Origin of the sequence: Microcoleus pseudofavosus SVA1_A4, from assembly GCF_036700565.1 — a bacterium.
GTDB lineage: Bacteria > Cyanobacteriota > Cyanobacteriia > Cyanobacteriales > Microcoleaceae > Microcoleus.
In genome coordinates this window covers 1-53,185 of record NZ_JAUBPE010000054.1, presented here as the reverse complement: position 1 = coordinate 53,185, position 53,185 = coordinate 1, and the positions used below count along the sequence as shown (strand labels likewise).

The 53,185-nt window shown below is 43.5% G+C and carries 64 protein-coding genes and 2 pseudogenes; 12 read left to right on the top strand and 54 right to left on the bottom strand.

What is annotated here, in order from left to right; all coding sequences use genetic code 11:
- Positions 1–21: 21 nt before the first annotated feature.
- The 13 genes from QUA02_RS21750 to QUA02_RS21690 form a co-directional block, all read right to left on the bottom strand.
- Positions 22–807, bottom strand: a complete 786-nt coding sequence (locus tag QUA02_RS21750) for a hypothetical protein (RefSeq protein ID WP_333030560.1) — start codon at positions 805–807, stop codon at positions 22–24.
- 229 nt (positions 808–1,036) lie between these two features.
- Entirely contained in the window at positions 1,037–1,549 is a 513-nt protein-coding gene (locus QUA02_RS21745; protein ID WP_333030557.1) for a hypothetical protein, read from the bottom strand.
- Positions 1,550–1,574: 25 nt separating this feature from the next.
- Positions 1,575–2,069: an HD domain-containing protein gene (locus QUA02_RS21740; protein ID WP_333030555.1), complete on the bottom strand. Its 495-nt coding sequence runs from the start codon at positions 2,067–2,069 to the stop codon at positions 1,575–1,577.
- A gap of 39 nt (positions 2,070–2,108) precedes the next feature.
- Positions 2,109–2,483: a hypothetical protein gene (locus QUA02_RS21735; RefSeq protein WP_333030553.1), complete on the bottom strand. Its 375-nt coding sequence runs from the start codon at positions 2,481–2,483 to the stop codon at positions 2,109–2,111.
- A 116-nt stretch (positions 2,484–2,599) separates the two neighbouring features.
- The gene (locus tag QUA02_RS21730; protein ID WP_333030551.1) at positions 2,600–3,118 is read right to left on the bottom strand and encodes a hypothetical protein; all 519 of its coding nucleotides are present in this window, start codon (positions 3,116–3,118) and stop codon (positions 2,600–2,602) included.
- Positions 3,115–3,321 (bottom strand): hypothetical protein, encoded by a 207-nt coding sequence (locus QUA02_RS21725; protein ID WP_333030548.1) that lies wholly within the window; start codon positions 3,319–3,321, stop codon positions 3,115–3,117. The genes QUA02_RS21730 and QUA02_RS21725 overlap by 4 nt, the downstream gene beginning before the upstream one ends.
- A 13-nt stretch (positions 3,322–3,334) precedes the next feature.
- Entirely contained in the window at positions 3,335–3,721 is a 387-nt protein-coding gene (locus tag QUA02_RS21720) for a hypothetical protein (RefSeq protein WP_333030545.1), read from the bottom strand.
- Positions 3,722–3,756: 35 nt separating this feature from the next.
- A complete protein-coding gene (locus QUA02_RS21715) occupies positions 3,757–4,095 on the bottom strand; it encodes a hypothetical protein (RefSeq protein WP_333030543.1) in 339 nt (112 codons plus the stop codon).
- Positions 4,096–4,177: 82 nt separating this feature from the next.
- A complete protein-coding gene (locus QUA02_RS21710; RefSeq protein ID WP_333030542.1) occupies positions 4,178–4,477 on the bottom strand; it encodes a hypothetical protein in 300 nt (99 codons plus the stop codon).
- 10 nt (positions 4,478–4,487) lie between these two features.
- Positions 4,488–4,937: a hypothetical protein gene (locus tag QUA02_RS21705; protein WP_333030540.1), complete on the bottom strand. Its 450-nt coding sequence runs from the start codon at positions 4,935–4,937 to the stop codon at positions 4,488–4,490.
- Positions 4,938–4,939: 2 nt separating this feature from the next.
- On the bottom strand, positions 4,940–5,170 hold the full coding sequence (locus QUA02_RS21700) for a hypothetical protein (protein ID WP_333030539.1): 231 nt from the start codon (positions 5,168–5,170) through the stop codon (positions 4,940–4,942).
- Between the two features lie 61 nt (positions 5,171–5,231).
- Positions 5,232–5,528 (bottom strand): hypothetical protein, encoded by a 297-nt coding sequence (locus tag QUA02_RS21695; RefSeq protein ID WP_333030537.1) that lies wholly within the window; start codon positions 5,526–5,528, stop codon positions 5,232–5,234.
- 76 nt (positions 5,529–5,604) lie between these two features.
- Positions 5,605–5,886 (bottom strand): hypothetical protein, encoded by a 282-nt coding sequence (locus QUA02_RS21690; RefSeq protein ID WP_333030534.1) that lies wholly within the window; start codon positions 5,884–5,886, stop codon positions 5,605–5,607.
- A gap of 121 nt (positions 5,887–6,007) precedes the next feature.
- Between QUA02_RS21690 and QUA02_RS21685 the strand changes: the two genes are divergently transcribed.
- The 4 genes from QUA02_RS21685 to QUA02_RS21670 all read left to right on the top strand — a co-directional run bounded on the left by QUA02_RS21685 (position 6,008) and on the right by QUA02_RS21670 (position 8,271).
- The gene (locus QUA02_RS21685) at positions 6,008–7,048 is read left to right on the top strand and encodes an HNH endonuclease family protein (RefSeq protein ID WP_333030532.1); all 1,041 of its coding nucleotides are present in this window, start codon (positions 6,008–6,010) and stop codon (positions 7,046–7,048) included.
- Positions 7,049–7,063: 15 nt separating this feature from the next.
- Complete coding sequence (locus QUA02_RS21680; protein WP_333030531.1) at positions 7,064–7,261, top strand: hypothetical protein; 198 nt, start codon at positions 7,064–7,066, stop codon at positions 7,259–7,261.
- A gap of 130 nt (positions 7,262–7,391) precedes the next feature.
- On the top strand, positions 7,392–7,838 hold the full coding sequence (locus QUA02_RS21675; protein ID WP_333030530.1) for a DUF5049 domain-containing protein: 447 nt from the start codon (positions 7,392–7,394) through the stop codon (positions 7,836–7,838).
- 55 nt (positions 7,839–7,893) lie between these two features.
- Positions 7,894–8,271: an HNH endonuclease gene (locus tag QUA02_RS21670; protein WP_333030528.1), complete on the top strand. Its 378-nt coding sequence runs from the start codon at positions 7,894–7,896 to the stop codon at positions 8,269–8,271.
- Here the strand turns inward: QUA02_RS21670 and QUA02_RS21665 are convergent.
- From QUA02_RS21665 to QUA02_RS21650, 4 genes are all read right to left on the bottom strand, one after another.
- Positions 8,207–11,116, bottom strand: a complete 2,910-nt coding sequence (locus QUA02_RS21665) for a DEAD/DEAH box helicase (RefSeq protein ID WP_333030527.1) — start codon at positions 11,114–11,116, stop codon at positions 8,207–8,209. The two genes, QUA02_RS21670 and QUA02_RS21665, sit on opposite strands and share 65 nt — an antisense overlap.
- 79 nt (positions 11,117–11,195) lie before the next feature.
- A complete protein-coding gene (locus QUA02_RS21660) occupies positions 11,196–12,071 on the bottom strand; it encodes a 3'-5' exonuclease (protein ID WP_333030526.1) in 876 nt (291 codons plus the stop codon).
- 297 nt (positions 12,072–12,368) lie between these two features.
- A complete protein-coding gene (locus QUA02_RS21655) occupies positions 12,369–12,554 on the bottom strand; it encodes a hypothetical protein (protein WP_333030524.1) in 186 nt (61 codons plus the stop codon).
- Positions 12,551–13,138, bottom strand: coding sequence for a hypothetical protein (locus QUA02_RS21650; RefSeq protein WP_333030523.1), 588 nt, complete (start codon positions 13,136–13,138; stop codon positions 12,551–12,553). Before QUA02_RS21650 ends, QUA02_RS21655 begins: the two co-directional genes overlap by 4 nt.
- Before the next feature lie 784 nt (positions 13,139–13,922).
- Between QUA02_RS21650 and QUA02_RS21645 the strand changes: the two genes are divergently transcribed.
- Both QUA02_RS21645 and QUA02_RS21640 read left to right on the top strand, forming a co-directional pair.
- Complete coding sequence (locus QUA02_RS21645) at positions 13,923–14,165, top strand: hypothetical protein (protein WP_333030522.1); 243 nt, start codon at positions 13,923–13,925, stop codon at positions 14,163–14,165.
- A gap of 3 nt (positions 14,166–14,168) precedes the next feature.
- Positions 14,169–14,690, top strand: a complete 522-nt coding sequence (locus QUA02_RS21640) for a hypothetical protein (protein ID WP_333030520.1) — start codon at positions 14,169–14,171, stop codon at positions 14,688–14,690.
- Positions 14,691–14,910: 220 nt separating this feature from the next.
- Here the strand turns inward: QUA02_RS21640 and QUA02_RS21635 are convergent, their stop codons facing one another.
- The 11 genes from QUA02_RS21635 to QUA02_RS21585 all read right to left on the bottom strand — a co-directional run bounded on the left by QUA02_RS21635 (position 14,911) and on the right by QUA02_RS21585 (position 18,876).
- Positions 14,911–15,141 (bottom strand): HNH endonuclease, encoded by a 231-nt coding sequence (locus QUA02_RS21635; RefSeq protein ID WP_333030517.1) that lies wholly within the window; start codon positions 15,139–15,141, stop codon positions 14,911–14,913.
- 326 nt (positions 15,142–15,467) lie between these two features.
- Entirely contained in the window at positions 15,468–15,785 is a 318-nt protein-coding gene (locus QUA02_RS21630) for a hypothetical protein (protein WP_333030516.1), read from the bottom strand.
- On the bottom strand, positions 15,785–16,153 hold the full coding sequence (locus QUA02_RS21625; protein WP_333030513.1) for a DUF7694 domain-containing protein: 369 nt from the start codon (positions 16,151–16,153) through the stop codon (positions 15,785–15,787). Before QUA02_RS21625 ends, QUA02_RS21630 begins: the two co-directional genes overlap by 1 nt.
- A gap of 43 nt (positions 16,154–16,196) precedes the next feature.
- Positions 16,197–16,430 carry a hypothetical protein gene (locus QUA02_RS21620; RefSeq protein ID WP_333030511.1) on the bottom strand — a complete coding sequence of 78 codons (234 nt, stop codon included), beginning with the start codon at positions 16,428–16,430 and terminating at the stop codon, positions 16,197–16,199.
- An 83-nt stretch (positions 16,431–16,513) separates the two neighbouring features.
- Positions 16,514–16,753, bottom strand: coding sequence for a hypothetical protein (locus QUA02_RS21615; RefSeq protein WP_333030509.1), 240 nt, complete (start codon positions 16,751–16,753; stop codon positions 16,514–16,516).
- Between the two features lie 4 nt (positions 16,754–16,757).
- Positions 16,758–17,000, bottom strand: a complete 243-nt coding sequence (locus QUA02_RS21610; RefSeq protein WP_333030507.1) for a hypothetical protein — start codon at positions 16,998–17,000, stop codon at positions 16,758–16,760.
- A 32-nt stretch (positions 17,001–17,032) separates the two neighbouring features.
- On the bottom strand, positions 17,033–17,422 hold the full coding sequence (locus QUA02_RS21605; RefSeq protein ID WP_333030505.1) for a hypothetical protein: 390 nt from the start codon (positions 17,420–17,422) through the stop codon (positions 17,033–17,035).
- A 14-nt stretch (positions 17,423–17,436) separates the two neighbouring features.
- On the bottom strand, positions 17,437–17,661 hold the full coding sequence (locus QUA02_RS21600) for a hypothetical protein (protein ID WP_333030503.1): 225 nt from the start codon (positions 17,659–17,661) through the stop codon (positions 17,437–17,439).
- Positions 17,662–17,961: 300 nt separating this feature from the next.
- On the bottom strand, positions 17,962–18,195 hold the full coding sequence (locus tag QUA02_RS21595) for an HNH endonuclease (RefSeq protein WP_333030501.1): 234 nt from the start codon (positions 18,193–18,195) through the stop codon (positions 17,962–17,964).
- Positions 18,185–18,517, bottom strand: a complete 333-nt coding sequence (locus QUA02_RS21590; protein WP_333030499.1) for a helix-turn-helix domain-containing protein — start codon at positions 18,515–18,517, stop codon at positions 18,185–18,187. The genes QUA02_RS21595 and QUA02_RS21590 overlap by 11 nt, the downstream gene beginning before the upstream one ends.
- A 35-nt stretch (positions 18,518–18,552) precedes the next feature.
- Positions 18,553–18,876, bottom strand: a complete 324-nt coding sequence (locus QUA02_RS21585; RefSeq protein ID WP_333030497.1) for a hypothetical protein — start codon at positions 18,874–18,876, stop codon at positions 18,553–18,555.
- Between the two features lie 198 nt (positions 18,877–19,074).
- Between QUA02_RS21585 and QUA02_RS21580 the strand changes: the two genes are divergently transcribed.
- The gene (locus QUA02_RS21580; RefSeq protein ID WP_333030495.1) at positions 19,075–19,812 is read left to right on the top strand and encodes a hypothetical protein; all 738 of its coding nucleotides are present in this window, start codon (positions 19,075–19,077) and stop codon (positions 19,810–19,812) included.
- A gap of 189 nt (positions 19,813–20,001) precedes the next feature.
- Here QUA02_RS21580 and QUA02_RS21575 read toward each other — a convergent pair whose 3' ends face one another.
- Positions 20,002–20,727, bottom strand: coding sequence for a leucine-rich repeat domain-containing protein (locus QUA02_RS21575; RefSeq protein WP_333030493.1), 726 nt, complete (start codon positions 20,725–20,727; stop codon positions 20,002–20,004).
- 540 nt (positions 20,728–21,267) lie between these two features.
- Positions 21,268–21,993, bottom strand: coding sequence for a hypothetical protein (locus tag QUA02_RS21570; RefSeq protein WP_333030492.1), 726 nt, complete (start codon positions 21,991–21,993; stop codon positions 21,268–21,270).
- A gap of 528 nt (positions 21,994–22,521) precedes the next feature.
- Between QUA02_RS21570 and QUA02_RS21565 the strand changes: the two genes are divergently transcribed.
- Positions 22,522–22,662, top strand: a complete 141-nt coding sequence (locus QUA02_RS21565; RefSeq protein ID WP_333030491.1) for a hypothetical protein — start codon at positions 22,522–22,524, stop codon at positions 22,660–22,662.
- On the top strand, positions 22,659–23,120 hold the full coding sequence (locus QUA02_RS21560) for a hypothetical protein (protein ID WP_333030490.1): 462 nt from the start codon (positions 22,659–22,661) through the stop codon (positions 23,118–23,120). Before QUA02_RS21565 ends, QUA02_RS21560 begins: the two co-directional genes overlap by 4 nt.
- Before the next feature lie 531 nt (positions 23,121–23,651).
- Here the strand turns inward: QUA02_RS21560 and QUA02_RS21555 are convergent.
- From QUA02_RS21555 to QUA02_RS21450, 23 genes and pseudogenes are all read right to left on the bottom strand, one after another.
- Entirely contained in the window at positions 23,652–24,134 is a 483-nt protein-coding gene (locus QUA02_RS21555) for a DUF1822 family protein (protein WP_333030489.1), read from the bottom strand.
- Between the two features lie 37 nt (positions 24,135–24,171).
- Positions 24,172–24,921 carry a hypothetical protein gene (locus QUA02_RS21550; protein WP_333030487.1) on the bottom strand — a complete coding sequence of 250 codons (750 nt, stop codon included), beginning with the start codon at positions 24,919–24,921 and terminating at the stop codon, positions 24,172–24,174.
- A gap of 23 nt (positions 24,922–24,944) precedes the next feature.
- Entirely contained in the window at positions 24,945–25,679 is a 735-nt protein-coding gene (locus QUA02_RS21545; RefSeq protein WP_333030486.1) for a hypothetical protein, read from the bottom strand.
- A gap of 127 nt (positions 25,680–25,806) precedes the next feature.
- Positions 25,807–26,493, bottom strand: a complete 687-nt coding sequence (locus QUA02_RS21540; RefSeq protein WP_333030483.1) for a hypothetical protein — start codon at positions 26,491–26,493, stop codon at positions 25,807–25,809.
- 13 nt (positions 26,494–26,506) lie between these two features.
- Entirely contained in the window at positions 26,507–26,857 is a 351-nt protein-coding gene (locus QUA02_RS21535; RefSeq protein ID WP_333030480.1) for a hypothetical protein, read from the bottom strand.
- A gap of 46 nt (positions 26,858–26,903) precedes the next feature.
- Positions 26,904–27,284 (bottom strand): hypothetical protein, encoded by a 381-nt coding sequence (locus tag QUA02_RS21530; RefSeq protein WP_333030478.1) that lies wholly within the window; start codon positions 27,282–27,284, stop codon positions 26,904–26,906.
- A gap of 301 nt (positions 27,285–27,585) precedes the next feature.
- Positions 27,586–28,260: an MT-A70 family methyltransferase gene (locus QUA02_RS21525; RefSeq protein ID WP_333030476.1), complete on the bottom strand. Its 675-nt coding sequence runs from the start codon at positions 28,258–28,260 to the stop codon at positions 27,586–27,588.
- 254 nt (positions 28,261–28,514) lie between these two features.
- The gene (locus QUA02_RS21520) at positions 28,515–31,427 is read right to left on the bottom strand and encodes a PAS domain-containing hybrid sensor histidine kinase/response regulator (RefSeq protein WP_333030472.1); all 2,913 of its coding nucleotides are present in this window, start codon (positions 31,425–31,427) and stop codon (positions 28,515–28,517) included.
- 98 nt (positions 31,428–31,525) lie between these two features.
- Positions 31,526–34,318, bottom strand: coding sequence for a hybrid sensor histidine kinase/response regulator (locus QUA02_RS21515; RefSeq protein WP_333030471.1), 2,793 nt, complete (start codon positions 34,316–34,318; stop codon positions 31,526–31,528).
- 108 nt (positions 34,319–34,426) lie between these two features.
- A complete protein-coding gene (locus QUA02_RS21510; protein ID WP_333030469.1) occupies positions 34,427–35,734 on the bottom strand; it encodes a hybrid sensor histidine kinase/response regulator in 1,308 nt (435 codons plus the stop codon).
- 86 nt (positions 35,735–35,820) lie between these two features.
- The gene (locus QUA02_RS21505) at positions 35,821–37,701 is read right to left on the bottom strand and encodes a two-component system response regulator (RefSeq protein ID WP_333030466.1); all 1,881 of its coding nucleotides are present in this window, start codon (positions 37,699–37,701) and stop codon (positions 35,821–35,823) included.
- Positions 37,698–40,448, bottom strand: a complete 2,751-nt coding sequence (locus tag QUA02_RS21500; protein ID WP_333030464.1) for a hybrid sensor histidine kinase/response regulator — start codon at positions 40,446–40,448, stop codon at positions 37,698–37,700. Before QUA02_RS21500 ends, QUA02_RS21505 begins: the two co-directional genes overlap by 4 nt.
- Positions 40,449–41,113: 665 nt before the next feature.
- Positions 41,114–41,428, bottom strand: coding sequence for a hypothetical protein (locus QUA02_RS21495; protein ID WP_333030461.1), 315 nt, complete (start codon positions 41,426–41,428; stop codon positions 41,114–41,116).
- Between the two features lie 86 nt (positions 41,429–41,514).
- Positions 41,515–41,928 carry a DUF6876 family protein gene (locus tag QUA02_RS21490; RefSeq protein ID WP_333030458.1) on the bottom strand — a complete coding sequence of 138 codons (414 nt, stop codon included), beginning with the start codon at positions 41,926–41,928 and terminating at the stop codon, positions 41,515–41,517.
- A 58-nt stretch (positions 41,929–41,986) separates the two neighbouring features.
- Positions 41,987–42,292: a hypothetical protein gene (locus tag QUA02_RS21485; RefSeq protein ID WP_333030456.1), complete on the bottom strand. Its 306-nt coding sequence runs from the start codon at positions 42,290–42,292 to the stop codon at positions 41,987–41,989.
- Between the two features lie 94 nt (positions 42,293–42,386).
- On the bottom strand, positions 42,387–42,764 hold the full coding sequence (locus QUA02_RS21480) for a hypothetical protein (protein ID WP_333030454.1): 378 nt from the start codon (positions 42,762–42,764) through the stop codon (positions 42,387–42,389).
- 84 nt (positions 42,765–42,848) lie between these two features.
- Positions 42,849–42,911 (bottom strand): annotated as a pseudogene (locus QUA02_RS33690) (hypothetical protein); the annotation flags it as partial.
- Positions 42,887–43,348 (bottom strand): hypothetical protein, encoded by a 462-nt coding sequence (locus tag QUA02_RS21475; protein ID WP_333030451.1) that lies wholly within the window; start codon positions 43,346–43,348, stop codon positions 42,887–42,889. The gene QUA02_RS21475 and the pseudogene QUA02_RS33690, both read right to left, overlap by 25 nt.
- Positions 43,349–43,646: 298 nt before the next feature.
- A pseudogene (locus QUA02_RS21470) lies at positions 43,647–43,835 on the bottom strand (AAA family ATPase); the annotation flags it as partial.
- A 75-nt stretch (positions 43,836–43,910) separates the two neighbouring features.
- Positions 43,911–44,438: an HNH endonuclease gene (locus tag QUA02_RS21465; RefSeq protein WP_333030449.1), complete on the bottom strand. Its 528-nt coding sequence runs from the start codon at positions 44,436–44,438 to the stop codon at positions 43,911–43,913.
- A 494-nt stretch (positions 44,439–44,932) separates the two neighbouring features.
- On the bottom strand, positions 44,933–45,937 hold the full coding sequence (locus QUA02_RS21460; RefSeq protein ID WP_333030447.1) for a Ycf46 family AAA ATPase: 1,005 nt from the start codon (positions 45,935–45,937) through the stop codon (positions 44,933–44,935).
- A 276-nt stretch (positions 45,938–46,213) separates the two neighbouring features.
- Positions 46,214–47,509, bottom strand: coding sequence for a hypothetical protein (locus tag QUA02_RS21455; RefSeq protein ID WP_333030445.1), 1,296 nt, complete (start codon positions 47,507–47,509; stop codon positions 46,214–46,216).
- Between the two features lie 188 nt (positions 47,510–47,697).
- Positions 47,698–47,943, bottom strand: a complete 246-nt coding sequence (locus tag QUA02_RS21450) for a helix-turn-helix domain-containing protein (RefSeq protein ID WP_333030444.1) — start codon at positions 47,941–47,943, stop codon at positions 47,698–47,700.
- Between the two features lie 268 nt (positions 47,944–48,211).
- On the opposite strand from QUA02_RS21450, the gene QUA02_RS21445 reads away from it, so the two are divergent.
- Genes QUA02_RS21445 through QUA02_RS21435 form a run of 3 tightly spaced genes read left to right on the top strand, consistent with a single transcriptional unit; the run spans position 48,212 to position 52,072 of the window.
- Positions 48,212–48,460, top strand: a complete 249-nt coding sequence (locus QUA02_RS21445; RefSeq protein WP_333030443.1) for a hypothetical protein — start codon at positions 48,212–48,214, stop codon at positions 48,458–48,460.
- Between the two features lie 22 nt (positions 48,461–48,482).
- The gene (locus QUA02_RS21440) at positions 48,483–51,902 is read left to right on the top strand and encodes a virulence-associated E family protein (RefSeq protein WP_333030441.1); all 3,420 of its coding nucleotides are present in this window, start codon (positions 48,483–48,485) and stop codon (positions 51,900–51,902) included.
- Entirely contained in the window at positions 51,899–52,072 is a 174-nt protein-coding gene (locus tag QUA02_RS21435; protein ID WP_333030440.1) for an NblA/ycf18 family protein, read from the top strand. The genes QUA02_RS21440 and QUA02_RS21435 overlap by 4 nt, the downstream gene beginning before the upstream one ends.
- Before the next feature lie 201 nt (positions 52,073–52,273).
- On the opposite strand, the gene QUA02_RS21430 is transcribed toward QUA02_RS21435, so the two are convergent.
- Positions 52,274–53,185, bottom strand: a 912-nt coding sequence (locus QUA02_RS21430; protein WP_333030439.1) for a site-specific integrase, incomplete at its 5' end; no start/stop codon positions are given.

The window sequence follows — 53,185 nt, the reverse complement described above, 5'->3', positions numbered from 1 at the left end:
AATGCTAAAACTTCGTTGTGCTTACCTCAACGACCTCTTGGCTATTTGAGGCTTTTGCAAAACCGGGATGCTCCCGCGCGAGGTTCCTACTTTGATAAGCCTTCGATACTTCGCTACTTGCTTGTTGTAAAACTGGTTCGCACTTTTCAAGGGCTTACCATTAACAGCAATTGGTTGAATTCGAGGGTCGTTAAAGACGATGGTTGCCAAGTTGTCCAAGCCAATATCAATTGCTGCGGCGAGTGAGGGATTTAAGCTACAGAAGAATTGACTGTTATCTGGTTCTTCATAAACCACCTCGACCGCAAAGCATCCAGTTTTCGGCACAATCCTGACTTCACACAAATCCTCGAACTTCAATCCTGGTTTTACAGGAATTTGCATCGGGGACATAGAAGGTACAATTTTACCTTTATTGAATTCTCGTTTACCAAGGGCTTGATTGTTGAATTTAACCAAATTTCTGCCTTCTATATAGCCAGGGATTTTCGGTTTGCCAGTAAACTTTGAAGCATCGTTGCGGTAGGTTTCTAATGCTTTGAAGTAATTTGTCCAAGTATCAGCGCATTGCTGCAAGACTAATTGTGCTACCTTGGCGGGCATCGCCTTGTAATTTACATATTTCTGGAACAGTTTATCCAATTTGGATTGGGACAAGTATCCATGACCGTAAAAGTATGATTGTCGCTGCGTATACTGCACCATATTGAATAAACTGCGCGAAGTATCTGTTATTTTATCGCAGTAATCAAACCATTCGTGTCCTTTCTTAATTAGATGCTTTTCAACTCGTTTCGTCTTCCTCACCCCCAAGTAAATTATTGAATTATTTTGTCTGCTTGCCGATTCCAAGATGTTAAGCGTAATCTATTAGCTTCATCCAGTAATTGTAGTCTACTTATGGCTATCAATGGCTACAAGCTTAAAGAATTTTAACAATACACCAAACGCTCAAGATTTTCAACGAATTGTAGAATTTCTGTGGGAATCAAGAGAATCTGAAGCATGATTGAGAATCAACAATACCCAGTTCAATTCACCGCAGCAAGTTAGCAAAAGCATCGACCGGCAATCCCTCTTTGAGCAGCGAGAATTTCTCGATGTAATTGCCGTCAAAAATGCTCAGGTTATCAATGCGAGTGCGCGCCGCTACAACGGATTGCACCCACGCTGTAGCAAGCGGAACTCCAAAATAACACCCCGGAGAATCCCAAGTCGGGTCGATTGCGTATCCATCGGGTGCGAGCAACCAAGCATGGCTAATTGGAAATCCAACATCAGCATGAAGGGCGTATCCTTCGGCGTAGGTGAGGCTGTTATCCGCAAATGCTAGCTGCTGGCAGTTCCAATAACCAAACTTCGGTACGCCAGCTTCAACGGTTGGAGGCAACGGTTTCGGTTCCATCGGGAAGCCGCAGCGCAGCACCAATTCTTCGTACCTTTGGTACATCCAGTTAGCTCTTTTCTGCGGTGTTTCGACAGCAGCAACTACGTTTTCTAAATATTCCTTTATCTGCTGTGCTGAGATAGTTTGAGTTCGAGTATTCACCGTTGAAATTCCTGTTATGTTGGGTTTATTTGTTCGAGTTTTCCAATCGATTCCACATCGCCATTAGCTCGAAATCCTGGGGATTGTACAGGAGTTGTTTGAATAGCGCGAACTCTTTGACGTACATCTTGTAGAGTTTGGGATTGCTTTGGAAGCTGGCTTCGGTGTTGGCTATCCTGTCGGCAAGTTTTACCGCTAAAGCTTTTTTGTCGGACTGGATTTTTAAGGCAGTTTTGCGAAAGCGATCGGCTCGGTTTATCCCCGGTTCGCTGGTCACAGCCCACACAATATCGGCTGTTTCTTTCCCGAATTCGGACACCAGCATTTCATAAGTTGTTGGCGTATCTTCCAAGGTGTCGTGGAGCCATCCTGCTGCAGCAATCGCTTCGTCGCCTGCACAACCGAATTGGGCCAGCACTTGGGATACTCGATCCAAATGGTACGAGTAGGGATGCTCGCCGTATTTTTGAGTGCCGTGTTGGACAATTGCAAATTCCTTGGCTTTATCTGCGAGATTCATTGAATCCACCCCCTTCAACCATCTTTTCTACTGCACCTGCTACTGTTTAACTAAACGCTTAGTTTTCTTCCTTTCTTTTAACCGCCAATCTTTGTTTAAGTAACCCAATTCGCGGCGTTGCATTCTATCTAAAACTTCATCTTCCCAATTAGGAAAATATTGTTGTAGGACTTCGAGGTGCTCAATCTCCTGTTTGGTCAGCCACCACTGCCTACCGGCGAATCTGATAGGAGAGGTGAGCTGCTTGCTTACCTCAAGGTACTGCTGCAATTCAGCAATCTCATTCTCATCCAACCCATAGGCTTCTGCTTCATTCTGCCACTCCGTCCAACTCATGTGCGTGTGAGAAGGAAAACTGGATAAAAAATCTTGAGTTAGCTCGTCTAAACCGTTTTGATTGATGTAATCGATCATTTCTCAATCTCCTTTAATCGCAAAACAATAAACAAAGTTGTACATCATCGTAACAATCCTTAACTAAAATAAGCGGACTTAGAGTTTGAGTTAATGAGCAACGGTCATCAACTAATCTAAATCTTAGCAACAGCCTCAGCCGGGAATCCTTGTTTGAAAATAGAAAAATCTTCGAGGTAATTCCCCTGCAAAATGCTCAATTCGTCGGGGCATCCCTGCTGCTTTCGAGAATGCCAAATTGATTTTACCCACGATGTCGAGAACGCAATTCCCAAATAACAGCAGCCGGGAGTTTCCCAAGTCGGGTCGATGGCGCATCCATTGGCATCGAGCAGCCAAGCGTGTTGCAGCGGGATAGACACGCCGGCAGCCATTGCATAACCCTCAACGTAAGTGAGGCTGCGGTTTTTTAGGACTAATTGCTGGCAGTTGGCGTAACAAAGTCTCGGTTGACCTTGTTTGATGTTTTTGGGCAGCGGTTTGGGTTCCATGACAGTTCCGCAATCCAAGACCAATTCCTCAAAACCCCGGTACTTCCAATCCGTTCTGGCCGGTACTTTTTTCATCACGGCAGCTAAATCGTGCAAGTATTCTTTGAATTGCTCTATATCGGTAGTTTCAGTTGGATTGTTCATCGCTTTGTTGGTTCTGTTACTTCGTTTGACATCGCCACCAACAATTGATATTTACCAATCAAGTTATTGATTTTGGACGCATCTACATTCGTATGCGAACCTATTGCCTTGCCTTCTTTGACCCGGCGCGCAATTATCTGCAACGATTCCTCTAATTGTTCGATTTCTGACAGCAATGTTGTCTTAATTGTTTCAATGTCCACAATCTCCTCCAGATTATTGTTCCAACTTCATCAACTTTCCCAACTTGCGGTTGAGCAATTCTGCATCGCTTTCACCCTCGCACCGCTCCTTCTCCAACCATTCCAAAATCTCGGGTTTTGGACGGAACGAAAAGACCGGGCGCTTGATGTCGTACCGGGCTTTTGCTTCTTTGATGACGCTTGGATTGTTAGCGTGGTATTGCTGCTGCGCTGAGATTTCCACAACTTCGATCTCTGTCCACCGGGCTTGGATTTTTTCACCCTGCCGCCCTACCAAAACATGAGATTCGAGATACTTTTTAGCGCCCCGTTCTGTTTTCCAAGTTTTCGCTCCTTCCAAATAAGCCGAATCTATGGCGTTGTATTCGGGATTTCCCTGCGTTTCGGTGGCATAGCGCACTCGAGTATCCTTTTTGAACCTGATGGCGTACAAGCTCAAATTGTGACCTCCTGCAACCGCTGCTGCTGGTAGCGTTCCCACGCCCGCACCGCCAATTCTTCAAAATGAGTGTCGGGATATTCGGATGATAAAGCCTCGGAACTGTGGTTCCGATAAGCCTCTTCTGCTGCTTTTTCTACTCGGGTGCGAGCTATCAAAAACAGCGCTTGATGTTCTGGCGAACCTATTTCCGCTTCTGCGATTACTATGTAACTGTTGGGATATTGAGCAACGGCTTTGTCAGCACCCCTGCGCGTTTTCCAGCGTTTAGCACTCGACAAAGTATGGGCGTAATAAAACTGGTCTGGTTGTCTGATGGATTGAGCTACAAACATAATCTGTGTTGTTCTATACTATGTGGCAATCAAGCTTTAGATACGGCATATTTAAAGCTCGATAGTGTTGCAATTTAACCGACTAGCGGAGTCGATAATCGGTTTCTAGGTACTGGACGAGCGACCTCCACTTTTGCTTGCACAAAAGCGTAAATTCAGCACGTTTAAGCTCTGGGATTCGGTAGCCTGCCACGGCCGCCCATCCCGCACAATTATCAAGCTCGCGACCTCCTCTATCTCGAAAAACTTTGTACAATTCTTGCATGGCTAGGCTGGCCGCAAGGTCTAACTCACCGTCCGCGGCAAGAGGAAGACTGCTGTATTCCTCGCTAGTGATGACACTTGATTCTACTTCTATCCCTAAATAATTGACTTTTTTCATTTTTAACCTCCTACTTTTCTACAGCTTGACAGCCTAACTCAACCCGAATCACCTCAAAAAAGGCATCGACCAATCTTTTATACGAGGACGAGCCGCTTTTTGCAGAAGAATAAATAGGAAAAAGATTTTCTTCATTCAGTTGGTGCATCATTTTGCCGATCGACTCTTGACTGTAAGCTCTGGGGTAAACTACAAAGCCACCGCCTGATTCATCCCACAAACATTTCACTTTGGTAAAGCTCAGCACGTCCTGAAGATCGGCGACTCTTGCAGCCGGGCCCGACCAAAAGAAGCGACCGCCGTAATGGCTGACTGGGATTTGGGCTGCTGCCATATCCAAGCAAAATTGGCGGTGTTCCGGTTCCGAGTATCTGTTAGCTATTCCCATAACTGCACTTCCTTGCCGGGGCCCTGGACTGTTACCACCGAGTACGGCATCGTATTGATTGGGTTGATTCATGTTTAGCATTCCTCCTGATTTAGTACCTGCGGCATTTCATACCTGGCATTAACTTTTAAATCTCCGAATTCAATTCCTTGTTCTTCGAGATAATTGTCTGTTTCACCCAAGCAGGCTGCCGCCATCTTTAAATAAATTTTCATTCTGGGATTGCTGCCGTGAATATCTTCAATTTCCCATCCTTCCGTTTGAGCTAGTACAAGCGCGAGTCTTTCGACTAATTCGTGATACATGATGCTAGGCTCCGGGTAATTGGTTTAGGTGATGAATAGATTGCCGTTGCACGAAGGTGGATTAATGAATATCCTGAAGATACTTTTCGTTCAATTGTTGCAGCAACTTGGGAGCCCTCCAAGATGCAAGATTGATGAGGGCTTCTAAGCGCTCGTGCCAATACTTGCGGAGGGCATCAATTTCGGAATTGGCTAAGTTTTGGTGTTGTTCGGTTAAGTCTGTCGCGCCCCATTCAATCGCTTGCTTGGCTTTTTGGAGCTGGGCTATACAAAGCGCGTACTCCGATTCGATGCCAGCCTCGAATTCTGCAACAAGGACTTGCTGCTGTTGGGTCATGTAATCTTTGCCTTTGAGCATACTCCCCTTTTTGTAAAACCTAATATCTTGCTGCCGATCAAACTGTCGGTTAACGCTTCGACGAACTTTTTAACTGTCATCTTTTCCCCTTGTCGAACATCGCTCGGTCTGCCGCCACACCGTCGATGACCAAACTCTCAAATGCAGCTTCTATCCAGATAGTCGCTCCCGAACACCGCGCTTTGCTCGCATCCTGAACCAACACGCAGCCGCCGGTGAATTCTACCCGCTTGGCATACACCGACCCCAAGTAAGTATTGATGCTGATAGCCCGCTCGTCTACCAAGGTTCCCCTCAGCTTGCTAGCTTTTTTGTTGGCACCGACGATGTGCCTGTTGACGTAAATCTGTGCTTTCATTAATCTTGTATCCGATTTGCTTTGGGTGCTGGGCGATCGCTCTTGACTTTGACCGGACTCGGGCGACCGCCTTGTTATAACCTGCTAGCTAGTTTAGTTCGTAAACGAACTACTGTCAACAGTGCCTGTACAAGATTTTTTGGGAGATGCACCCTCGCTGGATGAGTATTGGCGCGGTATCATATTGTTCGGTGCAAACGCTGCTTCCTATAAGTTCGCGCTCGCCCAATCGCTGTTGGAGCTAGCACCGGGGGGCAAAACCCTAATTGCGTTGGATGAGTTGGCAGAGCCGTATGCGCGGCATACTCTGGAACACCTGCGCCTGTGTGACAGCCAATCTGTGCAAACTAAAGTTCCCTATCCTTTTCTGGAAGCTTGCCGCCAATACAACCGAGAGGAGATTAGTTACGACCAGTTGATTGGAATTACGGCGAAAGAAGGGCTAAAGGTGGTGCTCGATAAGTTCCACAACCTCAACTCATCCGCTATTCCTACACGTTTTTTCACGAACGAGCGCTTGGGTTCTAGGGCAAAAGCGATCGCCCTGACCGATGAGTTGTTTCGGCTCTTAGAAAGCAATCAAGCCCAGAACTTACCGGCTGAGATTGAGTCGAGGTGGCGCTTAGTCGAAACGGCGTGGGAACTCGGCATTTCCCGCAACCTGATTGCTGTGGGCTACGATGCCGAGGAAAGTTTGCTATTTACTCAAAGCAACCGCCGCACCAACATCACTTCGTGCCGCAGCGCTCTCAACGGCTACCAAAAGGGCAAGTGTTTCTATTGTTTCGGGGAGATTTCGATTGTTAGCGGAGCGGGAGATTTGACGGATGTGGATCACTTTTTCCCCTACGCAATCAGAAACGAGATTGCTCAATCCGTTGACGGCGTGTGGAATTTGGTGCTAGCTTGCGTTACCTGCAATCGAGGTAGCGGCGGTAAGTTCCACCGACTGCCGCACCAGCGGTTTCTAGAGAGGTTGCACAAGCGCAACGAGTTTTTTATCGACAGCCACCATCCTTTAGGAGAAACCATAAAGCTGCAAACAGGCAAGTCTAAACCTCACCGGCGTTCTTGTTTGACAGGCAACTACAATACAGCAAAAACTGGTAGACTTATTAATAGTATCTGGCAACCAGTATTTGAGTATTCACCTGCTTTTTAATTGTTCGTTAAACTTATGGCTAATAATTTTCAGCGAATCAAGCTTTACTTCAACGCAGAGAAGATTTGTTTGGGCGGCGTAGATGACGACTGGTGGCTCAAAGATTTTGACGGGGATTATTGGGGTTCGGATTACTTTTGGCTGCCAATTGGCTACAACCCGATTGGAAAACACGGAGACGAACTTTTACAGTTTCTCAAACCTCGCGCTTAGCCAATCAGATGAAAGAATACCGGTGCACCCGCAACGCGCCCTGCACCCCTGCGACAGTTGCTACTTAGTTTTAAAGTTACTCAAGCCGATCGACTAAAAATTCTCCTAGTTCACCACACACAAATTATCTATGAACGCTCAAAGTCACCCCATATTAAAATCGCATCCCATCCCCGGCGACGGCTCTCAAGCCCCCGGTTACATTACTCTCAGAGAATGGCGCAAGGATGAGGAGTGGGTAACTCATTTTTACAACTGTCAAGACGGCGGCTTTTATTTCGGCCGCTACTTCACGAACTTAGCTGAAGCTGAGGCTAACTTCGAGCTGCGGGTAAAAGAATATCTCGGTTTGGGGAAGCTGCCCGGTTCGCTAGAGTCAGAGGAACCGATCCAAATACCGGAACGCATCCTGGAAGGGATTGATGCAGTTCGAGAAGCACAGACGACTAATATGTTCCATGCCAACACGGTTCGACTCCAAGCCGTAGCTTTGGGCTATCTAGAAACGGCCCAATGGATTGAAGCCAACTTGGAAACTTATTGCAGCGGAGTTTTTCGAGGATTCGCAGCTCTCTAAATGGGACCCGGCCGGTAACAGGAAAAGCGATCGCGCCAATGGTGAGGAATAAACTATGGCAAAACCCAAGAGGTATCCCGACAATTGGCAAGAGATTGCGCTATCAATCAAGGAAAACGCGGGATGGCGCTGCGCTAAGTGCCATCAACAATGCCTCCGACCCGGCAAACAAAGCGGCTTAACTAAATCCGAACGGTGTGCTTTGACTTTGACGGTGCACCACCGCAATCGGATACCGGAGGACAACCGCCCAGAGAACTTAATCGCTCTGTGTACCGCGTGTCACCTGTCGTACCACAACCGCGGTCAGTCTAACGTATCGCCGGGGCAATTGTCGCTGTTCCCCGAGGATGCGATCGATTGGGATATCATGAATTTTTACCAGGAATCGGCACCGGACAATTTATCGGCTGTGAAATTGAAGAATTTGTAGCTATTGCTTCAAGCAGAAACAAACCGACTTTCTTGTGCAGCCCCTGGTTTTGTTGGGGACAGCCAATCTGAATCAAGCATTTAGGGCAACCGTCAGAACACTCGCAATTTAAGGCTAGAGACATTGCTTTAGCAGCGAATAACGGTAACTGCTTCCCGATTTCTTCAGATGCTCCATTTCCCCCATCTGTGGTATCAAAAAAATAGGCGACGATACCCGAATCATCTTGCTCTACTGTACAGTTCACATCGTGAGTAGAGGAAAGCACGACTAGGGGAACAGCTAGTTGAATTTGATGAGCCATACTGTGCAGAGCAACTGCAACTGCATTGCCTTCAAACAAACCCTTTAACTCTTGAGGAATATCATCTCCATATTGGGTTCTTGCACTAGCTTTGTGGCGGTTAACTTCACCTGTAATTGCTCCAATTAGAGCCGGATTTACTTCGACTTTAACGACAGGAGCTTCATATTGTATTTGATAGGGCGGATTGAATGAGACTAATTTTATAAGTTTATTTATTTCGATCGATTTCAAAGTCCGACCGCAAGACGTACATATTTTACCTTCAAGGGGCTGTTGGTGACAGCGGCATTTGACATTAGTGCAAGTTTGTCGATATTCTCTTTTACAAAGCTTATAGCCCGTTACTTCTGATGTAATCTTCCCCCATCCCAAAGTTAATCTCAGCCTTGCTTCGGATAAGCTGGTAGGAATAATGCGGGGCTCTTCTAGGTTTTCTAAAAGTTCGATTTGCAAACCTAAATCAGGTTCGGTAAATAAGCTGGGATCTTCTTCAAAGGGCTGGAGTATTGCTTTTTTTTGGTCGATATCTAGGCTTTGACACCGATAAGTAACTAAACGGTTGCTTTCGTCAAAAGCTGTATAAATTGCGCCGGGAAAGACTTCTCGATAGGCAATGTCACGCGACATTTTTTCAAAGGATTCTGCCGTATTCTCGTCAATTAATTCAATAGCATCTATAGCGTTGCCTCTAATATTGACTCCTAGATGAGGTTCTCCTCGCCCTCGAAGGAGCGTACCATTGCGAGAGAGGGAGAGTCTTTTTTGCTTCAGCAGTGCCTCAGCAACGGCACCTCCTACAGCATCAAATCGACTTTCAACCTCAACAGCAGGCAAACCGCTTTCGACGCAGCAACATTCCAGGTGTTTGCTCACAATGGTGGGATAATTGGGATTGAATGCGGCGCTTTCTACTTCTCCTGAGAGCAATTGTTCGGGATGCTTACCGTAATAGTAGTCTAAGGAACTTTGGGCAACTGGCAAGAAAATTACCAATCCCGGACTGATTCTTCCAGCACGTCCTAGCCGTTGACGAAAGGACATAATAGAACCGGGATATCCCTTCACCAAACAGCAATCTAATTCTGGTAAATCCAAACCCGCTTCTAGTGCTGATGTGGAAATAATTACTTTAAGTTGTCCCCTTTGCAGTTGGTTGATGATATCTCGGCGACGATCGCTTTTTAAAGAACTGTGGAAAGCAGCCACTTTTGGTGCTAAATAACTATTTCCCTGTCGCGTACTTTCTTTTTGAATTAAATCTACAAGTTTTTTAACGGCTCCCCTACTATTGCAAAACACAATTCCGCTTAAGCCTTGTTGTAGCCAAGATAACACAATCTTACAAGCATCGGAATTTGGTGTGTCACTGGGAGCCAAACACAGAACAGTTTTTCCAGCACTGCCCGCTCCGCTGCCTTCAATTAAATGCAATTGGTCGGGTTGAGACATTCTACCGCTAAATCTCATTGCCATGTCTCGGGGGTTTCCAATCGTGGCAGAAGAACAAATAAATTGGAGTTGGCTGCTGTTGCCTCCCACGCTATCAACCGCCCGACGCAAACGGCGCATTAGGTTAGCAAAATGAGCTCCAAACGCGCCTGTATAGGAATGGCTTTCATCAATAACTACCCACCGCAACCGCCGCAGAAATTTCCGCCAGGGTTCCCATTGTGAGACGCGCGGAATCTTGGATAAGTGATAGTGCAGCAAGTCGGGACTGACCGCTAAAATATTGGGGGGAAAAGGCACAAAGAGTTCCAAACGTTCGGTGTAGGGGGTATCTCCAGTCATTTGCCCCACTTTTACCCGCTGTTCTTGAGGAAATGTTTCGACAATACGTTGGAGTTTGCGAAACTGATCGAAAGCTAGAGCTTTCAGCGGAAAGATATAGAGCGCGGAAGTTTGAGGGCGGTTCAAACAATCTTCTAGAATGGGGAGGTTGTAGCACAGGCTTTTTCCCGATGCTGTAGGAGTCACAATACTCAAATCGCAGCCCTTCCGCAAGCAATCTAAGGCTTCAATTTGATGCGAATACAGTTCCTTAATTCCCAATCCCCGAAGAGCATTTTGTAAGGGGGAGGGTAAGTCTTTGGGAATGGCATCCAACGAACCAGATGCGGGAGGGGTAATGCGAACAGCGCTAAGATGTGAAGCTAACTCAAGCGCGATCGCTCTAAATTTGGGTTGAGGAATAGCGGCAATTTCTGCTGCACTTACTTGAGAAAAGCTAGCAGACTGTATTTTACCTGCACCATTTTCTTCAGATTCGGATAAGGATTCAGGTGTTTTAGATGCGTCTCCAGGGGCGATTTCACTTTTTTCAACAGCTTGCTGCCAATTTTTGTATAGAACGGGAACCGAGTATCCGGGAAACTTCACTATAAGTGTGTTACCCATCCAAGACATAACCTCGCCTTGGCCGTACTTGGGAGAAAAGAGCTGCTGCCCAGGGTCTAGCCACTCAGGATGCTTTCGTTCGCTGTTGGGAGTCACAGCGCGGATAAGAGCAGCATAGTCAGTGGGCTCGGGGTTTGTCATGGTTTTGGGGATAACTCCAATTGCTTCATCATAAGCTTCTTCTTCCAGATTGTTAGCATTCTCTCAATTTAACGGGGCATCATTGACTTTGGGATTTACGCTTACTCTCAGGAATCGGCACGGGGCAATTGATATGATCCGAATCCGCTGCCATTTTCTTAAAACAATCTAGCGCTGCCAAACAATCTTCCAACGCTCGGTGATCTCCACCGGGTAGAGGAAAATACTTATAATCTTCGTAATAGTAGCTCCAATCTCCGCCCCATTGCGCCGCCCATTCCATCAAACAGTCAGAGCGCTTGGATAATTGCAGTACGGGTAGATTGTGAAGCCTGCAACAATAAGCCAATATTTTGATATCGAAACTAGCATTGTAAATAATCACCCGCTTATTTTTCAAAGTTTCCGCAATGCGGGGGTAAATCTCTGGAAAACTTGGCGCATTCGCTACCATTTCATCTGTTATCCCGTGAATCTCTGTTACTTCTGCGGGGATGGGGATTGAGGGTTTGATGAGGGTATCGAGCAAGGTTTCTTCAGTGCGATCGATAATTGCTATCTCTACAATTTCAGCATCGTATAACCCCGTTGTCTCAGTATCCAGAATCACCCAATCGTTGTGGCTTAATTGTTCTCTTGCCCAAAGAACAGCACTCACCCTATCTTTTTCTATGAAACCTACTTCTCGATACCACTCTTGATAATCCCGCTTGATTTTAGCTTTGAGGCGGTTGGCTGCAAGGGTTTCCAATTGTTTTGGAGACGGCTTTATTTTAGGACGACAGCATTCAGGATTGTGGATATCGTAGAGAAACACGTCGTATTTTCGGGTTTCGATAACGCCTGAAGGTTTCAGAGGCGATAGTCCTAATTCACCCAGTTGCTTTTTAGTTTTCAGGTGCGGTGGCGGTTCGTTGGATTCACCCCACCAACTATATTTTGTTAGTTCCACCATTGCAGTTTCCCCATCTCTGCCATTTTATTATCACATCATTGAGGAAAATGAAAGCAACTGCGAATACCGTATTTGTTGGTAATTGAGCGTTTGATTTTTACCTCTGCTGGCGAAGTAATTTCGATGGTTCCATTGGCTGCACCGACTGTTAAAAACCGCTACGTCTACAGGCTTTTTAGGTGTTGGCATTTTCTGGCATTTGATTGGCTACTTGTTAGCTACATCACCCGAAACTCTGATTCTTTCGTTAGCTGTTTTCGGAGTCGCCCGAAGTAGCTAACGAAGAATCAAAAAAAATTATTTCCTTTCCGGCGTGCTAAATGATTTGGCATCCCAGATACCCCAGACTTCCCGTGCAGAAGCTACGGCTCCTTGGAGCGCTTCTGCCGGCGTGCGCCCGAAAACTACAATCTGGCGGGGTGGATTGTACTTGCGGGTGACGGTAACGCTCCACTTGAATTGATGGCTTCTGAGTGATTTCACCGATCGTCCCTCCCGTCGCCTGGAGATGGTGCAGCTTCCGATGAAGCCAACAGGGAACCGGATAGTAAGCGAATTAGGCGCAGGGCTTCGGGTTCGGAAAGCCAAACATCCAAGTGTGCCAAGGAATCTTCAAACAAATCCGATAGTTCGCATTGAGAGAGCGCTTGGAGCACCGTCGATGAATAGTGTTGGGCGTAAGTTATCGCTTCAATCAGGGCAAGCTTTTGGATGCGGTTGCAAGCGGTCAGCAGCGATTGCCAACAAGTGTGGAGTTGGCGGCGGGAGAATTGGTCGATTACTGCTTCTACTAGGGCGATCGCTTCCAATTCACTGGGCAGGAAGTCGAAATCTCGCGGCCACTTATCGCCGAAGCATTCGACAGTACCGCACTCTTTAATGGAGCGGGCGAGCGTGTCCCTTTGGCGCAGCGAATAAACGGTCGCTTCCATCAAAACCCAGAGTTCTGGTTCTGCCATCGCGTCCGCGGATGCCAACAGCGAAGGATACAAAGAAGCGCTCGTCACCCCTGGCGTTGCAGCAGCAGCGGACACCTCAACCGTTAGCGGTATCGGTATTTGTGTCATGATTGAAAAACCTCATTAATGTGAGTGCCACACCCCGCCCCATTCGATTTCCAGTCAGAGGGGGCGGGGTTTGGTTTTGGGTTTTTGACGCTAACAAAGCTTAGTGAAGCAACCACATCGGAAGTACAGATAACTGTTTTATGCTTCTGCTTGGTTTGCAGTCGTTCGTGGGTGTATGATAACTCATATGGGATGTTTAATGCAAACATCCCGTATGCACTTATTGACCCATTAAGCAAAAAACGAGCTTTAACGGGTAGTCTGGGATATATAAAGTAATTGCATTAAATATCCCAGTGACCGAACGAAAAACTACAGAACCAGTACCCACCTTGAAAGTCACATTTCCTTCAAGAACGCTTCGAGAGCGGTTCAAGGCTATTTGTGCGTTGAACGGAAAAAACATGAATGAAGTGCTTATCGATTTGGTCAAACAGTACATAGAACAGAATCAGCGGAACGATCGCCCTGAAACTGAAAGCGACACAAGCGGCTGAGCCTGTTTGTCTAAAAGTTCAGAAGCTCGACAGGAGTGTAAGTTATACGTCTCGAATTCCTGAGCGGTCGCAAACACTCACAATCTCGTCGAAAGTACACTCCGACAATCGGTTTGGGTGCGACCCTCAAAAGATTCCGATACGCCAAAAGCTTTATAAAACTAAGGTTTTAGGCATGAGCACAGCAGTGTGCGGGGTTTCAAACTTTTGAGTTTACAGGCGCTCAAACGCTTACTAGGAGAAGCTGGAGGCGTTTCAAAATACATCCATTTAAAGGAGTGACCGCAATGATTGGATGGCCATTTAGCAAAAGTGAGGAGGACGATTCGGATGAGGAAAACAGACATTCGGCGTCATCTGAAGAAGATTGCAAGGAGATGGAAAAGAAGTATGGGTGGGAACTCAAAAGAGTCGAACAAAACGAGGACGATTCAGACCTATCGGTCGATTGCGTCTTCAAAGGCAAACAGACGAGTTTTTGGGATATGTGGGGCGACCATCAAGATAATAGGGATGAGGGCAAGGTATAAACAATGACATTACTTGAACAAATAACACCAACTGAAGACATCGAACTCTACGACCCGTTGGCAAGCAAGTCTACGCTGAGCCTCTATCTAGTCAAAGAGCAAGAAAAATGGGTGCCGATCGAGAGCAAAGAACTTGTGATTGGCAAGCAATTAACTCGACTTTTGCAGCTTTCCCACGATTCGCGTCCTCTACTCAAGCGTCAGGTCAAACTTGGCGAACGGCTCACCTACCACGTAAAAAAAGAGGGCAGCCCTTGGAAAGCTTACCTTGTGGTTCCCTCGGACTGGGTAGTGGTCAAGGTGTTTCGATATGAAGCCGACCTATCAGAAATTGAGGGGGAACTGCCGGAGTTTCGGGATGTACAGATTGCTTACTGCGAGCGCCAGCCTTTGATGCCAGAGGAAGCTGAAGCAATGACTTATGAGATTGTTAGCCAGGTTTCTGTGGATTCATGCGGTGGCGATAAGGAAGCTTATCAGAAATTCCTTGCCAGCAAGCAATCTAAGCCATACGTTCGAGTTTAAAATTGGAGGATCTATCCAGTCAGGGAATTACAGAGGCTCTTGGCAACAACCGAAGAGCCTCGTAGCCCAAGACCAGACCAAAAGAACAATTCCGCAACCCTCTTTCCGACAAAACTGGGACTGCCAACATTTTCGTATTCATGCGTTTTTTCCTCTTTTTCGGATAGCCAGGTTCCGGCAGACCCACGCATCCGTACTGTCAGAGATGCGTGGACTTTCCTCAGAACCACAAATCGCCTTGCCTAACCAGTCTGGAGGCTTCCATTTTCTGATGCAGTGACCGGATGTGATATTGCCGATGCACTGAAGCACTCGAACAAATCACCAAGTTTTCTGGTGAGTTATTAGATTTATCTTCATCTAAATGGTGGACAATTTCACCGGGTCTGAGCTTGCGGCCGATCGATTGTTCGGCAACAATTCTGTGCAAGTAAACAACTTTGTAACTCATGAGTATTCTAGGTAAATTGGGAAAATGGCTTGAGATGTGTCCAAAGGTTGCAGTGGCGTTGAATCATAAATTTCTTGAAACCAGGCTGAATCAGATTCAAAAATTGTTGCCAGAGCTGGGATTAACACTTGCCAATATTCATACGGAATATCAGCACAATCATTTTATATTCGGCTGAATTCACAGAAAGTTACATTTCTTCTAATGCGAGCGAGCAATCTACGAGCCAGTTCTATTTGACTCAGAGATTGATACAATCGGGCATTTTTGATTAATCTGTCCAAGATGATTTTCCAGTTCATAAAGCTTGAATTGATTGCTAAAATTTAGTCCTGGGTCGTTGACGTTGCTGACTCCTTATTATTTAAGGCCCCGTTTACTGCTTCGTTGAAAGCTTCATCAGTCGGCTCATCTAACATTCCTATTGCACACAACCATTTCAGTTGTATATTCCTACCACCGCGACAGATTTTCGTGTTATTCATGCTATGACAAATGTGTTGTCCATTGCCCATCAAGTTGTCGTAGTATACTGCCAATTCTGATGGAGATAGAGGTAATGGTTTTTCACCACTAAACGGACAAGTTTTACATGGTTGTTGGCGAACCGGGTAGGTTCTCATGTCAGTTGGATCGCGTTTCATTAAATTGTTCCTAGTTTACGAAAATCAGGGATGGGTCGTTGGTCGAGGCATTGGTAAAGATGCAGGCAGAACTCATGAACATTTACCCATTCCGATCGAGGAGGCAGAATCTGAAGTGCCAAAGCGTCTGCACCCAAAAAAATCTCCTTGACTTTGACCAAATCTATCCAGGTCGGAACTGATTTTTTCCGAGACAGTGAGAGATGAACCCACCAATTCCCGTCTTTTTCGATCGAACAAGAAATTATTACAATCAAACCGTCGCGACTTCTATAAGCTCCGCCATCATCACCAATTGCTTGAACTGACCAATTACATGGCAATTCTTCAGCAGTGGGAGGATTCCATTCAACAGTGTTAGATTTCATGAGACTGCCGGGAGCGACCCGGCAACAGCTCTAGTTTATGGTTCTAAGTATCAAATTGATAACGAGGCAGATTGTTTTCCATATCATGTTCAGCTTCTTCGATCGCATCATGAAGTTCACTGAGTATCTGAATAGCATCCATCAAACCTAATTTATTTGCTGTAGCAAACTTTTCACTGCAAGCGATTGCATGATACTCAGGCTGATTTAGCAAAAGACGCAGTGTTTCTTCTGACCCCAAGATAATTAGTTGGATTTGTTCGACTGACATTGCCATGATTCTTACTCCTTAACTGATTAAAGTCATTCACTCAAAACCCTTCGGCTACGCTCAGGGCAACGCCTCAAAGCGAAGCATTATTAGCTGAAAAGAGTTTTCAAGTAATAATTTTCATCAATTTTGTTCTCACAGACAACCATTGACTTAGCTGCTTGTTCGGCTAGTGATCGATTCCAGCCTTTGAACTCCGATTTAGCGACTAATTCAAGTTCTGGCATAACGATCGCTTCTAAATGAAATACATTTTCTGGTGAATCGTCGTAGTAGCATGAGCTTTCTATCGTAAATTTCCAATTTGACCAGTAAAATGTAGTTTTCATTGCTTTAATCGCGGTACAATTCAACTTCAACAATGGAGATATTCTGATTTGCATAATGAAGTTTCTCCTCAGTTAAGCGTAATTCAGCATCCGATCGAGTATCGAAGAATTCGGCTGCTTCAAACTCTTCAGACCATTTTCCTTTCATTCCGAGTAACCAGTAAACGCAGCCATATTCAGTAGCATCGCCAACCCAATAACTCGCCTTAAGAATCGCAAACTTGATTTCAGAATTAGGCTTAGACATAATTTAAGACCGGGAGCGACCCGGCAATCACGCTATTCACTACACAGTTGATAGGCAAATATCAAGCACAGGATGAAATTGCTTTCCAATCCGTAGCCTTCCCAACGACTATTTCTTACTCCAACAATGTGACGACATCGCTTAAGCCAATCAACACCGCCTCGTTTGGTAATTTCTTCAAACAGTCGCGGATGTTGCTGTAATTTGCACACAATGATTTCCGTCATAATCTCGATCGATTCCTGCATATCAGGGCTTTTGTACTCTTGATAGGCAGATTCAGCATCACGGAAATTCACGCCTCTGAATGTTACAGGGTAATGATTTTTGATTTTGTTCTTTCGGAAAGCTAACTCTGTGGGATTGGTCAAGGCTGCACCAATCCCAATATCAGAGCCAGACCAAATATTAATGCCTTCCATCTTATCAGCTCCAATTAAATAGACTGAGCGATTTTATAGGCTTGTTGATAGAGTGGATCATTACTCTTTGGTTCCTCACCTTCTTTTTGATCGCTGACGGCTAAAACTACCTTGATTTTCTGAGTTTCAATCTCTGAAGGTAGTTCGTTATGGTGATAGTAATAGTTGGCAGAAGTCTGGAAAAAGTTAGGGAGGTCGGCTTCATATTTCAGAAACCGAACCAATTCTTTTAAGTTCATAGCATTGAGAAAAGCAACACCACCTTAAAGCGAAGCATTACTGTGATTTTTTACGATTGCCTTCAAATTCTTCGATTTGAATGCCGATCGGATAGGACTCTTCATCGTATTCACGCCCGATATGGGTCAACTTCGGTTTGTCCAGTTTCACTCCCTTGAACACCAGTAAACAAAGGACTGGTCAAAGCTGTTACGAGGGTCAAAGCTGTTGTGACGGTCAGAACGATGTGTTGTCTTTTTATGGAAATACCCAAAATGGTTTACTGGAACTGGAATAACTTATTTGAGCAAGCTGTTGATTTAAAGCCACAAATCGCCTACTTCAATCAGAGGAAGCTCGGCTTCAAGTTTCTGTCTCAGAGAACGGACATGATAGCGTCTGTGAACAGAAGCGCTGGAACAAACTACCAGATTTTCTGGCGAGTTGTTAGATTTGTCCTCGTCCAGGTGATGAACAACTTCGCCGGGTCTGAGCTTGCGATCGAGAGTTTGTTCTGCCACCATCCGATGCAGATACACTGTTTTATAGGTCATAGGTTTTGCGATTGAAGTAAATGGGAAATACTGCTACGGCGTTTTCTAAGTCCAGAGGCTCAACTTCGGTTTGTTGACGGATTGCTTCAAGCCAAACAACATCAAGAGCAAATATTGCAGCAATCCTGAGTATCAGCCAGTCATACTCAGGCGATCGCACATCAACTCGGTTGTTTTCGATTTTTGCCAGCAGGCAGCGGTCGATCGTCTGAAAACTGTCTGACGGCACAATCAGCAATTTACACAAATCTTGCTGGCTAAATCCATGTTCTTGCCGAGCATTTTTGACTGTTTTGCCCAGAGTTATTTTGCATTCGTACATGGTAAGAATTCTGGGAGCGACCCAGATATGCGCTCTTAAAATGTTATATAACCAAATTGTTGATTTGCTAGCTGGACAATCTTCTGAATTAGTTCATCTCTTTTTGCCTCAAATTCTGCATGAGGCAGTTTGATATACCGATAAACTGTTGAGTTTGACCATCGGCTTTCAGAGTCATATCCTTCATCGCCACTAATCACTACAATTTCAATTGACGTAGTTTTTGGCCATCTGGTAATTTGGAGATGATACTCGCTCCAATCATCATAGCTATTAAGCTGACGACTTTCTTTTGTGTATTTTATTAGTTTGCCATCTTTGCTTTCCCAAGTACCATGTTTTATCTCGAACTCTGCCATTATTTAATCCTCTATCTCAAACCCTCACAAGCGAAGCATTAGAAACATTGCGAGAAACATTACTAAAAACATTGGCAAAAACATTACTGGAAACATTACTAAAAACATAGTAAAAAAGGCTTTAAACAACTAAAATAATTGCTCACTAAACAAAGAAAACGTTAAACTGGAAAAGATTCATTATTGAGTAGAGAGAGTATGGGCGAAGCTAAACGTAGAAGAGAGGCGGGATTAGGATTCGAGCCCAATCAAAAGCTAATAACTGGTTGCTACATAGCTCCCGCAATGATAAGCGATCGACACACAGTTTACTTAGGAATCAGAAGAAAAAATCCAGAATTAGTAAGCAGCAAACCGTTGTCTGTTCGTACAAATATAACAGATGCTTGGAAAGTTCTGACAGGCTGTAAAGAAATCTTGAAAGATTGCTCTTTTTCTATGAACCAATCAGATGAAGAAGTTTTTAAGTTATTCAAGGAAATGCTTCTGTCTACTTATGGAAACCAGAGTAAGGAAGGCGATCGATATCAAGTATCTGGCAACATAGATGCTTTCAATTCCTGGATGAACGAAGGCAACTACCGAGACAAAAATAATCCACCGCCGGGGGTGAAAATTACCCATTTAACATCGGTGGTCAGGAAACGTTACAGAGTTTTCACCAGCCCGATAAGAGAAGAATCACCCAAATTCTATGGAAATCCCGAAGATAACTCGGTATTTCATGTAGGTGAAAGTTTTGACCGCCCCATTGCCGGAACCAAAAATGAACTGTTTATCTGGCAAACTTATGTAATTGCAGGATTCTTCGCTGATTACCTGAATCTTCATGATAAAGATTCCCTGAGCGCTGAGGAAGCCCAGAGGCTAACTCACGAAGTACAAGATTTCATGAATCAGGAGCGATCGCCAGGAGTTACCATAGGACGTTCTTGAAACTACCTTCATCAGTTGCGGGGTTTTTCTGTATCCGTTAACAAAGTGCCGATACGCTACGCCCCGTAAGCTACGGGCAACTTAACGAGAGCCAAAATTAGTCTTGTTGATACAGTGTCTCAAAAAGTTGCCTAAACTCTGTCAGACACCCGTCAGGCTTTCGACAGTAGAACGGCCGGCCCGGTATCTCTACGATGGCAGGAATAAATTGATAGGCGGGGGTACTTGATAAGCGCGGTGGCTGTAAATGCCGTCTTTGTAGCCGTTAATTTGCAACTTCAGAAGTTGTCCGATTGATGTTGGAAAACGACTACTAATCGGATTAATATTGACGTTAATAATCGGATTACTACTGATGTTAAGCCATGCCAGTTTCAAGTTAGACAATTGACGGAGCTGATTTTCGGGGATAAGGGTGAGCTGATTATTACTGAGGTCAAGCCCTATCAGATTGGAGAGTTGCCCGATCGCTTGTGAAATGGAGGTAATCTGATTGTAACTGAGCCAAAGCTCTCTGAGACTGGAGAGTTGCCAGATCGCTTCTGGGATAGAGGTAATCTGATTATTATTGAGGTTAAGCCATTCCAGGTTAGACATCAGCCCGAAACTCTCTGGGATGGAAATGATCTGGTTGTTACTTAGGTCAAGCCATTCTAAGTTGGACATCAACTCGAAACCCTCTGGGATGGAGGTAATCTGGTTATTACTTAGGTCAAGCCATTCTAGGTTGGACATCAACCCGAAAGCCTTTGGCATGGACGTAATCTGGTTCTTGCTGAGGTTAAGCCGTGTTAGATGAGTACACTTGGCAATCTCTGCTGGCAATTTTTCCAGCTCTAGTCCCGACAAATCCAGCTTTATCAATTTTTGCTCGACGACCCGCTCAATTCGCCGCACTGCTTCATCTCTGGTCATGTCCCTGTCTCTGAGTAGTATTCATTTATTGTGACAACGATTTAGTCGTTGGAAAATATAGTTTTCCTCACCTAGCCGTACCACTTCTAAACTCTAGGTCACGATATGTGACTATCCTAATAAAGCCGTCGCGCTTTAAAAATCAGGGTCAGAAAATGCCTCTACCCTCTTTACCGTCGTCTTTATCGTCGCCTTTGTCGTCATTTTTATCGTTGTCTTTGTCGTCATCTTTATCATCCAAAGTGCCGTCCGAATTTATTGGAATTGGGGGCGGAAGTGATACGGGTACGACCAAGCAGCTATGACAAGTTAAGAATATGATCGTGAATGCTGTTATTTTGATAAGAGTAAACAGGTTGAGGTATGTGGCCATGTTTTGAGGAACGATAGGGGTATTAATATTTTCTCAGAACCCTAGACTATCCTAATCGAGTTGCAACGGTTACAAACCTTAAGCTGGGAAATGTGCCGCTGACTGTCGCTCCGCTACCAGTCTCGTTTGTTTACTTCCCTGCTCTTAACTTGCGGATAAACTAACGCTCATTTTCTTGAATAACGCCTCGCTATCCTGTCAGGAGTTGGCATAACTTCCGGTGTTGCGTCGCTCTGCTCGTCTGTAGTGTTCATAACTTCCGGTGTTGCGTCGCTCTGCTCGTCTGTAGTGTTCATAACTTCCGGTGTTGCCTCGCTCTGCTCGTCTGTGGTGTTCATAACTTCCGGTGTTGCCTCGCTCTGCTCGTCTGTGGTGTTCAGAATTTCGACATTAATTGTAGGCTCATGGTCAGATTCTACTAGAGGCTCTAGCGCTGTGGGTGCAGTTGATCTCCGCGCAAGGGGTTCAGTTAGCGCAGAGACTGGTTCAAGAATGTTGAGTACGTCTGTTTCAGGTGGGGTATCAATCGTAGGCTCAACCTCTTGCTCTATAGAGACTTCTGGCTCTGTATGTGTGGCTGGTTCGGGTGTGGCTGCTTCGGGTGTGGCTGCTTCAATGGGTGCGGTCGGCTCAAAAATGTTAATTGCTTGTGAAGTGAAGTTGAGTTCGATTGCTGCTTTGAAGATTGCGATTTGGGTTGGATCAACATTATTGAGCATCGCAAGCGCCGTCTCCATTTGTTCCAGCACCGATTCGCAAGCTTGCTCAACCAAGAGTAAATGCTGATGGTAGTCTTGAAGCTTGCTGAGTTTGGTTTCGAGTGCGGCGATTTGAGCTTGAGTTTCGGAGATATTGGCATTGACTTGAGCGAATTTGGTGGCTAAGAATTTCATTGGTTTTGCGTCCTATTTATATGTTTAGTGAAGACTTCTTCCGCAGTATTTGAGTCAAAGTGTCAATGCTGAAACCGTTAAGTTTTGTATCCCAGCTCTAGCATATCTTTGAATTTCATATTAAAATTTAACTATAATACTAATACGCCAATGCCTAAATCGATTGTCACGTAATACTTTGAATTTAATCATGACACCCAATAACAAGCGTATGCCCATTTGGGGGGAGCCAGAGAAGTCTCTCTTAGAAATGATACTAGCCCACGAACTGAAAAAAGGATGGAAGCTGACAGATCAATACTTTGCCCCCATCAATATTTCGCACAAGGGGTGACAATGCTTGAATTTGAATCATTCTCGCTCTCCCCTGAAAAGCCTGAAGATTACTAAGAAGAAAGTGAGTTCAAGAAACATTTTGACTGCAAAATAATATTCACATCGTATTTTTGTATCGCCAACAAATAACTTAATCCAGAAAAAAACTCTTTTTGAAGGAGGGCATAATTGTTTTTCCCCGCCTATCTTAACTTGTCACAAATCAACCGTTTATGGAAATGGTTGGCTCAAACCCTTGACAACCGTTTATGGAAATGGTTGGCTCAAACCCTTGACAACCGTTTATGGAAATGGTTGGATAGAGATATCAACCATTTATGGAAATGGCAATGACTAACAAGGCACGGAATAGATCGGGCAAATTTGCTCCCAAATCTGAAACACCTCGGAAAGTCCGATCTGTCAATCTTACAGATGAAACATGGAATAGTTTGGCTGCTGTAGCTGAAAAAACGGGAAAAAGTCGAAATGATTTTTTAGAATCGCTGCTACAAGGTAATAACCCATTTATAGAAACGGTACTAATTCCAAATCAGCCGCTTATGGAATTGGTATTATTGGAGACAGAAACTGACGGTGGGAATATAACGCAACCACTAAATAGCGACGTTTTTCCGCTTATAGAAACGGCTGAACTTAAATTGGAAGGACTTAAGCAAGAATTGGCAGCCGCTAGGACTGATTACATTAAACTCTTAGAAAGTAGTCTCCACATCACCAGTAAACTCCGACAAGAAGTGGAAGAGTTGCAACTAGAGCTTGAAACGCAGACAAAAAACTGTGCTGAATAGGAGGAAGAGTTGAAGGATAAGGAGTTAGTCTGTGGTCAACTCCAGTCACAACTTGCAACCGGGCACGCGGGTCGGGAGGAAATCGAGACTCACTTGTCTCCTCTACATCAAAATTCTGTTCCGGCCACTGCACTTTCTACGAACCTAACCCCTGACGCGCCAACCATTCTCCGCAAGCTCCGAGCCAAGCGCAAAAAGTCCAAGGTGGATTTAGCGGATATTGAAGCGATTTTGGAACTACTCGAAAGCTGAGATGACAAAACTTTACCAGCTCCCCTTGAGAAGATGGCTGCAATACTGCGCTCGTAAGTTTAAGGAAGATTGATGCGCGAGTGCTAAGCACTTGCCATGCTCAACAAGTCACGGCTTCCCCAAACCTTTAGCTTACAACGTTTTGAACCTAACAATTAGGCCAGATTTTACCGATCGATACTTCCTCAAGTTGGCTTTTCATCTCATTTCAGAGTGCTGTCTGAGGAGAAAGTTGCAGGAAAGCAGCCAGCATTTAACTACTTTCCCATTTGCAAAAAATTACACAGTTCCTAATTCAATGCGTTCCAAATAGTCCGATAAGTTATCAAATGGCTGAAGGTCGGCAACGGAAATTTCTACAGTATCACCGTGGATGTTGGCAGCCGGGAGAAAGCCCAAAAGTTTGACTTTATCCAATGGGTCAGGTAATTGGACAAAGATATAGGCAATGCGATCGTCTTGGACTTGGACAGAAATAGCGCTTTCTTCTTCACAAATTCGACAGCATTGAATCTTTCCGATTCCGGGCAACATCAAGTCAGCAAGGTCCAAAACTGCTTCAATTGCCAGAGTCCAGTCATCATGCTTATCTAGAATGGTTTCAAATTCCATCCATCCTAAAAAATGATTCACTGCCCACACTGTCATTGTATTGTAGAAAAGTTTTAGACCATTTTCTAGGTTCGCTTGTTCTGAGGCATAAGCTAAAGCTAAGTTGTAGACTTTGGCATCGATCGGAAATTCCATCAAATTATCTTTCATTTGTGTGATTGAGAAATCACACTCTCAAAGCGAAGCATTATTCAATCACTAAATCTTCAAAGGACGATTTGATTAGTTTTGATAAATCCTGTTCAAACCAAGGGAGCAAACTGTGATAAATGCCTTGGCTCAACAATCTTGATTCAATATTATCAGGAAACTTATTTCTAGGTACTTCCTTCTGATAAGCTACGCAAATATCATAATACGTTTGGCAGTAATAAACAAAGTTCAAGATTGTTTCTCTTCTTAGCTTTTCGGCTGATAGAATTTGTACTAAGTAGTTCATTGTATCACTCAAGGTTTTTCTGTTGCCTTTAGCCCATTCCCAATCTTGAACTTGAGAAAACCTAATATAGCTATAGCCTCCGCCGAAATACCATTTCCTTTTGCCATACAATGTGTTTATGTAAGCAAGAAGTTTTTGACAACCCAATCGCAAAGTATCTATTTTGCTGTCAGGGTATAACTGTCCACGTCCAATAAGATACCATCCTAAATCATCAGTCACTAAAGTATCGTTTAACATTGAAGCAACGCAGGTTTTTCCAGCCCTTTTTACTGCTGGGTCGATCGATTTATCTCTCAAGAACTGCACCATCAAATCAAAACCAAGCTCACCATATTTACAGGCTTCACACAAACCACCAATTTGGGATAATCGGTGATTTGATGCTAAACGGCTCCTGACACCGAATAGACCTCCGAGCACGGCAGCGCCTTCGGGAGCCAAGACTTTATTGCCGAGTACCGCATCATACTCTCTAGGACTTTGTTGTTCTAACATTATTTTTACCTGAATTCTGAGCATTAATCTGACGCAATCAATTTTTCTAAACTTTCTTCAAACCAAGGAAGCAAACTATGATAAATGCTTTGTCGAGTCAATCTGGATTTAATCTTTTTGACGAATTTGGCTCCATACATTTCCTTCTGATAAGCCAAGCAAATATCGTAATAACTTTGAGAGTAGTAAACAAATTGCAAGATTCGTACTCTTCTTAGCTTTTCGGCTGTGAGTATCTGAACCAAGTAATCGATCGAATCATTTAATGTTTTTCTGTTACCTTTAGCCCATTCCCGATCGTGAACCTGAGAAAAGGTAATATAACTGTACCCTCCAGAAAGATACCATTTTGTATTCGGATAGACAGTATATATGTAAGCAAGAAGTTTCTCGAAAGCTAAATGCAAAGTATCTGTTTTAGTTGGAAAATCTAAGTTTCCATGTGAAACCAAATACCAACCTAAGTAATCGGTTGTTACAGTATTATTTAACATTTTCGCAACTGTATCTTTTCCAGCGCTCTTTACTGTTGAATCGATCGAATTCCAGTTATCTCTCAAAAATTGAACTATTAAATCAAAACCAAGCTCACCATATTTACAAGCTTCAGACATGGCACCAATTTGGGATAAAAGATGACTTGATGCTAAACGGCTCCTGACACCGAATAAACCTCCGAGCACCGCAGCGCCTTCGGGAACTAAGACTTGACTGCCGAGTACCGCGTCATATTCTGTGGGGTATGTGGCATCTACCATTGCTATTACCTGATTAAATGTGATGTGGGGCGCAACTCCCACGTAAATGCGCTAAAATTGATGCTAGTGACTATGGATGCGCTACCCTTCGACTCCGCTCAGTGCAAGGCGCCCGCAAGCTACGATACTAAGCGTCATAGTTTGTAAGAAGTTGAGGAATTATGGATTTAACTTGGGTGGCACTTATCAAGAAAAACTTTTCATTCGCGTCAATCCCAAGAATCACAAGTAAACCTCGCAATTCTTGTCCGTTTTTAGTGACAAAGTTTACTTCACCCTCGGCACCAGCGTTACTTAAAATCACCAAACTATTGTCAAGGAACTGATGTCTTGTAATTACTAAGAAGGCTTTCTCTTTCACTTCTATGTTTAAACCCAGAAGTCCTTGAATATTAGGTAAAAGTTGGTTTTTGGAGAATCGAATGTCTAAACCTTGTTCTGAAACTAAAATGTAATAGAGCATAGGTGTGTCGATCGTATATTTTACTCTGGGTCTACCGTTGATGGTTTCCGTCGGGACTGACTTGATTTCAATTCCACCATTCTGCAAAGCCAAAATGATTTGATTAACGTATTCTCCTGACAAATCTCCCAATTGAGTTCCTATGTCTTCTGGGTAAAGTGGCTCTGAAGTTTTAAGCAGATTGTAGACACTTCGAGCAGTGTACAAACCTGACCACGGTAATTCGTCTCCTCCAGCAATTACCCTGGCATATTGAATTATTCTTTGGTAAAGATTCTTATCCATTTTTTTTGTGTTATTCCTTTGATAGGTGCTAATAAAGTTGCCATCATGCCCCAGAATGAGGGGCATGATTTTGTTATAGCTAACGTAAATTTGCTTGATACAGTTTGGTTTCTCGTTTCACAAGCTCTACCTGCTGCTGAGTCAACAGACAGAAATCTTCAATTTGTGGATCGATCGCCACAACGAGAACTTGTCCCTGAAGGATGACGCGCTTTGGAGTAAGCATAGTTGGCTGATGAGCCTTCCGCAAGAAGTCATCGTCAACCAAGACAGCGAGTGAGGGGTCAGAATAACAGCCATAGACCGCCTCAAAGAACGCTTCTTCCCCTGGAATTCCTACAAGCTTTTGAATTTCGGGGATTTGTGGCAGTTCGGTTGCTGCTACTTCTTCAATTCCTGTTGAGTTAATTAAAACGTAAAATCGTGTCATGCTGGCTCCAGTTAACGGTGGCAATTACAGAAAACCAATCAATATCTCACAGCGAAGCACTAAAATCGTGTTCTGGCTTGGGTGGTTTTTGGTGCAATCTGAGTTCTTTTTTCACCATTTTTACTTGTTCAAGATTTAGCAAGCACAAATCTAAGAGTGAGTTGTTAGTTCCAAGAATAACTACCTGACCAAAAATCACGTCTCCCTTTTTAGTTACACAAGTCGGTTTCAGCGCTTTCGGTTCCACGTCATCATCACAAATTATGACAATCTTGGGGTCAGAGAAGTTAGAAGAATCTAGCACTTCAAAAGTGGCTGGCTCTCCTTCGATGCCAACCAAATCTTGAATTTCTTCTGGTGTCAACATTTCGGGAGTGGTGTAGACATCTATCTCTTGTTCGTTCGTAACCAAAATGTAGTAAGGCATGAGAGAAAACTGGGAGCGACCCAGTTATTACGCTACTAGAAAACTGAACCATATTCGATCGCAATACAGAGTTCTCTAGCTGATTCGAGATATTTAGGCGCTACATAAACCCTGAAAGCGCCATCTCAATCCACATAGAACTCTATTTGGTGCGGAATATGAGCTGTTTTGAGTGCGGTTTAGATCGTCTCATGCTGATGGACATAGAAGTCACTGAGGGTGACAAATCCATCAGCATTTTTATCGGGCAAGTTATCAGGTTCCATAGGTTTTGTAATTTGGTAATTATGAAATCGGCACTTCACAGCGAAGCATCAACGGGTTCAGCTTCAGCCCCCCAGCAATCCCAGTTGGGGCGAGGTGTACGGGAAAAGAGTTCAATTCTGGAAGGTTTATCGAGTTTGCCCAATTCCTCACAATTCTCTAGTTTTTCTGCCAGTTGATTTGCGATCGTCCAAAACTCTTCCGGCTTCTGAGAATGCTTACCTCTCCGCGCTCGAATGATGTTGGGGATGTTGGTCAGACCGTGGGTACTGAAACTCCCTGGTTCTCCTTTGGTAGCTACCAGGAAGTGTTCAGTGCAGTTACGCCCGTAGTGACCCATTCCGATGTGGGGTCTGCCATCCTTGGTGACTTTCTCCCAGGTGAAAGTCGATCGATGAGTAAATCCCCAGCGATCGAGACACCGGAACCCTAACGCTTGATGGTTGTTTGTTACCCACAGCAGCAGATAAGAGTCATCGCTGGCGATCGCACTAATCGGCATATTGAGAATTTCGTCATCGGTCATCGCCGGGTAAGGACAGCGCCCCCGGTGACTAGCATCAGTTTCCCTAAGTGTGAACTGCCACGGAGCATCTATTACGATAAGCCGATATTCCTTCAACGGTATTGGGGGCAGATTTGGAACTAGATTGAGGGCGATTGATAGTTTTAGTTGTCCTACCGCATCATTAGCTTTGTAAGTAGTCTTCATGCTAATTTCGTATCCGCTCAATAATCTGGGGTAAATCGCTCAACGATGCACATCAAATGACGCAAAATCGTTCCTGAGTGGGTAGTCCGCCCCGAATTATTGAGCGCATACCTTTATATGTATGGCTAGTGTTCACAAATCATTTAGGATTGCTATATTACGGAGTTGGCTCACGTTTTTTGAGGTAAAACTCAATTATAATTTAAGAGCGATCGGCACCCCATTTGTTTTTAGAAGATGTCTAATAGCGGTAATCAATTTTTTCGTTTGTATTGATTAATAAAAGACTTTAGCTGTTTCTCTTGAAACTTTTTAGCAAATTCGCACAACTGCTCGGCAAAGGGAATAAAATTTGCGTCCAACGCTTTTAAAATCTCCGCTTGTCTGATAATTTCTTTCAAATTACCTTTCATAATTAAATCATCCAAAATCTCAATTTTTTGTAGGGGTGGAGGTACTATATCCCCAACCGGTGATAGCGCGAAATCTCGTTCAATATTTTTAACCGAGAGCACTTCAACTAACTGTTCATACACCCAAGTTAACCTTAAATGCTTCTGCAACAATCCAAATAAATGAGAAGCTTCTAGAGGTTTGGGAAGAAAAGCGTCAGCCCCAGCATCTAAACTACTGTACTGGTCAGTTTCAAACACTGAAGCGGAGGAGACAATTACTATCAGATTTTTTAATTCTGCCAATTCGCGCAGATGCCGCACCAACTTAAAACCATCCATTTTTGGCATTACCAAGTCAGTAATAATCGCATCAGGAATTAACGAGCAAGCTTTCTCTAACCCCTCAATTCCATTGGCAGCTTCAAAAACTTCAAAACCCATAGGTGAAAGCAAATTAACAATCACAGAGCGATTTTCCCACCTATCATCAACCACCAGAATTTTTCGCTTGCTGCCTTGATAGCCAATAATGGTTCCTTTTGATTCAACGACAAGTGCAGTCTTCGATTCGACGGTGCAAGGCAAATCTAAATCAAACCAGAATTGACTCCCTGCCTGCGGCTTGCTGGTGACTTTGATGCTGCTGCCCATAATTTGGACGATTTTCGCACTAATTGCCAATCCCAATCCCGTTCCTTCTGCCATGCGCCCCGTGTCGCCTACTTGCTCGAAGGGTTGAAATATCTTTTGAATTTGTTCGGCACTCATTCCCACGCCTGTATCTTCAATTTGAAATCGGATTTTGTCGATCGCACTTAGTCCGGTCGATTCAGATTGAAGCGCGACCGACTCGACTACCCCAACTTTAAACGTTACGCTGCCAGCGTCGGTAAACTTAATTGCGTTGCCCAAAAGGTTAATCAAAACTTGCCGCAGTCGTTTTTCATCTACCTGAATGCTTCCGGGCAGGGAAGAAGAAAATTGGCAGATAAAAGAAATGCCTTTTTGAGAAGCTTTTAGACGAAAAATTTCGCTAACTCCTTTTATAAACAAGATAAAATTTAACTCAGTTAGATGCAGTTCCATTTTGCGAGCTTCGATTTTAGATAGATCTAAAATATCGTTAATTATAGTCAGCAAGTGAGATCCACATTGGTAAACAATGTTAATGCCATTGAGTTCTGTCTCTTGAAGGGTTTTTGAGCGCATCAAGATTTGAGCATACCCCAAAATGCCGTTCAGAGGCGTGCGTAACTCGTGACTCATGTTGGCTAGAAATTCGCTTTTGGCTTTGTTGGCGACTTCGGCAGCTTTTTTAGCCATTCGCAATTCTTCTTCTGCCTGTTTGCGTTTTGTGATGTCTTCAATCGTTCCTTCGTAGTAAAGCAGATTGCCATTGGAGTCGCAGATAGCTTGAGCGTTTTCTGAAATCCAAATTATATTTCTATCTTTACAATAAACTTGAGATTCAAATTCTGACACGCTCCCATATTGTTTAATGTGTTGTATAAATTTATCACGATTTTTAGGATCGACATAAAGCTGTTGCTTTATATTAGTAATATTTGAGATCATTTCTTGGGAAGATTGGTATCCATATATCCGTGCTAAAGCTGGATTAACGCTAATATACTGACCGTAAAGTGTAGTCTGGAATATCCCATGAATAGCATTTTCAAAAATACTGCGATATTTTTCTTCAGCTTGACGTAATTCTCGCTCAAACTGCTGACGTTTCTTTAAATTACCGAAAAAAGAGGCGAATACGTAAATAACGGTTATTAAAACAAAAATGGCGAATGCCTGAACGTAATATTTTTTTCTTAAAAATCCGTCGATGCGCGATCGCACTAATTCATCTAATGCAGGAAATATAGCTTCATACAGTCCCAATTGTGCGCCGAGTGCTTCGTCTCCTACTGCCAAATATTTATTTGCTGGCATCTCAATACTTTTCGCACTAATCAGAGATTCGTAGATGACCTTTGAAAACTCCTTCGTTGTATTAATACTTTTTTGGGCAATAGTTTTTAGTTTAGAAGAAGGATTTTGCATGGCACTCAAAGAAATTTGGCTAGCTTGCTTAACCGAACTATTTCTTGATTGAATTGAGCTATATAAAGCAATTAACTTCTCTTTTTCGTCAGCATTAATATTTTGATTCATTATTACATTATTTCCTAAATCTATGATTTGGCTGGTATTTTCAATCATCTTAGGAAGATGTTCGATAGAAATATTTATTAAATGATAACTATTGAGAGCCGGATCTAGGATTAGGTTACTATCATCTCCTACCTGAGCGATTAGAGAAAGAATATTACTAATAATTGCTGTTACCTCTTCTGAATTAAGATTTGAGATTTTGGGCTTTAGCGATCGCCATTTTTCATTCAAAGCAATTTTTAATTTTTGCCATTGTTCAGTTACGATGATTTTTTTGCCGAGTTCTATTTCGGCTGTATTCAGCCTTTGCAAATCATTATCTATCTTCGACTGCTGTAAAATTATCCGTTCTTTTAATGCTAACGAATTATTGTCAATTAAAGACTGATTGATCTGACTGCGATATTCCACGACATCTTCTAAAAGCCCTTTCAATATATAGTTATATTCAATCCCTGCTCTTTCTTTTTGGGCAAAATCTATCCCTACATGAATTTCTGAAATAAGTTGATAAACTACCAGCGAAAATGATAGAATAAAAAGAGCAAGCAGAATAAGTAAACTAACTAATTCTCTTTTTAGTGATTGATTGAGATAGGTTTTCATAATTTTAGGGGATTCGGTAAAAGTATTTTTGGTTAGCAATATTGTCAGGTAGCAAGTCAGTTAAAAGTGGTTTTTTCAATCATAGGAGGCGATCGCCATCATTTCCCCCTCTTATATTGGCTAATCAATGACCTTAACTGTTTTTCTTGAAACCCTTTAGCTAATTCACACACCCGCTCGGCAAAAGGAATAAACTTCTCATCCAATTTTTTTAAATTCTCAGCTTGTTCGATAATTGCTTTCAAGTTGCCTTTCATTACTAGATCGTGCAAAATTTCAATATTTTCCGCTGGAGGAGGCAATAGTGAATCTGCCCGGGCAACCTGACTATTTTGTTCGCCCTTTTGAGAGACAGCAGGCGACAAATTTGCCAACTCTTCATACACCCAAGTTAACCCTAAATGCTGCTGCAACAATTCAAACAGCTCAGAGGCTTGCACTGGTTTGGGAAGAAAAGCGTCAGCGCCAGCAGCCAAACTTTTATATTGGTCAGTTTCAAATACGCTAGCAGAGGAAACGATCGCCACCATATTTTTTAATTCTGGCAATTCGCGCCGCTGTCGCATCAACTCAAATCCATCCATTACTGGCATTACCAAATCGGTGATAATCGCATCGGGAATTAACGAACGAGCTTTCTCTAACCCCTCAAGTCCATTGGCAGCTTCAAAAACTTCAAAACCCATAGGTGAGAGCAAATTAACAATCACAGAGCGATTTTCCCACCTGTCATCAACCACCAGAATTTTCCGCTTGCTGCCTTGATAGCCCACAATTGTTCCTTTTGATTTAACGACAAGTGCAGTCTTCCATTCGGCGCTAGAAGGCAAATCCAAATCAAACCAGAATTGACTCCCTGCCTGCGGCTTGCTGGTGACTTTAATGCTACTGCCCATAATTTGGACAATTTTGAAGCTAATTGCCAATCCCAATCCCGTTCCTTCTGCCATGCGCCCCGTGTCGCCTACTTGCTCGAAGGGTTGAAATATCTTTTGAATTTGTTCAGCACTCATTCCCACGCCTGTATCTTCAATTTGAAACCGAATTTTGTCGATCGCACTTAGTCCGGTCGATTCAGATTGAAGCGCTACTGACTCGACTACCCCGACTTTAAACGTTACGCTGCCAGCATCCGTAAACTTAATTGCGTTGCCCAAAAGGTTAATCAACACTTGCCGCAATCGTTTTTCGTCCGCCTGAATGCTGTTTGGGAGTGATGGGGAAAATTGGCAAATAAAAGAGACGCTTTTTTCTTGAGCTTTTAAGCTACAGATTTCGCTGACTGCTTGAAGAAACAAAGGAAAATGAAATTCTGTGGGATGCAGTTCCATTTTTCTAGCTTCTATTTTCGATAAGTCTAAAATATCATTAATCAGCGTTAATAAGTGAGAGCCGCATTGGTAAATGATGTTAATAGATTTGAGTTCTGTTTTTGGAAAGATGGGCGATCGCATCAAAATTTGAGCGTACCCCAAAATACCGTTGAGCGGCGTTCGCAACTCGTGGCTCATATTCGCCAAAAATTCGCTCTTGGCTTTGTTGGCTACTTCCGCAGTTTCTTTAGCTTCTTTTAATTCTGCTGTGCGTTCCTCGACGCGGATTTCTAACTCACTATTAGTTTTTTCTAAGGCGGTAAAAGACTCACGCAACTGACGAGCCATTTCGTTAAACGAATTGGCCAGCAAGCCCAGTTCTTCGATATCATTCACCTCAACTTTTTGTTCTAAATCGCCGCTCGCGATCGCTCTACTTGCATCCCTCAAACGCAGAATCGGGTTGGCTATCCAGCCAGAAGTGAAAATTCCGAGAGTGATAGCTAATCCTAACGCTAAAAGACACAGCAAAATGGTAGTGTGGGTGTTGGCATTAATTTTATCCATAAAGTCGGCTTCGGGGATGGCGACTACAATTAGCCAGTCCAAACCTCGATCGTCGCGCAGAGGAGTTACTTGAATAAATTCTCGCCTCCCGTCCCTCTCAAAATCAAGTTGTTGGCTGCTGTTAATTTGGTGCAGGTTGCCGAAGCGTTCTTGTAACTTCTTTGCTGTTAGTTTAATTAAGGAATTATTGCTTAATGAGGCTTTAATTCGCTCTGTTTCTTCACCCTTAATCACAAATACGGGATCGAGGGTTGAGGTACTCACCAGCATTTGCTCCCGATCCATGATGAATGCTTGCCCCGACTGACCGATTTTCAAGCGGCTGAGATATTTATTAAAAGGAAGGAAGAGGATGTAAGTGCCAAGTACGCCTTGAAGATTGCCAGACTTGTCGTATAAAGGCTGCGCGGCTGTGATCCCCAGTTCTTTACTTCTAAAATCAGCGTAAATTTCACTCCAAATCGGTTTGCCTGCGTTCGTAGCAGCCGTATACCAAGGCCGCGATCGCGGATTGTAGTTGGTAGTAACTCGCAGTAACTCGCCTCTATTTCCTTCTTTATTTGTCAAATAGTTATACAACTTTCCGGCAGTTAAGCTATTCATGCTCCCCACCTGAAACTCACCGTTATCTATACGTTTAGCTAGGAAAAAATCTTTGCCTGAAGCGCTGCTGTAAAAATTAAAAGAAACTGTGGTAAAGGCTTGAAGTTGATTCCATAGGTGGAGTTCCAGACTGCGAGCATTTTCTACGTCTACTTGACCTGAGTTAATAGCATTAGCATTGACTTGATTAACCAAGTGGGCAGTAGCTACATAAGCTTGAAGGCGTTCGGAGATGCGATCGCTAATTTCACTCCGTAACTCTGCGGCCACCTCGTTAACAGCTTTCTGTCCGTTGCGTAGGGAAAGCCACCCCACAAGCCCAACAGCCGCGAAGATTTGTAGGACAAAAGGGATGACCAGGACTCCACGCAGGGGAAATTTTCGGGAGCGATCGGCAGTTGGGCGCATAATAGAATTCTTAACCCAGCAAGTACCTTATTATAACTCCCAACACCCTATCGGTAACGTATCTCACACAACATTAATTCACAAGATTGAATGAAGATTTCTTACAATCTATGACTGCTTTATCGGTATTTCGACAGAGAACTCTGTCCCCTGACCGGGTACTGAAGAGCAACTCAGTTGACCCCCGTGTTTCTCCACCACAATCTGATAACTAATACTCAATCCCAACCCCGTCCCCTTCCCAGTTGGTTTTGTGGTAAAAAAAGCTTCAAATAACTTAGACAGCACCGACTCTGGTATCCCAGGGCCATTATCAGCAATTCGGATTCGGATAAAATTGTCGTTGACTAATTCTGTGCGAATTGAAATGGTAGGATTTCGTACCGCCTCCCCTGTTTTCTCCTCAAAGGCATCAATTGCATTGGCAATTAAATTCATAAAGACTTGATTAATTTGTCCGGGATAGCATTCAACTAGCGGCAATTTGCCATATTCTTTAACTATCTCAATAGCCTTACTATTGCCGCAAGCTTTCAGCCTGTACCGCAAAATTAACAGGGTACTCTCTAGCCCTTCGTGAATATTTACTGCTACCTTAGTTGACGTATCCGTTCGGGAGAAATTTCGCAAAGATACACTAATATTGCTAATTCTTTCGGCTCCTACCTTCATTGAAGTAATCATATTTGGCAGGTCTTCAATTAAGTAATCTAGCTCAATTTCCTGAGCATGATCGGAAACTTCCGGCACTGGACTAGGATAATGTTGCTGATAGACTTCTAAGTGGCTGAGCAAGTCTGTGATATATTCAGAAGCGTGGTTGAGATTGCCGAAAATAAAACTGACGGGATTGTTAATTTCGTGAGCCACGCCAGCTACTAACTGCCCCAAACTGGACATTTTTTCGGTTTGCACTAAGTGAACTTGAGCTTGTTTTAAATCCTGCAAAGTGCGGTATAATTCAGCCGTTCGCTCTTCAACCCGCCGTTCTAATTCCTGATTTTGATTTTCAATTTTCTTAGTCAAATAATTCAATTTTAAGTGCAATTTAATCCGAGCTAACACCTCTTCTTGTTGAAACGGCTTAGTTATGTAATCTACTGCTCCTAAAGACAGACCTTTAACCTTATCAACAGCCTCAGACAGAGCGCTCATAAAAATTACGGGGATGCCCGTAGTTAATGAATTGGTTTTCAGGCGACTGCAAGTTTCAAACCCATCTATCCCTGGCATCATTATATCTAACACAATCAAATCTGGGAGTGAATAGCCCACCTTTTCTATAGCGCTTTCTCCATCTTGTGCCACCCAAACTTCAAAGGACGCATTATCTAACAAATCATAAAGTATCCCTAAGTTATTTGAATTGTCATCGACGATTAAAATAATATCTTTTTTTTCAGTTTCGGCGTTCATTTCTTGTTTATCCTGTGTTAACTAATCAAGGGCATTAAGTTTTTTACTGATGAAAGTAGAGCAATAAACTCAGGCAAAAATTAGCGTTAAGCCATTAAGGATGGTAGTAAAACTGAAGGTAACAGTTTTACATTGTTTAGCAATAGTTGCGTTGCCGTTTGGCTGTCTACAGGCTTAGAGAATAGATAGCCCTGACCCCGTTCGCACCCAAGAGAACGCAATTTTTCTAACTGTTCTAACGTTTCTATTCCCTCTGCTACTACATCCATGCCGAAGTTGTGAGCAAGGGTGACAATTGTTTCCACAACTTCATCGCTTTTTCCGGCGTTAATGCGGCTAACAAAAGAGCGGTCAATCTTTAAGGTATCAATAGGAAACTCGTGCAGACGGCTTAAAGAAGAATAGCCAGTCCCAAAGTCGTCGATGCACAACTTAATACCCAGATTTTTTAGTTGCTTAAGTATTGTTGCTTCATAGGTAGATGCTTCTAAAAAGCAGCTTTCAGTAATTTCTAGTTTCAAGCAACCCCATGAAATGCCAATATCTTCGACAATTTCCTGCATCCTCTCCACTAGACTAACTTGCTTTAACTGAATTGGCGAAACATTCACATTCATTGTCAAATCAATAGCTTGGGGAAACTGCTGCTGCCACAACTGAAGTTGGCGGCAAGCCTCCTGAAAAACCCACCAGCCAAGAGAGTTGATCGCTCCAATTTCTTCAGCAATGGGGATAAATTTCGCAGGAGGCACTAATTCGCCAGAAGCGCGATACCAGCGCACCAATGCTTCAAAGCCTAAAAGATGACCTGTAGAGAGCGATAAAATTGGCTGGTAGTAAAGGCAAAATCCCTCTAATTCTATTGCTTTTCGCAGGTCATTTTCAAGCTGCAAGCGCATTCCAGCCTGAGTTTGGAGTGCTTTTGTCAACACTTCATAACGCCCTTTGCCTTGGCTTTTAGCCTGATACATTGCGACATCGGCATCTTTGAGTACATCAGTGGCGCGATCGTAACCCATCGTACTGAAGGTGATGCCAATACTAGCGCCTGTGAATATTTCATATTTATCAACAGCGAATGGTTTTCTTAAGTTTTCGAGGATGCGATCGGCAACACTTATAGCTTCGTTGGCATCTGTAATATTTTCGAGCAATATGATAAATTCATCGCCTCCTAAACGCGCAAGTTTATAGGTTTCTGATACGCAAAGTTTCAGCCTTTTGGCGACACTTTTCAGTAATTCATCTCCTATTAAGTGTCCCAAGCTGTCATTAACAACTTTAAAGCGGTCTAGGTCGATAAACAGCACTGCATATAAGTAATCAGAACTCAGGTTGGCAATCTCAATTACGCGCTTTAAGCGCTGGATAAAACAAGCTCGGTTAGGGAGATCGGTCAGAGAGTCGTGAAAAGCATCGTAGCGCAATTTGTCTTCTTTTGCTAATAACTCTAAATAAGCTCTTTGCAATTCATGTAATGCACTTTTTAGTTCAGCAGTTCGTTCCTCTACTCGGTTTTCTAACTGAGAAGTCAACTCGCTCAACAGCAAGTTTTTTTCTTCCATTGTCTTAGTCAAACAACTCATTTTTAAGTGTAGCCTCAGCCTGATTAATATTTCTTCCTGCTGAAATGGTTTAATGATGTAATCGACAGCACCTAAAGACAGACCTTTGACTTTATCAACTGTTTCCGAAAGGGCGCTCATAAAAATTACGGGTATGCCCTTTGTTGCAGGATTGGCTTTCAGCAGGCTGCAAGTTTCAAATCCATCTAGCAGCGGCATCATTATATCTAATAAAATGATGTCTGGGACTCCATATTCGACTTTTTGTAAAGCACTTTCTCCATCTCCTGCTACCCAGACTTCAAACCCAACCTGTTCTAAATAATCGGAGAGTACCGCTAAATTGTTGGGGTTGTCATCTACAACCAAAATTATGTTTTTTTGGTCAAGTTTAAGACTCATGACTTTGAACTCCTATATTGGTTAATGAACTCTTTCAGGGCTTTTTCTTGAAAGCCTTTAGATAATTCCCGTAGCTTGTTAGCAAAAGGTGCGAATTTTTCATCCATTTGTTCTATGCTTGCCGATAGCTTGATAATTCCTTGTAGATGACCTTTCATGGCTAGATCGTATAAAGCTTCAATTTCTGGTTCTGGAGGAGCTACTAGAGAAGGTGAAGGTGAAGGTGAAGGCAAAGGCGAAGAATTAACCACTGCCTTTTCTTCTTCATAAGCCCATTCTATTTGTAAATGTTTCTCTAACTTCTCTAGTAAGATTTCTACTTGTACTGGCTTGGGCATAAAATCGTCACATCCAGCTTGTAAACTTTGGCACTTGTCGGCTTCAAATACACTGGCAGATGTGACTATTATTACTACATTTTTAAATTCGTTGTTCGCGCGAATGCGACGAATCATTTCAAAACCGTCTAACACTGGCATCACTAAATCAGTGATAATTAAATCCGGTTGGGACTTGGCTTTTTCCAAACCTTCTTGACCATTTTTTGCCTCTATAATTTTAAAGCCGATTGGTGAGAGGAGATTACTAAGAACCGAGCGATTTTCCCACTTGTCGTCTACTATTAAAATTATCGGCTGCCTGCCGATAATGCCTACTATATTTCTGGGGTTCATGTTTGAGGAAAATGCAGCTAATTCTGGAAGTTTAAGCAAGTCTAAATCTACCATAAAAATGCTGCCAAGTCCTGGTTGACTTTTAACATTTATGGTACGGCCCATCATTTGGACTATTTTCTGGCTGATAGCTAGCCCTAATCCGCTACCTTCAGTGTTTCCAGAGGTTTTGTTCACCTGCTCGAAGGGCAAAAATATTTTTTCCAATTGATCGGAGCTAATGCCAATGCCTGTGTCTTCAATTTGAAAGCGAATTTTTGTCATTGTCATTGGTGTTGATAATTGGTGATTTTCCTCCTGAACCTCGTTATTTTCTATTACTTCTACTTGAAAAATCACGCTACCAGAGTCAGTAAATTTGATGGCATTGCTGATTAAATTAATTAGTAGTTGCCGTAGGCGTTTTTCGTCAGCGTGGATGGCGATGGGAAGCGCGACCCCAGGTTTGTAAATAAAAGTAATTCCCTTTTGTTCTGCTCTAATGCGGCATATTTCTACTACGCCACTCAGGAAAGAAGGAAAATCAAAATCTGTTGTCTGAAGTTCCATTTTCTGAGCTTCTATTTTGGAAATATCTAAAATGTCGTTAATTAAGGTAAGCAAGTGGGAGCCGCACTGATAAATAATGCGAAGACCGTCTTTAACTTTATCATCTGTAGAATTTGAGCGTTTCAAAATTTGGGCATAACCTAAAATGCCGTTGAGGGGAGTGCGAAGTTCGTGGCTCATGTTAGCGATAAATTCGCTTTTGGCATGGTTGGCAACATCGGCTGCTATCTTGGCTTCTCTTAATTCTACCGTCCGCTGTTCTACTCTAGTTTCTAAGTCGTTATTTGCTGTTTCTAAAGCAGTAAATGATTCTTGCAATTGCTTTGCCATTTGGTTGAAAGAGTTGGCCAATCTATCGAATTCAGCAATGTTTTTTACTTCTATTTGCGGGTTGAGTTCTCCGCTAGCTATCTGCTTGCTAGCATCGGATAGCTGTATTATTGGTCTGACAATCCAGCGGGAGGTAAATATTCCAATAAAGCTGGCTATTGCTAAAGCTAAAAGGCAGAGTAAAATGGTAGTCCTAGTATTGGCATTAATGTGTTCCATAAAATCGGATTCTGGAACAACTATGACGATCAGGAAGTCAAGACCACGATCTGAGATGGGAGTTACTTGTAAAAAATGCCTGTCTCCATTAATTTCAAAGATGTCGAGTTGTGTAGCTTTCTTGATTTGGGTTAGGTTGCTAATTTTTTTTGCTAGTAAGTGATGCATTGTAGTGCGAATTAACGGTTCGCTGCTTTCTGTGGCTTTGAGTCTTTTGATTTGGGAGCCGTCACTACTTTGTATAAATGTCTTTTCTTGTGTTGAAGAAGCAACTATTTCTCCTGATGGTTCTACAATGAAAGCTATGCCTGATTGACTAATTTTTAAACTGCGAAGAAATTTACTAATTTCGGAAACTACTAAGGATACTGCTACATATCCTATGGATTTTTCCGATTTGTCGTAGACAGGAAGTATGGCATCTGTGCTGACTTCGGGGCGGGGTGCAATCCATAAATAGAGTGGAGTCCAAGTAGCTTGCTTCGCTGTGATGCCAACCTGATAATAAACTTCTTTTTGAATCTGGTAGTTGGGATCTACTAACAATAGAGCGGTGCGATCGCCTTGACTATTTGCTGCATAATTCTCAAATCTGATAGAGCCGCCGCTAGCCTTTTTTGCTATACCAATATTCAAGGTGCCATCTAACCGACGCTCAGTGCCGATATATTCTCCCTGCACGTTACCGAAGTAAATGTAATTAACGGTTGAGAAACGCTGAATTTGTTGCCAAAAGTGGCGCTCCATGCTGCGGAAGTCTTGGGGATTTAACTGACCCAGACGGATAGCATCGGCATTGATTTGATTGATCAAATGAGGCGTTTCTAAATAGGTATTTAGGTGTTGCTGAATGCGTGCTGTGATTTCTCCGTATAACTGTCCGGCTAACTCATTAACTGCTTGTTGTCCGTTGCGGAGTGACAGCCATCCAGTTAACCCGACTGCTGCGGAAATTTGCAGAAGAAATGGCCCCACTAGTATCAGGCGAAGTGGGAATAAACGTCCTTTTTTTGAGCGGGGACGGTCGAGAGCTGGCGGTGTCATAAATTAATAGAAAAGAGCGGATGGAAACTGTAACAAAAGCTACAGTTTTTTTACCCTGGTTATGTGATTCGAGGGGTGGGGTAAACTCTGCGTTCTCTTCACCAGTCAGTTTTACTTAGTTTACTCTTTAGATTCTACTAAAAATTTGCATTTTAAATATTAGCTAGTAGAGAAATTGTTCGTTCTTGACCGATCGAGCGCATGGTAATCCCAATGCTAATTCTAAATTAAAGCGCGAACAATTCAAGTTTATCTTATGGTTAAGGTAACTCGGAGTTTTAGGCATTAATTTAGAACTGGCTTTGTGGAAAAAGTCTGGTTCACAAGTTTTAATAATAATCGGCTTCTTAAGTCCTCGCCCGCTGTTGAGAAACCGGGTTTTTACCGAATTTGAGGCAGGATGCAAGGAAGTATTGTCGCAAATACCGGGTTTCTGGGCTTCCATCCGAAGTTTTAATATCAGTATCGTCAATATCAATTGTTACACTTGAAAAGTCTGGATACGATCGCCTCAAAGACCAGGGCGAACGCATCTAAACTTTATGTTAACAGAATCTGGTATATTGGAGAAGAACTCTTGAGTACCGACAAAACATTTAATTAGAGTTTACCTGTATGAAACTCAAACCCGACTCATTTTTTTCAAGAGGTTCCTTAGCTAGATATCGCAGAAATTGCAGCAATTCATCTCCCAGAAAAGTTGTGATGTGGTGAATCATGCGACAGGCAATTGCCACATAAGCTTTTTTTTCTAACATTGCATTCACCCAAATCTCAACTGCAAAGTCAGCATTTTTGACATGGTTAGTAATTGCTTCAGCAAAAATTGTATCAACTTCTGCCTGTAATGCTGCTAATAGTTTGTGCTGTTCTTTGAGTGTCAGTTCAGAAATTAATTCGCTAGCGGTCATTCGATTTGATCCAAATATTAGTTGAGTGATGCAGTGCGAAAGTGTGTCCAGTCTCCAGAGTGGAGAACTGGACAGGCTTTTACTACTTAATTTTCGTCTGGCAACAGAAGGATTTTCTCTTGTAGAAAAAGCTTGATTTCTTTCAAGGGAAAATCAGTAAAGGGTATCTGCTGAATTACGGCAGGTTGAGTTTCTTTGGTTGGTGTATCTTCCCAACAAGTCAAGACAGCAGAATTGCTTCCTTTGGGCTTAATAAACTCATGTGCATCTCCGACATGAAGGAACCAAAGTTGAAACTCTCTCAGCCTTTGCATCTTTTGAACTTTTGGCTGATGGGAGGCGATGGCATCAATCAACCAATAGCATTGAGCATTTTCAGCCAAGTATTTGACTCCATCGGTGTAGTGAATTCCAAGCCAATGTTTGTAATATTGCTCAGTTCCACCAAAGTGTTTCAAATTCTTCGACAGTGTTTCAGCATCCATCTTTACTTTTGACATGATCTGACTCACAAACTCAAAACATCACTTCCTTACAGCGAAGCATTACACGACTATTTCAATTTTCTGAACCTTTATTTTCAAATGCTTCAGCTAATTTGTCATCGATCGCAAAGGCAATAATTGCGATGGCACCTGCTATAGCTGCTTCATTTCCAGCTTTAGAAGCTTCGAGGAAAGTAGGAATTTCATCTTTGTTAGTAAATAGTTCGTTGACTATTGATAAAGCATTTGTGTTGCCAGCAACGGCGCTTGTCCAAATCATTGACGCAAATGCCCAACTATTCATTACTTGTTTTTGACCTTCATCAGTCTCGATTGTTTCCAAGCTTGATAGGGGATGAATGAATTCTTGAGGGTTCATATTGGATTTTGGAGCTGCAATGTCTTAGTCTGATCTGATATCGGATAACGTTCAAATAAATCCCCGCAAATCTGTTGCGGGGATTCTGAAATAATTAATTTTCGTCAACTTCAAGAGGTGAAAGATGAGAGTAAGAAGTGGAATGGGTTTCAGTTCGATCGGCAATGCTGGCAGATTTAGCGCCCGATCGAATTGCCCAAGTTTTCAACTCGTCAATTTGTTGCTGAGCAATCCGCGCTAACGGTACGCACCCGGTAATTGCTATGGTCAAATCTCGCTCTGTGAATTCTCTCCCGGCACTGAACGCGGTTTGCATTGCATCATAGATAACTTGCTCAATCTCCGCACCCGACAGACAAGGTGACTGACTTGCCAGCATTCCGCAATCGAAGTCTCCCGACTTCACTCGCTCTGGACGGACACGGGTGAGGTGAACTCGAAAAATTGCCTCCCGCTCTGTGAGGTTTGGCAAATCAACCCAGAAACATTTTGTTACTCTCCTCAGTTAGAGGAGGGTGAGGTCATTTCTGCCTCACTCTCCATATCGCTATAGAGTTCAGACTATATCTTCACCTTTGGAGTAAAAATGAACTTTCATGTGGCAGGAACGACAAAGAGTTTCGAGATTTTCAAGATTGTTATTAGGTTTCTCTTTCCCTTGTCCATTTCCATCTTGTGATGAACTACTAAGTCTTCACTAGCTTCACACAAAACACATTTAAAGCCATCTCGCTCAAGTGCTGCTTGTCGATTTCCGTTGAAGTGCTTTTCTTCTCGGATAAGCCTGAGTTTGTCAAGGTTTTCAGAGTGGTTATTATAGTACCGCTCTAACTGATTTTGACAAAACCTTTCAGGATTATTCCAGTAAGATTTACTAGCAGAACGAATATGTTCCTCACGAAACTTTGGATCGGAATGGTATTTTTCAGTTCGTTCCGAAGAAAGTTTTGCTCTTAAATCAGGGTCAGATTGGTATTTAGCTCTCCGTGAAGCGTTTTTGCTTTCACGTTGTTCAGGTGTTACCTTTTCCCAGGAATAAGAGCCGTAGCACTTCAAACAGAAACCTTTGCCTTTGTGACGAATCTCTACAGTACCGCATCGTTGACAGCATTGATAGTTTCTTGACCACATATCTAAAACATCAGAAGATCATCATCACAAAGCGAAGCATCAAAGGGCTCGGCGTGTAGTCGTTGAGGGGTCAATCACGACTTCCCTGCGGGTTGTCTGCAACTTGCTGATTTTTACCTTGAAAATTGTGCTGATTAACACAGGTACAGAAGTATTCTCAGAGTTTCTCGCATATAGCCAAGTTTTTCACTGGTTCTTACGAAGCCAGGGAGACTATCGGGTTAATCTCATCAATGCGTCCTTTCCGAATCAACTCGGCGGGGAGGACTTCGGCGCGGTTCGCAGTCATGACCACAAACACTGGCGCGGTCTTTTCTTGCATCCATGTCAACAACGTTCCAAACACCCGCTGGGAAGTGCCGGAATCTCCATCCATGCCAGACGTGATGTTGGCGAAGGCCTTGTCAATTTCCCTTTGTGTTACGCCTACCTCGGTTCCAGGTAGGCTCTTTAAGTTTCCCCAAAGAGCAGAACATATCATAAATTATTAACTCCTTTTACGTTGATAGCGATCGCGTCGGTGACATTTTTCACACAAGCCATTACCCTTGTGCTTAATTGATGTTGTTTGACAAGATTGGCAACAAAGATAACCAAAAGACCATTGTTCAAGAGGTTTAATCCGAGGGTTCGGATTTTCTTCTCTTCTTGCAGATAGCTGGTAACAGTTAACACAAAGTCCATTAGCGCCGTAGCGTTTTTCATTTGTGTTGCAGTTAATGCAGCTACTGTAGTTCTTTGACCATCTATCTAAAGTCTTATGCTCTCTGGCATGGCAGGCACGGCATAAAGTTTTGAGATTTTCTAAATTGTTATTGGGATTCTTAGAACCTCTGCCATTTCCATCAATGTGATGAACTACTAGGTCGTCAGGAGTCCCGCAGCAGGTACATTTGTAGTTGTCACGTTGTAATGCTGCTTCACGATTTCCATCAAACCAAAGTTTTTCTCTCATTGTTTTGTTTAACTTTTTGCCACCTCGTCTCTCGTAAGAAGCTTGTTTGATAGCTTTCACTCTATCAAAATTCTGTAGAGAATAATGATTGTGATAGCAATTCAAACAAAGTCCTTTTCCCATGTGTTTGCGATCGGTACGTTGGCAATTTAGGCAACAGTCATGTTGGCGCGACCAGCGTTTTGGCTTAGTACAAGATTGAGAGGCATTTGAGAGAGTCATATTCGGATAAACCATAATTCATCCGATCCCAAAAGCGAAGCATTTCTTGACCTGACCTTGACCTGACCTTGAGCTTACAAAAACAGTTTGAAGTTAATAATCCCCGTGCGCTTCAGACTCCCTTGAGTCCTACGTCTTGCGACTGTTCGTTGAACCTTCCCCATGCCTCTATGTTTATGTTTGAGTTTATGTTTGAGGTTTAGGGGCTTGGCTGCTGATTGCCACATATTTTAGAATTTTCAGACCGTCACGCTTGCCATTTCTGATTACGTTGTGGTTTCTAAAACTTCGCGGTTTTCCAGCAATTCACACGGTTTAGACTGGACTAAAATTTAATCCAGCAGCAAGCAGCATGGTGCGATCGCCTCCGCTAACTTAATGACCTGTCTGATCCGGCTCTCGCTTTCGCCGACCATGCTGCCAAAGACTCGACCGACATCGAGGCGCAGCAGCGGGAGTTTCCATTCAGAAGCGATCGTCTTGGCTAGCAGCGACTTACCCGTTCCCTGAATGCCGGCGAGCAGTACCCCCTTGGGATTGGGCAAACCATACTCACGGGCTTGGTCACTGAAAGAGTGCGATCGAACTGTTACCCATTGCTTGAGAATTTCGAGTCCGCCAACAATCTCCAGACCTGATTCAAGCGGGATAAATTCTAGGATTCCCGTCTCGCGGATTGTTTGCCGTTTCTCCTCGATGACGGCAGCTAAGGCAGTATGATCTACTTTTCCTCGCTTGCCTCGCGCCAAGCACTTCGCCAGGACGCGGGATATGCGACAGCGAGTCAGCCCCTGGCAAGCTTTGACAAACTGCTGCCGCTGTTCGGCGTTGAGTTTGAGATCGGCGGGTGGAACCAACCGAGTGAGCAAGTTCGATATCTCCTCGATGCCTGGTAAGGAGATGTCCACCACCGTCGTTTCTTCGCGCAGTTCTTGCGGAATTCTGAGTTGGTCGGAGAGGATGACGAGGCAGCGACGGTCACGGGCAATTTGCCATGCCAGATTTTTCAGTTCGCGGACGATCGCTAATTGGTTCATTGCTATCTGTCCGTTGGCACCGGGGGCAATGAGCGTTCCCAAATCCTTCATCACGAAAATAGTAACCTGCTCCATTGGCGGCGCTTTACTGATGCGCTCCAGTGCTTGCATCGGATTTCCCTTGCCCGTGGCATTATCTGTCCAGCCACGTGCAAAATCCCAGAAATAAATTTGTCCCTCTACCCCTGTGACCACTTGGCACAAGATTTCTTCTGCTGGTTCTTCTTCCGGGCTCACTACCCACAGCAAAGGAAATCGTGCCAATAACATTAGCTGAATTTCTTTTTTTTGATCTATCATGGTTTATTACTGATTACCAGTTGCTAATTACTCTCTACCAGCACTGATTCGTACTTAATCCCATATCAAGTGATTTACCGAGCTAGTACGCAATCGAGCTTTTAAATCACCAAAATTGCTACAGTCTTGGGCTACCCACCCAAGATGATTAGACCTCTAACAATACCCATTCTCCCTTCTAAGCTTAGTAACAGTAACAGCAACTGTTACTGAGCTTTTTGTTTCTGTTTTGTTTCTGTTTTGTTTCTGTTACTGTTACTGAGTTGAGCCAGTTACTCATTGAGCCACAGCAACTTTTTGCTTTTTGTTTCTGGAAACAGGTTCAACAGGCTTAGCTGGATGTTCAACCGACTCAGAGTTAACAGGGTCAGAGTCAAAGCCAGAATCAGAGTCAGAGGCAGAGTCAGAGTTAACGGGTTGTAAAAGAGGGTCAACAAAGTCTGAAACTGCTTCAGGGAGTAGTTCTGGAAGTATTTCAGGAAGTAATTCAGATTGAGATTCAGATTGAGAGACGGGAGTGTTAGCCAGAGCAGCTTTCAAGATTTCAATTTCTCTGAGAGCTTCAGACAAATCAGCATGGAGTGTTTCATTTTCGAGCATGATCTGGTCACTGATGCTCAGCTCATCATCTGAATCATCTAAAATTCGATCGACTTGTAAAGCGCCACTAACTTTCTGTTGACTTTGCAGGTTAGTGATTGTTGTCGAAGCTTCTTTAAGTTGAGCTCTTAGCTGTTCTATTTGAGATTCTAGGACTTGTTTCTCACCAACTTGTGATTGCAGAGCTTGGATTTGAGAATGGAGACTGGACACTTCTCGTTCCCGTGCTTCGATTTGTCCATTAAGCTTAGATATCTCACTGAGTCGATCGCGAGAAGCGGTTTCAAATTCAGCAACTTCTATCAGACGTTTTTCAGCAACTGACAATTTTGCTAGTAGCTCATTACGTTCGGCTTGAATCAAATCTAACTGTTGACGGAATTCTTCAGAATCTGTCAACTTTTGCTTGTTGAGATTCATGTACGCTTCCCTGAGCTCATTGCGCTGGCGTTCGTACTCCGCTTGATAAAACTTCAACTCCATTTGATTTTGAGGAAAATCTTTGAGTTGGTGACGCATCAACTCATTTTCAGCAGCTAACTGTTTCATCCGATCGCCACTCACACTCGTATCTGCTTTTTGATAAGCCAAACGATAGCTAGCGATCGCCATTTGACGAGAAACTGTCAGATATTCTTCAGGAATGTCTGACTCTTCTAGCAAACCATCATCCGCAGCCTCTAAAAGTGCTGTTGCTAAATCCTTCTCTGATTTTCCCTCTTTCATCAGTGACAGATTATCTGTCCGCCATTCCTTGACCAATTTGCACACAATATCGGTACTCCCTCCGATACCGTAAATTTCTTTGAGGGCTGCGTTGACACTGCGGACTGCTACCCCTACACGGTTTTTCTGGAGTACAGCGCACGCAAAATCCACCATTTCTCGGTTGATTCCTGTGTATTGTTGAGCGCGATCGAACTCAAATCCCGTTAAATCAAGGCTTGTAAACGTTGTCGGTAATTTTGGCATAGGTTTGGGCTGCTGTGGGGTTAGGACACGGCGTACCGTGTCCTACTTGGCTATGAGCTAATCATACACTTTAAATACGATTTACGCAATACGCATACCGTATGTAAAGGACAGCCGCTAAGCCCATAGCTGGCTCAACAACTGTACCCACCAGCTCAAATAGCTTTTAAATTTAGACAACACAAAAGCTAATGAGAAATTAGCCTATTACCCTCGAAAGCCTCTATCAGAGCATCTATATCACATTGATAGACCTCCATCATCCGCTTGATCTTAGAAGGTGGAATATGGGGAACCTTGCCGGTTTCCCAGTTACTAAGGGTTGCTTCACGGATACCCAAAAGCTCCGCTACCTGCTTCTGGGTTAAGCCCAAATTTTTACGAAGATTCACGGGGGTTAAAACTCGCTGTTGTTTTTTTTCGACTATTGCCATATTATATAAATCTTACGATAAGCGCAATACGCAAGTCGCAAGACAGCTAAGTACTAGCGATCGGGCTTGATTTGAGCGTCAGCCCTGTCGCCACCACTATTTTGGCAGTCTTCTCAACAAATTCATCCAGAATCCTGAACCCAAAACCACCCAAAAAAACACAGCTTTATGTGCAGCTACAGTTTTCCTTCGTATAAAAAGCTGATTGTTGCCTGTGACAAGCTGCACCCGCAAAAAACTGTCTCCTGAAAATCAAGGACGGAGTTTTATGACTAACGGATGGTGCCGATCGAACTACCACAAGGACGGTAAACGGCGTTGGGGTAGTTTGACGAAGGGTTTGTGTTGCGAATGTGAATGCGAAACCAAAACCGGAAAACAACAAGTAGGTGACGACAAAGGCAAAATCATTCGATTGCAACAAAAAATCGTGGATTTGGAGCAAGAGCGCGATCGGCTTGACAAAGAAGTCGATCACGCTCTTTCTCCAAATTGCAAACTCTCATCAAATCACTGAAACAATCAGGAGTAACAAAATTATGAGAATAGATCGTGAATTGGTTGAAAAACATCTCCATTATTTGGGATATCAACCAGGTGAAGCTTTTTTGAGATTTTTCTATCACAGTTCGGACGATCGTAAAAAAAAGGACAAAGGTCGCAAAGAAAATGGTGTGGACTGGGAAACAATAGAAAATCATCAGACAGACGGGCGCGGGGTGTACATCGTGGTTAATGGTGCGGGCGGAGGACACACCGATCCTGACATCACACAATGTTGCGCCATTTTTTGTGAATGGGATGATATTTTGCTAGCTAAACAATTTGAAAAGTGGAGGGATATAGGTTTCGTTGAACCAACATTCACCATATTTAGTGGTGATAAGTCGATGCAGCCCTACTGGCTTTTTGATGAGCCGATCGCACCGGAACAATGGCGGGAACTGCAAGTGCTTCTGATTCAAGTCATGGAAGCAGACGAGAGCAATAAAAATCCCAGTCGTGTTTTTCGGCTAGCGGGTGCGTGGCACGTTAAGCCCGATCGCGAACCCGTTAAAACCGCTTTTGTTGAAGAGTCCGGCACTCGCTACAGCTACAGTGATTTGCGCTCACGGCTCCTCATTCTCTATCAAGAGTTCCTGGCTCGGAAACAAAGAGAGCTCGAACAACGCCAAAAGTTACTCGCTCAGCAACAACTCGAACTGCAACAGCGCCAAGATTTGCCTGCTACGATGCGCGAAGCGCCTCGCCCGTGCTACGCATCCGCATCCACGCCCACACCCGCACCTGTATCCACATCCGCCATCAGTAGTAGCAATGGTTCTGCCACGGCAACTGCGACACTAATAAGACCGGAGCAAATATCTCAACGGTATAAAGAGCTTACTGTTCCGGTGCCGATGCCAATTTCCCTACAGTGCGCTCTTGGGAAACCTAATAAGGAATTTTTGAATGGGGTAGCGACTCTCCGCAATACCTCAATGGCAACACTGGCACGGGACTTGATCGGAGTTCAATCCGAGTTCAGCCGATTGGGACAGATAACCAATGAGGATGCCTACACTCTGTTTCTTGATGCTTGTCGGCGTTGTTCCCCCGGCGGTGGCTGGGATGAACAAGAGTGGGAGCAAATTTGGAATTCCGCAGTTAAGTCGAACCCGATCGCCAGCATCTCAAAATATTTTAGTGACGGGATTGAGAGCTGCATCAAAGGTGAATACTGGCGATTCCTCAAATCTCTGCAACCTGACCATTTAGTTTCGCGAATGGAGGCAGAGGCAGAATCTGATTTGGGTAACTCTCCTAATTCTGCTACTAGCTCTGATTCATCACCTGAATTTAATATTTTAAATTCAGATGACAAAATGATGCAGGATTACCGAAAACTTGTTAGAAAATTTGGCAAACGACTTCGATTGAATAAACTCAGCAAGCGAATCGAAATTGATGGTAAACCAGTGTCTCTCGATCGAGTGCGAATTCAACTCGCTATCAAACACGGAATTCTCGTCAAATCTAGTCGCGAAGATACTCAAGATATCCTGACAGAAATAGCCGTGGAAAATCAGTATTCACCGATCGAGGAGTATCTAAACTCTTTGCCACCAGCAGCCGATACTTCGATTTTAGATAGTTTGGCCCAAAAATACTTTGGTGTTAACGATCCAATTTATGAAATGTTCGTCCGAAAAACACTCATTGGTGCTGTTAAGAGAACATTTGAACCAGGATGCAAAATCGACACAGTTCTGATTCTGCAAGGGAAACAGGGCTATAGAAAGTCCACTTTTTTTAAGATACTTGCGGGAGGCAAATACTTTGACGATTCACTAGGAACTGTGTCTGATAAAGATGAAAGACTCAAATTGCACCAAGCTTGGTTTGTTGAATGGGCGGAGCTGGAAAGTGTTTTTAGACGGCGCGATGTCAGCGCAACCAAAGCCTTTTTATCCACCGGGACAGACAAAATTCGACCGCCATATTGCCGAGATATTGAAGACTTCAACCGACCCAGCATCATTGTCGCAACCACCAACAAGCAAGAATTTCTCGCTGATGAAACAGGCAACAGGCGATTTTGGATTATCCCGGTCAAACACCGGATCGATACCAAATTGCTCAAGCAAGAACGAGATGCGATTTGGGCTGCTGCAATGCTGGCTTACAAATCTGGCGAAGAACCTTGTCTTGACTACGAAAATGAGGAAACTGCCGAACAGGTTGCTCAAGAGTTTCAATCATCAGATCCCTGGGAAGATGTCATCGAAAATTACATCGAGCACCGCGAATATATTCGGCTTAGCGATCTGCTCACTCATCTCCAAGTTGACCTGAGTCGGCAAGAGCGATCGCACCAGATGCGCTGTTCCGCCATCCTCAAGAAATTTGGCTGGGAGCGAGAATTTCGATCGATATCCAGTAAGCGAGTTCGAGTTTGGTGCAAAACTGAACCTGAACCCGAACCTGTCTCCGTTCCCGAACCAGTCCTCGAAAGTGAGCTCGATCAAATCCCTGTTGAGCTTGCTGATCGACCTCAAAATTTAAAAACCCCCTTAAAAAGGGAGGTTGATCGCGAGGATGATCACCTTGCTACACAAGGATTTGATCGACCTGATCAACCTGATCATCCTATTTCTGAAAAAATACTAAATTCAGATCCGACCTCAGATCCGATCGCTGATTCAACATCGAATTCAACTTCAGCTCCGACCGTAGATTGGATATCTGCTTTGGCAGGCAGTAATTCCACGGAAACCTCATATTTTCCTAGTTTTGGGAATAAGGTTGATCAGGTTGATCAGGTCGATCAATCCTTTACACAGCAAAGTGATCAACCTAGCGATCGACCTCGGAATTTGGAGCCATTTTCAAAAAATGAGGTTGATCAGCAGCCTCAGCAAAACGACGAAACAGGGGATTTGGTCGAATATATTCGGCTAGCCATCGAAGCCGGCGATCGAGAAACAGCTCTTGATATTCAGACCATCCTCAAGGAAGTTTGCAGCAAAGGTGCTGCCGATCGTCAAAAAGTCTGGAATTCCCTTACCGCTGATGAAAAAACTGCTTTTACTGCATTGCTCTCAGACCCGACACCAGAGCTGATACCAGACCCGACACCAGAGCTGATACCAGACCCGACACCAGAGCCGACACCAGACCCGATCGAATCGACAATGCCAATAGTAGAACCAGCAGCTATCGGTGGGGCAATAGAAGAGGCAAATAAGAGTGAAGGAATAGATGAGGAGGATGCTCAAAAACTGAGAGAGATAGCAACTATTTGGTGGAATGAATACTACCCAGAACAACTGCAAAATCTACTGACTCAGATGTATGGATGGAAAGCGCCAGGGGCTAAATACAGTCAGGAGGCGATCGAGCGCTGGCTAGAAGGAGAGGACGCGGTTGTGCGCGATCGAATTGGTCAATTAATCCAATTAAAAGGCACACAAAAATGAAGAAACTCGAAGTAGAGCTAACCCTGGAACAAGAGTTTAAGCTCAAAATCTATGCAAGTCAGGTTCAGTCTCTGTCGGCCGAACAAGCACGGATTTTATTGGTGGAGATAATGCGCCAAAACACGATCAAAGACAACGTGATAAAAAATTTACTCTTTCCCTCAAAATGAATAATTTCTGTGATGCAAAGACTGCTTGCCTAATTTTAAATTGCAGTGAGCGAACTCTTATCCGATACAGACAACAAAACAAACTTATAGAAGGGATTCACTGGGGGCGCAATCCTAGCGGAAAAGTTCTCTATAATTCTGTTTTGCTGGATCAATTAATAAGTTGCAATGGGGATATAAGCCATCCAGACCATCAAAGATTTATGGAGAGGTATCTGAGCGATCGACCGGAGAATCAACCTCTGAAACCAGGTCGGAAAAAGAGGACAAAACAGGGAGCAAATCGGGTAGCCGTGGTGGGTTAACCAGTCCAGCATAGTTTTCATAGAGCGTTCTGACATCATGGCCGGTGAGGGCTGCGATCGAAACAGGATTCATGCCAGATTCCAAGCCATGCGAAATTAGCGTATGTCGGGTATTGTAAGGTTTTCGATAATCAATCCCCAATTCAGCGAGTGCTGGTTTCCAGTAGCGGTTGCAGAAATTTTTAGCATCGATCGCGGCTCCTTCGACACTGGTAAAAATCGGGTCATCTTTTTGAGCGCTCTGCCAATTTTCAGGTCGGCGATCGAGAAGTAGTTTTTGCAATCGGGGAGTTAGCGGCACCGTGCGGTCTTTATTCCGCTTGGCAGCTTTGCGGTTGCCATTTTTGAGAGTTTCCCCGATCCAAATTCGATCGCACTCGCTCGAACAGTGTCGCCATCGTAAGGCGGCGGCTTCCCCAGTGCGGAGTCCTGTCCCAAATTTAAATTCCACATAGTCAAGGAAGTGTTTCAAATGTGGGGAGGAACGAAATTTCTGAACGATCGACTCAATTTCCTTCAAAGTAAAAGGATCTGGGCGCTGTTTTGGTGGAACTGAAACCTTAACTTCGTCCCAAGGATTTTCGATAACTAGCTTCTTTTTCTGGCCCCACTCCCAGCAAGCGTTCATTAACACAACCCTTTCCCGTACCGTCACGGGTTCAAGTTTCTGTGTTTGTCCCAACCAGTCTCTAAATTTCTCAGCAACACTTTCAGAAACAGAAACACAGGTTTTGTTTTTGAAAAACACAGAAACGTGTTTTTGTAATCCAATATATTTAGCAAGAGTAGCAGGTTCGATTTTACGGCG

Excerpts from the sequence above, each read along its gene's own strand:
- QUA02_RS21740 (WP_333030555.1), bottom strand. The coding sequence starts at position 2,069 with ATGAATCTCGCAGATAAAGCCAAGGAATTTGCAATTGTCCAACACGGC.
- QUA02_RS21735 (WP_333030553.1), bottom strand. The coding sequence starts at position 2,483 with ATGATCGATTACATCAATCAAAACGGTTTAGACGAGCTAACTCAAGAT.
- QUA02_RS21730 (WP_333030551.1), bottom strand. The coding sequence starts at position 3,118 with ATGAACAATCCAACTGAAACTACCGATATAGAGCAATTCAAAGAATAC.
- QUA02_RS21715 (WP_333030543.1), bottom strand. The coding sequence starts at position 4,095 with ATGTTTGTAGCTCAATCCATCAGACAACCAGACCAGTTTTATTACGCC.
- QUA02_RS21710 (WP_333030542.1), bottom strand. The coding sequence starts at position 4,477 with ATGAAAAAAGTCAATTATTTAGGGATAGAAGTAGAATCAAGTGTCATC.
- QUA02_RS21705 (WP_333030540.1), bottom strand. The coding sequence starts at position 4,937 with ATGAATCAACCCAATCAATACGATGCCGTACTCGGTGGTAACAGTCCA.
- QUA02_RS21700 (WP_333030539.1), bottom strand. The coding sequence starts at position 5,170 with ATGTATCACGAATTAGTCGAAAGACTCGCGCTTGTACTAGCTCAAACG.
- QUA02_RS21695 (WP_333030537.1), bottom strand. The coding sequence starts at position 5,528 with ATGCTCAAAGGCAAAGATTACATGACCCAACAGCAGCAAGTCCTTGTT.
- QUA02_RS21690 (WP_333030534.1), bottom strand. The coding sequence starts at position 5,886 with ATGAAAGCACAGATTTACGTCAACAGGCACATCGTCGGTGCCAACAAA.
- QUA02_RS21680 (WP_333030531.1), top strand. The coding sequence starts at position 7,064 with ATGGCTAATAATTTTCAGCGAATCAAGCTTTACTTCAACGCAGAGAAG.
- QUA02_RS21675 (WP_333030530.1), top strand. The coding sequence starts at position 7,392 with ATGAACGCTCAAAGTCACCCCATATTAAAATCGCATCCCATCCCCGGC.
- QUA02_RS21670 (WP_333030528.1), top strand. The coding sequence starts at position 7,894 with ATGGCAAAACCCAAGAGGTATCCCGACAATTGGCAAGAGATTGCGCTA.
- QUA02_RS21665 (WP_333030527.1), bottom strand. The coding sequence starts at position 11,116 with ATGACAAACCCCGAGCCCACTGACTATGCTGCTCTTATCCGCGCTGTG.
- QUA02_RS21660 (WP_333030526.1), bottom strand. The coding sequence starts at position 12,071 with ATGGTGGAACTAACAAAATATAGTTGGTGGGGTGAATCCAACGAACCG.
- QUA02_RS21650 (WP_333030523.1), bottom strand. The coding sequence starts at position 13,138 with ATGACACAAATACCGATACCGCTAACGGTTGAGGTGTCCGCTGCTGCT.
- QUA02_RS21645 (WP_333030522.1), top strand. The coding sequence starts at position 13,923 with ATGATTGGATGGCCATTTAGCAAAAGTGAGGAGGACGATTCGGATGAG.
- QUA02_RS21640 (WP_333030520.1), top strand. The coding sequence starts at position 14,169 with ATGACATTACTTGAACAAATAACACCAACTGAAGACATCGAACTCTAC.
- QUA02_RS21635 (WP_333030517.1), bottom strand. The coding sequence starts at position 15,141 with ATGAGTTACAAAGTTGTTTACTTGCACAGAATTGTTGCCGAACAATCG.
- QUA02_RS21630 (WP_333030516.1), bottom strand. The coding sequence starts at position 15,785 with ATGAAACGCGATCCAACTGACATGAGAACCTACCCGGTTCGCCAACAA.
- QUA02_RS21625 (WP_333030513.1), bottom strand. The coding sequence starts at position 16,153 with ATGAAATCTAACACTGTTGAATGGAATCCTCCCACTGCTGAAGAATTG.
- QUA02_RS21620 (WP_333030511.1), bottom strand. The coding sequence starts at position 16,430 with ATGGCAATGTCAGTCGAACAAATCCAACTAATTATCTTGGGGTCAGAA.
- QUA02_RS21615 (WP_333030509.1), bottom strand. The coding sequence starts at position 16,753 with ATGAAAACTACATTTTACTGGTCAAATTGGAAATTTACGATAGAAAGC.
- QUA02_RS21610 (WP_333030507.1), bottom strand. The coding sequence starts at position 17,000 with ATGTCTAAGCCTAATTCTGAAATCAAGTTTGCGATTCTTAAGGCGAGT.
- QUA02_RS21605 (WP_333030505.1), bottom strand. The coding sequence starts at position 17,422 with ATGGAAGGCATTAATATTTGGTCTGGCTCTGATATTGGGATTGGTGCA.
- QUA02_RS21600 (WP_333030503.1), bottom strand. The coding sequence starts at position 17,661 with ATGAACTTAAAAGAATTGGTTCGGTTTCTGAAATATGAAGCCGACCTC.
- QUA02_RS21595 (WP_333030501.1), bottom strand. The coding sequence starts at position 18,195 with ATGACCTATAAAACAGTGTATCTGCATCGGATGGTGGCAGAACAAACT.
- QUA02_RS21590 (WP_333030499.1), bottom strand. The coding sequence starts at position 18,517 with ATGTACGAATGCAAAATAACTCTGGGCAAAACAGTCAAAAATGCTCGG.
- QUA02_RS21585 (WP_333030497.1), bottom strand. The coding sequence starts at position 18,876 with ATGGCAGAGTTCGAGATAAAACATGGTACTTGGGAAAGCAAAGATGGC.
- QUA02_RS21580 (WP_333030495.1), top strand. The coding sequence starts at position 19,075 with ATGGGCGAAGCTAAACGTAGAAGAGAGGCGGGATTAGGATTCGAGCCC.
- QUA02_RS21575 (WP_333030493.1), bottom strand. The coding sequence starts at position 20,727 with ATGACCAGAGATGAAGCAGTGCGGCGAATTGAGCGGGTCGTCGAGCAA.
- QUA02_RS21570 (WP_333030492.1), bottom strand. The coding sequence starts at position 21,993 with ATGAAATTCTTAGCCACCAAATTCGCTCAAGTCAATGCCAATATCTCC.
- QUA02_RS21560 (WP_333030490.1), top strand. The coding sequence starts at position 22,659 with ATGACTAACAAGGCACGGAATAGATCGGGCAAATTTGCTCCCAAATCT.
- QUA02_RS21555 (WP_333030489.1), bottom strand. The coding sequence starts at position 24,134 with ATGAAAGATAATTTGATGGAATTTCCGATCGATGCCAAAGTCTACAAC.
- QUA02_RS21550 (WP_333030487.1), bottom strand. The coding sequence starts at position 24,921 with ATGTTAGAACAACAAAGTCCTAGAGAGTATGATGCGGTACTCGGCAAT.
- QUA02_RS21545 (WP_333030486.1), bottom strand. The coding sequence starts at position 25,679 with ATGGTAGATGCCACATACCCCACAGAATATGACGCGGTACTCGGCAGT.
- QUA02_RS21540 (WP_333030483.1), bottom strand. The coding sequence starts at position 26,493 with ATGCCCCTCATTCTGGGGCATGATGGCAACTTTATTAGCACCTATCAA.
- QUA02_RS21535 (WP_333030480.1), bottom strand. The coding sequence starts at position 26,857 with ATGACACGATTTTACGTTTTAATTAACTCAACAGGAATTGAAGAAGTA.
- QUA02_RS21530 (WP_333030478.1), bottom strand. The coding sequence starts at position 27,284 with ATGCCTTACTACATTTTGGTTACGAACGAACAAGAGATAGATGTCTAC.
- QUA02_RS21525 (WP_333030476.1), bottom strand. The coding sequence starts at position 28,260 with ATGAAGACTACTTACAAAGCTAATGATGCGGTAGGACAACTAAAACTA.
- QUA02_RS21520 (WP_333030472.1), bottom strand. The coding sequence starts at position 31,427 with ATGAAAACCTATCTCAATCAATCACTAAAAAGAGAATTAGTTAGTTTA.
- QUA02_RS21515 (WP_333030471.1), bottom strand. The coding sequence starts at position 34,318 with ATGCGCCCAACTGCCGATCGCTCCCGAAAATTTCCCCTGCGTGGAGTC.
- QUA02_RS21510 (WP_333030469.1), bottom strand. The coding sequence starts at position 35,734 with ATGAACGCCGAAACTGAAAAAAAAGATATTATTTTAATCGTCGATGAC.
- QUA02_RS21505 (WP_333030466.1), bottom strand. The coding sequence starts at position 37,701 with ATGAGTCTTAAACTTGACCAAAAAAACATAATTTTGGTTGTAGATGAC.
- QUA02_RS21495 (WP_333030461.1), bottom strand. The coding sequence starts at position 41,428 with ATGACCGCTAGCGAATTAATTTCTGAACTGACACTCAAAGAACAGCAC.
- QUA02_RS21490 (WP_333030458.1), bottom strand. The coding sequence starts at position 41,928 with ATGTCAAAAGTAAAGATGGATGCTGAAACACTGTCGAAGAATTTGAAA.
- QUA02_RS21485 (WP_333030456.1), bottom strand. The coding sequence starts at position 42,292 with ATGAACCCTCAAGAATTCATTCATCCCCTATCAAGCTTGGAAACAATC.
- QUA02_RS21460 (WP_333030447.1), bottom strand. The coding sequence starts at position 45,937 with ATGATAGATCAAAAAAAAGAAATTCAGCTAATGTTATTGGCACGATTT.
- QUA02_RS21455 (WP_333030445.1), bottom strand. The coding sequence starts at position 47,509 with ATGCCAAAATTACCGACAACGTTTACAAGCCTTGATTTAACGGGATTT.
- QUA02_RS21450 (WP_333030444.1), bottom strand. The coding sequence starts at position 47,943 with ATGGCAATAGTCGAAAAAAAACAACAGCGAGTTTTAACCCCCGTGAAT.
- QUA02_RS21445 (WP_333030443.1), top strand. The coding sequence starts at position 48,212 with ATGACTAACGGATGGTGCCGATCGAACTACCACAAGGACGGTAAACGG.
- QUA02_RS21440 (WP_333030441.1), top strand. The coding sequence starts at position 48,483 with ATGAGAATAGATCGTGAATTGGTTGAAAAACATCTCCATTATTTGGGA.
- QUA02_RS21435 (WP_333030440.1), top strand. The coding sequence starts at position 51,899 with ATGAAGAAACTCGAAGTAGAGCTAACCCTGGAACAAGAGTTTAAGCTC.